Source organism: Mesorhizobium sp. M0571 (assembly GCF_040320985.1).
Lineage (GTDB): Bacteria > Pseudomonadota > Alphaproteobacteria > Rhizobiales > Rhizobiaceae > Mesorhizobium.
Map to the genome: position 1 here is coordinate 1 of NZ_JAMYQT010000022.1, position 56,967 is coordinate 56,967.

Below are 56,967 nucleotides of genomic sequence, written 5' to 3' on the forward strand. Positions count from 1 at the left end.
CGCGGCGCTGGCTGCGCTCGTCCTCAAAACGGGGATGAGCAGCGCCGACCCGCGCCAGTCAAGATGCGGCTCGAGCCTGGGCGCGGTGAGAGAAGCGGGCTAGATTGGCTGCGGTTCTAAACGCGGCATTCAAGTGAGCCCGATCATAGGGCGTTCGTCGGCTGATTGATTTTGGCTGTCGAGTTGAGCGGAGGAACCGATGTACACAAATCGCGGCTTGTCCGAACAGGAAAAAAACTTAATCGGTAACTTGCAGGACAAGATTAAAGCAAAATTGGACGTGGCAAAAACGCTCGGCGCTTTCTTCACTGGACGTTCGCCTAAATCGAGGGATGCCAACGCTTGACTGGAAGAGCCTCGAACCAAAAGGGCGAAAAAACCTGACAGCTAAAATTGTTAAATTACAGCAGGAATACCCTCGATACTACTGATTAACGTGCTGTTGGTCGGACCTCTTATTTATCTGGTCGTGGTCACTCCGTCAGTAGCTGCACTTTGGCCGGAAAAGATACGCCGCCTGATGTCAGGCTCGTTAGCTGGCGGCATGGTGTTGGCTCTTGCGCGAATGGGCCTCGTGGTCTGGCGGGATTACGACATCGTGAGATTACACAAGGTGTTGATAGACGCGTCGGCCGACAAGGAGTTCCAAGCCGGGCAAGAGGAAGCAGCTGAGAAGCGGCTAGCGGCCATGAAGGGATTGCGTCAAGTAGATCGCCCTAGCGTAGTTGAATGGGACGCTCCTTCTCAAGCAACTGAAGGGAGATAGTCCCGCAACCAACCCCTCCGCCGCTCGTTGACCTATGCTGGCTGATCCAAGCACCAAGACCCTGGCCCGCTGCCGAAAGGTGGCGGGCTTTTCTCTTTTGGATCTCGAACAAAGCGAGCGGCCGGCGTTAAACTAGCGGTCTGGCTTTCGGTCCAGGCGAGCTCTCGGACGGGTTCGCGGCCAATTTGGCGAATCGCCGATCTCTCAGCCACAGGGACTTCCTTTTCCGTCTGGGGAAGCGGACGCGGAGCGTTCGAGCAGGCGGTGCGCACGGCTGTGGCGGACGATCCACTGTCGGCCGAACTGATGGACGCCATGCTGTCGGCACGCGCGGCGTTGTGGAAACAGTATTGCAGGCTGCACGATCTCTTCGGGAAGATCGTCGGGTCGCAGCGAGCCGTGCCGGCGCTTCCTGGCCATCCCGACGTTGGCCCGGTGACGGCGCTTTCGTTCATGACGGCGATCGACGATCCCAAGCGCTCCGCCGCTCGCGCGACGTCGCGGCCTACTTAGGGCTGACGTCACGGCGCTGGCAGTCGGGCACCGCGATCGACGTTCAGGGGCGGACATCGAAGGTCGGTGATGCAGACGTGCGGCGTGGCTTTGCGAGGCGGCGTCCGGATTGCTGACACGCTCCAAGGGCAAGGACACGGTCAAAAGCTGGGGCCAGGAGATGGTCAAGCGCTCCTGCCACCGCAAGGCCTGTGTCGCGGTGGCGCGCAAGCTGGCGGTGATCATGCACGCAATCTGGAGCGACGGCACGTTCTATGTCGGCAGCGCGAGCCAGGCCGGCACAGTCCCTGTTCGCGCCGACGATATCGACTACAGGGCCAAGGTAGAGCAGGCATAGGCCAACGTCGCCGCCCGGCTGGCGGACGCCGATTAAGACTATATTCGACAATTCTAATTCAGGTTATACTTAAACGAGGTCGTGTTCCGGAGGGGATCTTTCACATGATCGATTCAGACGTGTTCGATTTCGTGGAACGCTGCAGAAAGCACACAGCTACCGGGCCGCTGCTGGGCGACCTGCTCGAAACCGTGCGAAATCTCGGCTTCGAGCACCTTATCCTGAGCGGCGTGCCGCTCGGTGGGCAGAAGCTTGCCCCCATGGTTGAACTGAATGGCTGGCCGGCCGGCTGGTTCGAACGCTATGTCGAGGCCGAGCATGCCGCCGTCGACGGCGTTTGCGTTTACTCGGCAAAGACTTTGAAGCCGTTCCTCTGGTCCGAAGTCCCGGCAAAGTGGTCGGATACGGAGGGCTCACGACGCGTTGCTGGCGAGGCGACGGAGTTCGGCATCTGTAGCGGCTTCGCTGTACCGATGCTCAGCGTTCATCATTGGCAATCCGTGCTGTCGTTTGCCTCTTCCGCGAAGGCCTGCACCCTGTCGCCGCGCCATCAGGTGCAACTGGTGACGATGGCGGTCTATGCCGGCATGTCGATCCAGGCCTTGTCGAATGACGATGATGACCACGAGGGCGTGCTGACCGACCGCGAAAAAGAGGTGCTCTTGTGGGCTGCGGCCGGCAAGAGCTCGTCGGAAACCTCGCAGATTCTCGGCCTGACCGAGCGTACGGTCAAATGGCACTCGACACGGGCTCGCGAGGCTTTTGGCGTCGCAACAACCACGCAAGCGGTCGTTGAAGCGGTGCGGCGACGTTTGATCCATCCCTGAAACGCGTCAACTGTCCGATCGGACAGGTGACGTATATTAGCGCGACTGCGAGTATCCCTGCGAGAACGATTGGGGGATCGCGCCATGATAACGGCCCACGTAGTCAATGCGCATAACAAGCATCTCTACGAGAACGAATTCGACGAGTTTCTGCGCCGCCGGCACGACTTCTTCGTGCACCAGAAACATTGGCGCCCTCCGAGCCCGGACGGTCGCGAACTGGATCAATTCGATACAGACGCGGCGACTTACCTGCTGGGCATTGAAGGCGGTCGCGTAGTGACTTCGGCTCGATTGATCCCAACCAGCGAACCGCATATGGTCTCGGAAGTCTTTCCTCACATGTGCGAAAAATCAGGGGTTCCGAGGCGACCCGATTGGGCCGAATGGACACGCACATTCGTCGTTCCCGACAAGCGCACTGCCGGACTGAGGGGCACGCTGACGCAGCTGTGCTGCGCGGTGATGGAATACGCTCTCGATGAGGGCCTCAGCGCCGTCGGCGGTGTCCAGGAGACGTACTTCATGCCCCACCATGGCGCGCTCAAATGGCGGGCCGAGCCGATGGGCATGGCCAGGGAGGAAAACGGCGAATGGTACATCGTCGCGTATATCGAGGTGAATGAAGCGGCGCTGGCGAGTGTTAGGAAGATACTTGGAATTGGGCAGAGTTTGCTGGTGAGGCGTGAACCACAAACACCATTTTTGGAAAAGCGAAAGACCGCAATGGAGATTGGCAGCAGTATTAGCGCGCTCGCGAATACATCATCTGAGAAAAGAACATTTAAACAACCTGCTTCTACGAAGGCAGATCATCACTCTATCCTAGGGGATTGATGGCAGATGAAACGACGGCGTAAATGGTAGATGCGTGTGGTACCGCACACCATAGCTCAGCACACTCTTTTGCATAGGCGCAGGGCTTCGGTGCCTATTGCAGGAAACGCCTGTGCGATTGTGATCATTGTAATTGTCGGCATTGCGCTGTCGGGCTGCACCCGGGGCGTCGCCGAATTCCAGGCCTATGTGCAGGCTTCGGATGCCCAGTTCAGACAGGGAACCGAGGTCCTCGACCGTATGGCTGTGGCGGAAAGGATTGTCGCGGGCCGACTCCTTGCACGCCGTAGTCCACTGTCATTCGATCCGAGCAACGCACGCTACTACACGGATGTCGGCGACCCGCCATTGACCATGTCATTTCGCGCGTCGCTCCAGTCGATCAAGGCATACAACGACGCGGTGGCCGCGTTGGCAAACGGTGAAGCCGCCGCCGCTCTGTCTAACCGTCTCGTTTCGATCTCCACTAATCTCGAGGCAGCGGGAACCGCTATGGCTAGCGCCAACTCTCAGGGCGCCCTTGGTGCAACCGCGACAGCCTTTCTCGGGCAGGGTTCGGCCGCGGTCGCCATTGCCTTGCCTGTGTTCCGGCAGATCGCAACGCTTGCTGGTCGCGAGACGTTCCGGCGCCAGCTCGTGGTCGGTTTCCCCGCGATGCGTGACCTTCTGTTGGCTCTTAGGAATGCCACGCCTGCGATGTACGACGTGATGAGCCGATCTTATCGCGAACCAGGTTCAACGATGTCAGGCAGCGGCCTGTCGCAGCAGAATCTCATCGACCTTGGACGCGACCGCCGGGCGTTAGCGGGTTGGGTAATCCTGCTTGACCAGACCGTCTTGGCCATGGACGCAGCTGCCGCGAGCGCAGCCAGCGGCTCAGGGACCGCCGACGTCGCCGCGCTCGCTGAGGCTTCCGTCGAGATCCGTATCCTCGCCGAACAGATCAAAGCTAATCAAAACAGAGTTTCGCCGTAGAGAGGTTTCAATGCCTACTTTGCAAGAACAACTTCAGGACCTCAACCAGCAAAGGGTGAAGCTGGTCGCACTCTTCAATGCCGAGACAGACTCGGCCCGGAAAGCCGACATCAAGGCTACCTTGGTGGAATTGGATAATCTCTCCGACGAGCTTGCCCTGCGCATACTCGCAACCTCGGCGAAGGAGGTCGACGACCTCAAGAAGAAAATTGACGCTCTCACGCGCAGAGCTAGCTCCGGCCCATTTGGCCCGCAGGTAACCGAGGCGGGCACTCAGCTGGGGGGCGAGGATGCATCGTCCGATGGACCCGACGATGACGCTGAAGAAGCCTTGTCGTCGGATAACGCGCCGGCGCCATCGCGCATGTCGGCCGCAGGTGGTAGCGGCATCACCGCGCCCGACCCCGGAGATCCCTCGGTAATGGGCGAGGGCCTCCGCCTTACAGAGGCCCACCTAATCGGATTGTGGAAGCGATCTCTTTTTCCGATCGAACCGGGGAAGATTGTTGTGTTCGGAATTCGCGGCTGCTTGCCCATCGACGGTTCGGGCACCGGCTTCGCCACCGAGCATGAGATTACGTCCAGCGCTGTCAATTACAGGACGATGAATTGCACGATCGGTCAGTGGCAGCCCGGCGCCGGCTTCGCTCTGTTCCCCGGCTCGACTGTTCCCTTCTTCAGCGCTGTCCTGGGAGGCGTGGGGCAGGGCGGTGCGGGCGTCAATCAGATGGGGCGAGGCCGCTACCTTTTGTATCGGCCTGGCTTCCATAAACGTTCCGAGGGGCCGTCGGGCCACTTGGCGCTGCTCCAGGAGTGCGCGATTACGCTGCAGCGCACCGGAGACGATGTCGATTTCGACCTCGTCGACCGGTGGGAGGTCGGCCGAATCGCTGGCGACAACATCCATTGCGCCTTTCACATGGGACCCGGAGGGGAAATCCCGAACACCCGCTTCTCCAGCGTCGGCTGCCAAGTTGTCGCCGGGACGGTGAAGAAGGGCGAGAGAGGCAGCGAGCGCGGACCTTGGGCGAAGTTCATCGAGCCGTTCAGCCCGGGTGCCGGCATGCAGGAAGGGACCGAATACGTCCTGTTCGACCAGTCCGAGGTGCAGCAGATCGTCAGAAACCGTCTACAGGGCAAAACGATCATCCTGAGGATGGGATCCTCGGGCGAGCTCGTCGCGGAGCTGCAGCGCCGGCTAGCCGCAAAGCTCGGCCGAGTTATTGAGGACGATGGAGAGTTCGGCACTACGACGTTCCAAGCTGTCCTCGACCTGCAGACTCAGGTGTTCGGCCCCCACGCGGACGATGGGATTGTCGGTCCCGAGACCGCCGCGGAGCTTGGGTTCGCGCTTCCCAACTTCGACTTTAGCGAAGCGATCGGCGACCGACGTGGCCGATCGCGCACAGTAGGAATCGCTCCCGGCGCGGAGCCAAGCGCCGCTGGCGCTGAGCTGGGCGCGGCTTCGGACGCAGTCTCCGCATTGAGCCCGATCGCCTGGGGCGCCACGGCGGAACGGAAGGCGGGACCCGGATTCAAGGCGAAGGTCATTGAGATAGCGAAGCGACTCAAATGCGATCCGAGCCATCTAATGGCGGTAATGGCGTTCGAGAGTGGCGAGACATTCGCACCGGACAAGCGGAACGCCGCGGGCAGCGGAGCGACGGGGCTCATCCAGTTCATGCAAGGGACGGCGGAGGGTCTTGGGACGACTACGGACAAGCTGGCAGCGATGTCCGCTGTCACCCAACTTGATTTCGTCGAGAAATACCTCAAATCCATCGCCCGCAACAGGCCGATGCCCACCCTGAGTGACCTCTATATGGCTGTTCTGTTGCCGACGGCGGTGGGTCAGCCCGAGGCCCACGTCCTGTTCCGAGCTGGGACTAAAGCCTTTGATCAGAACAGTGGTCTCGACGTCAATCGCGACGGTATCGTCACCAAAGCCGAGGCTGCTGCAAAGGTAAACGAGCGGCTGATCAGGGGTATGAAAGCCGAGAATTTCGGCTGAACGTCGCGCAACCGGGATCTTCGTGTCTTGGAAACGCAAGAATTGTGTTGGTCGAAAGGACTCATCATGGCCGTTGAGGAGCTGTTCCGTCGGTATCTTCCTCTTTGCATCGGCCTTGTTGGACTTGTGGCCGGCCTAAGCTTTCTCGACGTGCCTACAGTTGGGTGGGGCGGATTCGAGAAGCTCGCACATCTCGCAGCCATCGTGGCCCTTTCCGCAGTGGTGATGGTCGTAGCCCGGTATGCCATCGGGCCTGCCGTCTCGTCGCAGCTCGCAGGGACCGAGCCCGGAGGTTCCGACCCTTGGATGCGCCAGCGTATCGCGCCGATCGTGCTCACAGTGGGAACGCTCGCCATTACGGCGCTGTCCGCGCTCCTGATCATCGTGTTTTGGCAGCTGGGCACCGTCCCAGGGTCCAATGTAATCCACGATAAGCTCGACACCATCTTGATGAGCATTTTCACTGCCACACTTCCCGTCTTCGCGACTTGGGTGGGAACGGTCCTTGCCTTCTACTTCACCAACGAAAGCTTTAAGCAGGCGTCAGAGGCGGCCCTCCTGGCTGCCAATCCACCAAACGCGCACCAGGCCTTCGCGTCGTCGCGCATGGTCACATATGAGAAGATCGCCAAGATCGAGGCCGACCGGGCAGGCGTGCGGACCACGCTGATGTCGGATGTCTTCTCGCGCTTCAATGATCAAACTACGCGCGTCATTGTCTTCGACAAAGCTCGCTCTCCGGTCTTCGTGATCCGGCGCAAGAACATTCCCGCAGACTGGATCGATGAAGCCGGAAAGCTCAAGGCAGAAGCGGTGACGATTGACGACTATCTGAAGGTTGGGAACAACGCGGCCGATGCCGTCCAATTCGGCTTCGTGCCCCAGGGGGCGTCCGTGGAGCAGGCGCTTCGTGCACTGAAGGATTCGCAGAGCGATGATCTATTCGTCACGGCGACCGGGCAGAAGACTGACCCTGTAATCGGCTGGCTGACCAACGACAGGTTGAAATGAGCGGTTGTCGAGTTCAAGCGATGCACACGATCTGATGACGGCCACTTCGATTTGGATAATCGGGACGCGTATGGCCTTGGCGAGAGCCGAGTCTGTCCCTCGTTTGAGAAATTAAAATTGCGGTCCAATAAGTGTATTATTACAATTCCCAGCTTTAATCACTAATACCCTTAAATATCTTGCTTTGGTACGACAAACGTGATAATATACAAGTCTTGTCTTCACGTATGGTGAGCGTCATGCGGACCTTTTTGTTGATTGCATTTATGGCCATGTTCTCGGTGCTTTGTGTTGGCGGTACCGGGTCAGCGTATTCAGCTGGCCCCTGTGACCCGAACATTCAGAGATGTTGAGCAGTTAGCGGCCGGGTTATCCTGCGTTCGGAGGGTGCGGTGGGCGGAAGTTTTGAAGGCGTCTGGCCTGAAGGGGTCGCAACGACACTCTGGAATTATGAACTACTGAAGCCCGAGGAACGGTGGCAGCTGCCGTGCATGGGTATCCGACCCGACTGGGGTTTTGTGCTGTGGTTCGTGTTCGGGGCCGTCGTGATCGCGATCTTCTCCCGCCAGCGCTTCCGGCAGAGAACCTTCGATCCATCATCATTCGACTATCGCGTACTCCGCGAACTGGCGCCGACGCAATTGACCGGACGCGGTCCCGTGCGGCGCGCCTATACTTATTACGCCGGCACCAATGGGTAGGGATTCCTGTGAAAATCAAGGACCATACCCGCCAACTGCTAACCCATCTCGAGACCATGGTCTCGCCAAGTGTGTCCTCAGAGATCGCGCGGTTGCCGTCCTGGGCGGCGGCTCATGTCGAGGAGACAGATTCGGTCTCCCGCGTGATGATTGCCCACGAGGAGCTCGAGCTCCTGGTAAAGCTGACTCGCGAAGAGGACGCCTGGCCGACGGGGAGTGTTCGAGACGAACTGCGGCGCCTCGAGGCGGAGCAGCTCGCCGAAGCGGAGATGGCCCTGCAGGGCTTCGAAGAGATTATTGCGACCGACTACTTTGCGACCGGGCCGGCCCGTGAGCGGACAGGAGCCGTTCAAGGAGACGCGCTCAAGAAGCACCAGCGTCGGCTTGAAGCAAAGCTGGCGGTCACGATCCAGCAAATGGACAGGCTCAGGGACGAGTTCGGCTCGGTCTTCACAGTATTTGCCGAAAGAGACAGGAACTTTGAGAAAATCCGGGATTCAGAGTTCAGGGCTGTGATGCAGCGTACCTTTCCGGACGACAAGGTGCCTCCGGGCCCTGATGTTGCAATCCTCTTGCTGCTGTTTCCTGTATTCCTCACTTACGCGGCGATGACCGCGGCGGGAATGCATTCGCTGCTGGGAAGTGTGGAGAAGAGCGCCCTCACGGTTTTCGCGACCGCAGGACTCGAAACTATGCGGATTGGGGTTATTTTCTGGCTACCATCGATGGCAGTATTCTTCTGGCGGAATAATCTCAAAGTTCTCAAGAGCTGGCAGCCGATCCGGTTGAGGCAATTGTCGGTGGGAACGGTGAGGCGTGCCCTGGTGGCTATGGGCCTCGCGGCTATCGTGGCGGTAGTTGGCCTCGGTTTGCTGGCCCTCCTTTGGATGGCGATCATCGCAGAGGACCCGGCCCGCTTCCGAGAGGTCATATTCAGCGGCAAGCAGCCGGCGCTGGCCTACTTCTTGGGGATGGCGGGCGCTGCATCCCTTTTTGTGCTGGTCGTCCTCTGCGCCGTCGAGAACGTGGGGGAAGACGTCAAGCATCGGGTGATGTCGCCGCTTCTTTTTGGCGTTATAAGTGCGGCCCTGGTCTCCGCCTGGATGATCGCGCACCTTGTGTACTGGTCAACGCGAAGCGGCGGATCCAAATGCACACTGCTGTTCGATTGCTATCGCCGCTACAACGTCACTGATTTTGTTGTCTACGTCCTGATCGCGTTGCTCGCTGCCAGCCTCTTCGCACGCTTGCAGGCTGGTAGCAAGGCAGCAGATGGACTGCCCGCAACAACACACCTCAAAGTATTGACCAGTAGCGCCGCTGTTGCCCTCGTCGCGTTAGGGTGTGTTTTTGCTACTGCCGTTTTCGCCCAGGCATCCGAATCCTCGTCGCCCTTCCAGGCGGTGAAGCGCAAGGAACCGGTCGTCCTCGGGTTCAGAAATGACGCGGAGCCGTTCTCCTACCGTCTCGGTTCAGGCGATGACCGGCAGTTCAAGGGCTATATCGCAGACCTATGCTACGAGATCTTCGAGGGCAGCGGCTACTCAGTGGTGTCGGTCGCAATGGACGCGAACGATCGGTTCAAAAGACTGCGAAAGTCGAAGGACGAGCCGAACTATGATCCGCACGGTCTTGAGAGTGAGCAGAAAATCGACATACTCTGCGACCCGGTAACCTTGCGCTTCTCAGAGCCTGATGTTCGAGCGGACGGCATCTTTTCCCCAATTGTCTTTGCGTCTGGGGTCTCCTACCTCCTCAGACGAACGCGCACGCCCAAAAGTGGCGCATACCTCGCATACGTGGCCAACACCACGGCGGCGGTTGTCGCCCAGACTGCCTGCAAGATCGACCTGCTCGGGGTCAGGAACGGGCAGGACCAGGACTGCATCGCCCCAACAAAACCGGTCAGCGACTGCCTCGTGGATAAAGTGCAACCGATCCCAACCTACCAGTTCTGTGCCATGGAGAACCACACGCAAATAATAGAGTGGTTTTGCAAGAGCAACAAAGACGTGGCTAACTACCAGCTAGCCTATTTCGGCGACCGTGAGATTATTCTCGCCAAGCTGGCGGCGTGGACGGAGCAGAAAGAATGTCCCATTGCGGAGATTGAGCAGGAACAGCCTTACTTCACCTACGAGCCTTATGCCCTGTTGGTCAGCAAGACTGACTCCGACCTCGTGCAATTCGTGCAGCGGCGGATTTTTGATTTCTTCTCCCACCGCAGTGAGGCGATCAGCCTCTTCACGACCTATTTCCCGGGGGTGCGGATGTCGCCGACGGTGGCTAATTTGTTTCTACTGAATGGGGTCGCCGAAGAAAAGCTCTTCACCTTTTCGTCGCCTAGTCTGGTCATGCGCCCGACGCCATGAGCTACACGATCTGGGTAGAAGACGGCGGTCAGCAAATCAACGAGTCTCCTGCTTTTGCGGCACTTGAGCGGCACATGAAATGAGAAAGTGGGCGGAACGGTTCCCAGAAAGCGAATGGATTCAGGCACTATGAGATGTGATGAAACCGCTAAAGATGGCAAACAGGTCGAACTGCCTTCGCAGCAGTTCGTGCTTTAAGAACTGAATGTAGCATGGCGAGTAGCGAGGCAGCGATGAACTGGCGAATCGGGGTTTACGGCGCGTTTGGCGGGGTGGCAGCACCTCTGCTAACAATGGCGCAGAATCTGGAGAGTGGCGGTCCTAACGTCCCCTCCGTGCTGGCGTGGCTTGGCGGAGTGCTCATACTTGCTTTGCTTGGTGGCGTCATCGCTGTGGCTTCGAGAGAGGTCGCTCCGTTTCGAGCGGTGGTGCTGGGACTTAGTCTGCCGGCCACCATCTCATCCCTGGCGAAGAACAACCAAATTTTGCAAGAGCAACTTGCTAACCCCGGCGCCTCAACGAAGGTTGGGCTTAGCTTTATTTCGCCGGCAGCGGCGCAACAAGGTCGGACCATGACCATTAAGGATTTGCCGAGCGGCAACCCCGGAATGTCAATCATTTTCTATGATGCGAATGGCATGCCGATCACCCCAACAATCACTTCACCTACATCGGGACAATCCCTTCCCGTTCCAGAAAAAGCCGTAGCCGTGGTAGCCCTGGGCGCTGATGGGAGATCACTGCCGCAGAGGCTCCCCCAGCGTAGCTTTAAGCTCGACGTGGAAGAGCGATCTCAATTCATTCGGGGTTTCAAGGCTGCTTTCGGGGCTGACGCAAATCGCTATGAAATTAACATTAACTAAAAATGCCTGCAGGCCACCGAGCGCCACCGCTGCTGACCGGACGCCGCCGCCGGAGAGCGCGAGCCCATTGATCGTGCAGGGCACAGGCCGTGGTCGCGTCTTGTTGCGATCGGGATTGTCAACATCGACACGCCTGATGCTATCCGGCGACCCGTCGCAACGTCGGGTGCCGGCGGTCGACTTTGCGAACAGCCGGTCCGGATCGGGCGAGGGTGGCCGGTCGGACTTCTTTAGAGGCGGTCGGGGCGGTGAGATGCGGTATTCCGATTCCTTCGCCAGACTGGGCCGATCAACGATCAACGGCGGGCCGCCGCCGGATGTCGACTGTCAGCTTCTCTCCACCGGGCTGTTCTCTGATTGCCCTGCGCCGCGCCTCGATGGCGTCGAACTCGACGGGCAGGACATCTTCGAAATAACGTACCTCAAGGGCTTTGGGCTGTTGCGACGATCTATGGGTCAGTTCCGATAAAGTACTCATCGGGTCGCCCCGGGCGTTTGATCCACCCCTAAGCGTGTCAACTGTCCGATCGGACAGGTGACGTATATTAGCGCGACTGCGACTATCCCCTCTTAGAACGATGGGGGATCGCGCTATGATAGAAGCCCATGTCGTCAATGCGCTGAACAAGCATCTCTATGAAAGCGAATTCGACGAATTCCTGCGCCGGCGCCACGACTTTTTCGTGCACCATAAACATTGGCGTCCAGAGAGCCCGGATGGTCGCGAACTGGATCAATTTGATACGGACGCGGCCACATACCTGCTTGGCATCGAAGAAGGCCGCGTGGTCACCTCAGCGCGGCTGATCCCAACCAGCGAACCACATATGGTCTCGGAAGTCTTTCCTCATATGTGCGAAAAATCAGGTGTTCCGAGGCGCCGGGACTGGGCTGAATGGACACGCACTTTCGTTGTCCCCGACAGGCGCTCCGCGGGGCTTAGAGGGACCCACACTGAGCTATGCTGCGCTGTCATGGAATACGCTCTCGACGAGGGCCTCAGCGCGGTTGGCGGTATCCAGGAAACCTACTTCATGCCCCACCACGGCGCGTTGCAGTGGCGAGCTGAGCCGATGGGTATGGCCAGGGAAGAAAACGGCGAGTGGTACATCGTTGCATATATCGAGGTGAATGAAACAGCGCTGGCGAGCGTTCGCAAAATACTTCGCCTCAACAATTCTCTGCTCGTCCGGCGCGGAGTCCAGTCTCCATTTCTCCGTTGGCCCGAGAAGCGCTTGGAGGTCGCCTGACGAGGTCCTCATCGCAAGACTGTGGTGGGCACGCATTTCTCATACTCGGGGGTCAGAAATGGGCAATTTCTACACGGATGTTATTCAGAAAGCGGCAATGTTTGCGTCCAAGGAACGGGTTTCAGACGTAAACCTGCTCGAGCCGGTAACCCGCAGTGGGGTCCAATCGATTATCGAGGATGCCGCAACCCACGGCATTAAGCTGATGGTGTTCGAAACTTTTCGAAGCCGGCAGCGTCAGGCGCTGCTATTCGAACGGGGCGCTAGTAAATTGAAAAAGGTCGGCGTTCATCACTACGGCCTTGCCTGCGATATTGTGAAGGACGTCGCCGGTGAACCTTCTTGGAAGGGAGATTTTTCGTTTCTGGGAGTTTTCGCAAAGAGGAATGCGCTCATCTGGGGTGGTGATTGGGGTGAACCTGGAAGCAGGCACAGTTTTATAGATGCTGACCACGTACAGCGCTGCAGTGTCTGGCGACAATCTGATTTGTTTAGGGGCGCCTGGTATCCCAGCGGCGATTATGCCCCCTACAATGACAATCCTTAAGCCTTTCTGCGGAAGCTCGCGGTGAGGAAACGCTTGAGGCCAGGGTGAGGGGATTTGGGCCAACTGCCTCGGTACTGTATCTATCGCCGGAAGTTACCATCAAGAAGAGAAATGCAGACTGAGCTCAGCTAATGACAAAGTTAAGGAGTCGAACCCTCCCTCACATCTGGCAGCCAAAGTAAACAATGCGTGTTTCTCGGAGTAAATCGACATCGCATATATTCCGAGTCATGGTTTTGAAATTGAGTAGATATCCGAACACGGTCTCTTTCTCTCACCAATTACTGCCAGGTACGAAGACTCGCATCTAAACAATCGCGAGGTGGGCCGTGGTGAAGATTTTCTATAGTGATTCTGCTACGAATCTTGCGCTTATTGGGCGCAGATTTCCATCAATGGAAATTTAGCTTGAAATAAAGTTCAAACGAATAAATACTACTATATCTGCGAGGGCCACTTCATGGATTTCATCGAGCGAATATTCGGCATATCCCCCGACGGCGGTTCCGGCTCCATCGAGGCGGCGCTGATCATGGTCCCTATCGTGATCGCGGGCCTTGTGCTGGTGGCATGGAAGCGCGCAAGGTCCGGCTGAGGCGCCTTTCGAATAGACGCGGCGGTCCAGCCGCCCCGGGGCGCTATCGGCCACTCCAGCGAACAGGAGGTCTGCCATGCCCGACAAGGGTTCGAAGGATTCAAAAGGCGATCCCGGCAAGGCGCGCGACGACGGCAAGCCGGGGACGAGCAAGCCTAAGCCGTTGCGCCCACAGGGCGAGCATCAAGTGCCGCTGCAGCCGATGCCTCCGCCGCCGAGCGAAGAGCGATCCATTCACCAGCGTCGACCGCTGCCGCCGGTTCCGGAAAAGAAATGAAAGCCTGAACGGTGAGGGCCAGCACCGAATAGCTCCCGCGAGATTAACGAGCCGCCGAATGGAGAAACGAGATGGCCAAGGCAAGCAGCAGCCGCAGAGGTTCAGGCAGAGGCACGCGTGCCGCCGCGGCCGGCCGATTGCCGGTTCAGGCGGTTCCGCTACTTGAGACCCCGCCCGCGATCGAGAGGCCGAAGCGGATTCACCCCCGGCATCTGCTGCCGCTGATCAGCGAGGGCGCCGAGCGCGACGTTCACAGCGTATCGAAGGAGATCCGGCTGGCGCCTGCCTTCATGGCGGCGCGCGCCGCAGGCGACGAGATAGGGCTGTGGCGCAACACCGAGCTGACCGGCCCGGCGACCAACAGCACCGCATCCAACGTCGGCGAGCCGAGCTGCGCGATCAACGGCGACGTCGTGCTCTACACCGGCAACTGGTACGCCGCGGTTTCCACCGACGGCGGCGCGACCTTCCAATACATGGACCCGGAAAGCGCGTTCCCGCGGCCGGACCCCAACATCCGCTTCTGCTGCGACCAGGTCGTCCAGTACGCAGCTGAGCTCGATATGTTCGTATGGCTGCTGCAGTATGGTCCTGAATCGGGCGACAATATCCAGCGGCTGGCCTTCGCCAAAACAGCCGATGTCGCGAAGGGCCGCTGGAAGGTGTTTGACATAACCACCGCCATGCTCGGCGTGCCCGGCGCTTTCCTGGACTTTCCCGACCTCGCCGTCGGCCAGAACTTTCTCTATATGACCACCAATATCTTCGCGGGCAATAACGTCGGCTCGGCGGTCGTGCGCATCAGCCTGGCCAGCATCCGTGCCGGCAATCCGACAGAAACCCATTTCGTCTCAATGGAGTTGCAGAGCTTCCGCGTCGCGCAAAACACTAGCAATGTCGGCTATTTCGCCGCTCACCAGGACACAAGCACCCTAGCCGTGTTTGCGTGGCCCGAGAATGCGGCGGCTCCAACCAAGATGCAAGTTGCCGTGGCGCGCTGGCTGGGCGGCAACGGCTACATCTCGCGCACGCCGGACGGCCGCAGGTGGCTGGATCGTGCCGACCCCCGCATCACGGGCGCCACACGTTCCGGCAACGAGCTGTGGTTTGCATGGAGCGTCGACGCCCGGTCCAACCGAAGGGCGCGACCGTTCATCCAGATAGCCCGGATTGGCCTTCCCGGCTTTAACCTGATCGACAACGTCAACGTGTTTGATCCCGACGCCGCCACCTGCTACGGCGCGCTGTCGACCAACGTGGACGGCGAGATCGGTATCTCCTACATGATCGGCGGTGCTCAGCAGTTCCCGAGCCATGTCGTAGGATTGCTCACCGGTTCCGAAAAACACCTCATCGTCGCCAATGGCGAGCGCAGCCCGATCGGTGATCCCTCGACCGGCAAGGGAGAATGGGGCGACTATCTGGCGGTGCGGCCGGTGCATCCTGGCGGCAAGCTGTTCGCGGCCACCGGCTACACAATGAAGGGGCCGGGCAACGGATCGAACCGCGACGTCACCCCACGCTTCGTGACGTTCGGACGCGCGCGCGATGGCGCAGGAGGGACAGGCATCCCGCCGGTGCCGCCTGCGCCTCCGCCGCGCCCGGCGGCGCCACCTCCAGGGATCGACGACCTCAAGGCGCCGTTCGGCGATGTCAACACTCTCGCCGCGGTGCCGGCGGCGGTCGCGGTGGCGGTCAAGGCGGCGTGCGCCGCCGAGGGGCAACAGGCCATGCCGGCCGACCAGGAGATGGTCGTCGGACTGAAGATGGTCACCAAGCCCGGCGTGGAGCGCTGGTCGATCAAGACCGGCACCGATCGCGACATCGCGCTTGTCGGCAAGAACGTGATCGGCGGCCAGAAGCTCGCCACCGGCATCGTCGAGACGACGATCGAGGAGCTCAACCTGATCGGCCGGCCAGCGGACATGCGTCCGCCGACCATCCTCTTCCCGAGTTACCAGGAACGCCGGCGCGGGCCGGTGGAGTTCACGGTGTGGCGCATCGAATGCGACGTGATCGGCGTCAAGCTGGAGAAGGACGGCGACTATCACCTGGTCCTGCAAGGGGCGAGCGGCAAGATGATGGTCGGCGAAGTGCCGACGCCGCGTCCGCCCTTCATCGACGCCGCCGCGCCGTGGCTGCAGAACATCAAGGACGTCAGGTGGGCGGTTGATGACAAGCTGATCGCGCCGCTGTCGCCGCACGACTTCGTGCAGCTCAACGACACGCTGGTACCGCGCGACGCCGTCAGCGACGATCAATTCCTGATGCAGCCGATGGCCATTCAGAGGCTGCCGGTCTCGTTCCGCACGCCGCTGGACGAAGCCCTGGAGATGCCAACCTTCGAGGCGAAGGTGAAGCCGACCGCCGCGCGCATAACCGGCGTCGGGTTCTTCGACCGCATCCATGGTGCCACCGGCGCCTCGCCGCTGAACGGCATCGAGCTTCACCCGATCCTGAAGATCGAGTGGCTGTAGGCGACGAAGACGCTGGCGCGGGACGCCAAGGCGCCGCTGAGGCAGGTGGCGCCCAAGCATGGAGCGGCGACGCCTGGCGTACATTGACGCGGATTTCCAGCCGGTCGATCATAGGCCTCTCCTCCTTGGAGACATCAAGCCATGACCGATCCTGCCTACGTGCTCGGCAATTCCGCGTTCCAGCTTACTCGGCTGGCCCGCCAGGAACGTCTCATCTGCCCATGTGACGCGCGTATATTTGCAGGCCCGGCATCGCGGTCGGCATGTGCGTTCGGCAGCGGTGCTGGCGCCGTCGCCTTCATCGCCGCCGAGCTGGTCGGCTCATCCGGCTTTAAAGATGAGCTCAGTTGCGTTGCCGTCACTCGATCCACTCAAACTGTCTTGGGTTTTCGACCACTACCTGCCAAAGCTCACGGTTCTGTGCGTCCCAAATCAGATTAATCTTCTCCGCAAGCACAAAGGCCAGATCAGACCTTGAAAGATCGTCAAAGTTGAAATCAGGAGCGTCAGGTAGGAACTCAGCCTCCAGATTCGATTTATCGACCTGTGTGGACCGGCGCCTACTGAGTGGCCTATAGGTCTCACGGGTTTTCTCGACATCTAAACACGAGCCACGTCGGCTAGGAACGATCTTATTGCGATTTCGACACGCTCTGTATTGGCGGTTGCCCTCCTCGGCTTGAACCCCTCAGTCGAATGCGTCGACTAAGATTGTCCCATGGCAAATTCTGACATCCCAGCCGCCCTCGCGGGGGCGCGCAATTCGGCTGGAGGTGCCAGACAGAAAGTTCGAAAAGCTTCCAAGAACCCCAGCCAAATTGGATGCCCTGTAGATAATCTCGTATTGTTGGTCACTCATAAGTGTTTTCGAAGATGTAGCAGATCACCTTACCCAAATGGCTCCGCCATCTCCATGACCGTCGCCATCTCCCCTTCTTCGAGACCCTTCCGCCTCGCGATCAAATATGCCGCGATATACACCAGTTTCTCGATTGATTCCCGGTGATCGGCTGGCCGATACGTCACCACGTCGCGCCGCGGCGCGGCCTCATCCAACGCGATCACATCGCCGGCCCAGCGCCCCTTCTCCTGTTGCAACGTTTCGGCCGCTCTTTGAGCTGCCATATGTCGTTCGGTTCTGTCGGCTAGGGTTAAGCCGACCCTCGCATCAGCATGAGTCGCCGGACGATTCTGCCGAGCGAAATGGTCGTCTCGGGATAGATCATTTGAGGGTTTTCCTAGGCTTAGCATGGCTTCATTCCCTGGCCACCAGACAAAAACGTTCCAGATTGTAGGCTATATTGCCCATGCCGATTTTGACCTTGGCGCGGGCGCGACCGGCCGATGGTGCGGATGAACAGTCCCATGGACATCTCCCACGCAACAACCGTGTTCAGCCTCTCCAGCGGGTCGCCGGTCATTCGATCCTCTCCCGTGCCGGCCAAAATCCAGTTGATAAATACGTTCATTGAGGACGAAGGCACGATAGGATACGAAGCCTAGCGAACGGAACGAAACCAGAGCCTATAAGTCGTTGTTTAGGAACGAAAAGTTATTTCTCCCTCCGCCGAGAGACGGGAGTGATTTCAAAGAATTATTCAAACGACTGGCGGCGGCGGGTGCAGGTCGGCCGTTAGGCAAAGACGGGTTTCCTGCAGGCCCATGGACGCCCGAGCTTCTTGCAGAGGCGATTTCACAGATTGATTCCAACCGGGTTGGAGTCGATCTGCGAACGGTGCAGCTTTGGTTTCAGGAGAACGACAAGGGGATTAGCACTACCAACATTCGTTGGCTGGCGAGGATTTTTGGATGCGATGATCCGATCGCAACCAGCGAATGGCAGATGGAGCTTGGTGCGGCGCAATCGCGGCTATCGGCCAAGAGACGAGAATGGAAGAGAGCCGGAAGCAGCACTGCACAGGAGACTCCAGATACGGCACTCACTGGGACTTTCGATGACAAGACAGACTCGCCGGCCGAGTTGACACGGGATACTGACGCCAAGGGGCCGAGGCGGCGTTTTAGTTTGGCGAGGAAATCGGAGGCGTTTTTTAGTTACGGATCTCCCCTGAATTTGCCGGCGTCGGTGTTTGCCGGTATGACCGCCCTCGGCTTTTTGTCGTACATCATTGGCATCCACAACGTAACCTACGAGCGAGCCGACGGGCTCGTTAAGCAGGTTGGATTCCTTTGGGCCGCAAATTGGACACTAGACTTTATGGTGTTCTTACCGCTGTTTTTCTTCTTCGTTATAGAGTTGCTGGTCTTCTGGAAAAATGAGGGGCGCAGAAAGCTTGCAGCGCAAGGCGGTGAGGTGGAAAGCGACGACGCCTGGTTGCGCAACGTTGACGCTTCCTCGTACACCTATTGGTCGGTTTTTTTGATTTGCTTGCTGTTCGCGGGCCTTTTTCAATGGATCGGCGTGTCCCTGATCCCGTTGATGAGGGGCGGTGGCAACTATGCCATGGATTGGGGGAAAATAGCTCTTGTGCGTCCTGAGGTCATATCTGTCCCAGAAACAGTCGCTTTTACGGGGCTAGCCTACCTATACATGTGCCTGGTGTTTTATCTTTTCTTCGCAGGTCTCATTTTGGTCTACACGGTTGTTCATGATCTTTGGAGAATTGGAGACAGATTGAAGAAGCTCTCGTATGTTGATCATCAGCAAGAGCTCAATGAAGCCGGCCTCACAGTGATGCGTGGGGTTTTTCGGTGTACTGTTTTGGGGGTTCTGGTCGCCATATGGATCAAGGTCCAAAGCTCTTATCTGGCATCCAGTGGTGAGAATATTGTGGCGTGGTTGGTCGGCGATATGTCTTCGATGTTCCAAGGTCGCGATGATGTGAGCACCGGGTTCCGCTATCGTATGCCGACGCATTACAGCAGCCTTCTTATCGTTATTTCGACCTGTTTTGTATTTCTGTATGGCTCCATCCGATTAGGTGTCGGAGGTCGATTTCATGCGCCTTTGTGGAAGATGTCGGCGGTCGTGGCGTTACTTGTTGTCAGCTACTTGTTGATCGACGCGTTTGCCGGCTTTTCGACCCTTCTGGCCATTTCAGTGCTAGTCGCACTATACGGCCTGTTCGATCCAGGATTAGGCCGCTGGCGAGCGAGCGAGTTAGGAAACAAACAGAGTGTTTCATAGTTGGCTCGATCGTTGGGACGAACGCCGGGCCCTTCGCGGTGAGGAAGGGAAGAAACCAACGGATTTCGTCCTTGACGCGGACGTGACAGTGACCGTGAAGGTCGCCCATGTCCGGCTCTGCCATAGCCGCGTGATGTTCGTCAGGGCCTATCCGCGGGAGACGCAGGAGATGGTGTTCGACGCCCACGACCGGGCCTTCGCCTTCTTCGGTGGCGCCTGCACGCGCGGCATCTACGACAACATGAAGACGGCGGTGGAAACGATCTTTGTTGGCAAGGATCGCCAATACAATCGCCGCTTCCTGCAGATGTGCAGCCATTATCTGGTGCAGCCGGTCGCCTGCACACCGGCCTCGGGCTGGGAGAAGGGTCAGGTCGAGAACCAGGTCGGGCTGGTGCGCGAGCGCTTCTTCACGCCGCGGCTGCGCTTCGAGACCTATGAGGAGCTAAACGCCTGGCTGCATGACAAGTGCGTCGCCTACGCCAAGGCGCATCGTCACGTCGAGCAACCGGAACGAACGATCTGGAACGTGTTCGAGGAGGAGCGTGGCAAGCTGGTTGAATACCGCGGTTCCTTCGACGGGTTCCATACGGTGCCGGCCTCGGTGTCGAAGACCTGCACGGTGCGCTTCGACAACAACAAATACTCGGTCCTGTCGACGGCCGTCGGCCGCCCGGTCGAGATCCATGCCTATGCCGATCGCATCGTCATCCGTCAGGACGGCAGCCTCGTCGCCGAACATGTCCGCTCGTTCGGGCGCGGCGAGACGATCCACGACCCCTGGCACTATGTCCCCGTGCTTGCCCGCAAGCCCGGAGCGTTGCGCAATGGCGCGCCGTTCCAGGGCTGGGTTCTGCCATCGGCAATGGAGCGGGTCCGGCGCAGATTGAAGTCCGCGGACGACGGCGATCGGCAGATGGTGGCGATCCTGGCCGCCGTTCTCAGCGACGGTCTCGATGCCGTCGAGGCGGCCTGCCAGGAAGCGCTCGACCAGAACGTCTGCTCGTCAGCCGTCATCATCAATATCTTGGCGCGTCGGCGCGATCCGGCGCCGGCCGTCACCATCCTCACCCCGGACGCGCTCCGCCTGCAGCATGAGCCGCAGGCCGACTGCGCCCGCTACGACAGCCTCAGGAGGGCAAGCTGATGGAACGCACCCAGGTTCTGGATCTTATGGGGGACGCTGAAGCTCTATGGCATGCGCAGCGCCTACGACGAGGTCATGGCGACAGGCATCAAGCGCCAGCACGAGCCACCGAAGATCGTCGGCGATCTGCTCTCGGCCGAGATCGCCGAGAAGCAGGCCCGCTCCATCAAATACCAGCTCACCGTCGCAAAACTGCCGCTCGCCAAGGACATCGAGGAGTTCGACTTCGACGGCACGCCGGTCAACGAGGTGCTGGTCCGGGACCTTGCCAACGGCACCTTCGTCGCCGACCAGCGCAACGCCGTGCTCATCGGCGGCACAGGAAGCGGCAAGTCGCATCTGGCCATCGCCATCGCCCGTGCTCTCATCCGCAACGGCTTGCGCGGCCGCTTCTTCAACGTCGTCGATCTCGTCAATCGATTGGAGACCGAGCACCGCGGTGGCAAGCAAGGCCGCATCGCCGACTATCTCACCCGGCTCGACTTCGTCGTGCTCGACGAGCTCGGCTATCTCCCGTTCGCCCAGGCCGGTGGGCAGTTGCTCTTCCATCTGATCAGCCGGCTCTACGAGCGCACATCGATCATCGTCACCACCAACCTGGCATTCGGCGAATGGCCCGCCGTCTTCGGCGACCCCAAGATGACCACCGCGCTGCTCGACCGTCTCACCCATCACTGCGAGATCATCGAGACCGGAAACGAATCCTGGCGCTTCAAGAACCGCGCCTGATCACCCCATCACGCCGATCCGCACTCGCCGGGCTGCGCAACCCAGACCAGCTCCGCCCGGCGAGCGCTGACCATTGTGCCTCAAAAAAGGGTCCCTTTTGCGAGCCGATCCAGGGTCCCAGTTGCGGGCCGATTGACAGACCAAGGCGGTCCAATCCTGCGTCGACGCGTTCGAGGGCAGGGTGTCCCCCCATGAGGTCCGTGAAGCCTTTGAGGCGGCTGCCAAGGAGGCCAACGTGTATCTCTTCCCTGAGTAGGAGGTATCATGGCGCCCATCTGGTTCGTCCCTCCGGTGTTCGTGAAGAGTGAAACCGGTGTCAGGCATGGCTGCAACAACGCGAAGGAAGCCCTTGAGCAGCTCAAGATGTGGACCCGGCGAGGGCCTCGCTGGCATAAGGCGGTGACCCTCTGCCTGTCAGCCTTGGAGGGCGATTCGATTGACCCCCACATAATACGAAAGGCCTTTGAGGCTGCCGCTAAGGAGGCCAACGTGTATCTCTCCCCTGAGTAGGAGGTGTCGTGGCAACCCATTGGTTCTCCCCTCCGGTGTACGTCAAGACCGACCGACCTGGGGTCACCTACGGGTGCAACAACGTCGAGGGTGCCGCCGAGGAACTCATGAAGTGGACCAAGATGGGACCTAAGTGGAGGAAGGCTGTGCAACTGTGCGCCGACGGCTTTCAGGACCGTGTGACTCCGGAAGAGGTCCGTCAGGCTTTCGAGGCTGCTGCCAGGGAGGAGGGGTGCTCCGTGAGTAGCAGGCCGGTGCCCATGGCTATGTTGGGAAGGACCCGCTAGGCTGTCTGAATGCTGACCAAGTCCGCGCTGCTCGAAATAGACCCGGATACGAGAGCATTCACTCTGGTCGGCGCATTTATGGCCATTTTGCACTTCTTGAAACTGGCATCGGAGCTGCTCTGGGCGAGGTAGTTGGCCTCAATGGGGCACGTCGAGTAATCATCAATCGAAACATGGGGTTCGACGAGAAGATCAAAACCGTACGCACAGGGGACCGGAACCGGAATGTCAGGCTTCTAAAGCCGATGGCAGAAACCGGATACGCTGTGGCGGCATTTGAAGGCCCGTTCCTGCTCTTGATTATTGCCTGTGAGCTGTGTGCGAAAATCGGGAATGGAAGGGCCGGAGGCAGGAAGCACGGCCTCAGGCCGAGGCGCTAACCAAGCGGGTCGGCAATGATCGCGAAAAGCTCAACACGGCCCCAGCGAAACTAAAGAAGTAGTCGCGCGTTGGACGGCGGATAACGCTGTTTCGTCTCTGAGTATGGTTTGGGTCAGAGTGGTCAAGCCAACGTCGCGTAAGGCAATCAATGGGTCGGGCGCTGGTCAAGCGAAGTCGCCCGCTCGTGACGAGGTCACTTTAGCGCCGCCTGCTTTCCGGCCGGTCCAGCTCGCAACGCTCGTGGACACGGTCCCTGCCGGCGATCGTTGGATCCATGAGATGAAGTACGACGGCTATCGTATTCTCGTTGCCGTCGGCGGAGGCGAGGCGCGAGCCTACACACGATCTGGTCTGGACTGGTCTAGCCGTTTTCCCTCGATCCTCTCCGAGGCTCGCAAGCTCAAGGTGCGCTCCGCCCTGATTGACGGCGAGGCCGCGGTTGTCGATGCGGAAGGAAGATCTAACTTCCAGGCGCTTCAGAATGCATTGAAGGGTGCCCCGGCGACTATCGACTTTTATGCGTTCGATCTGCTGCAGCTCGACGGCGAAGATCTGACAAGGCTTCCTCTTCTTGAGCGCAAGGCGAAGCTGGAGGCGATCTTGCCTGCGAAAGATCCGGTCCTTCGTTACTCCGACCATATCCTCGGCCGCGGAGAAGAGCTGCTCGATCGCTTCTGCGCAGCCGGCCTTGAGGGCGTCATCTCAAAGCTCGCGGATTCGAGTTATGTGGCGGCCCGCGGCGCAAGCTGGCTGAAGATCAAATGCATCAGGCGGCAGGAATTTGTGATTGTCGGCTGGACGCCGTCCGACAAGGTCCGCGCGTTTCGGTCCTTGATCCTTGGCGTTCATGACCGCGGCAAGCTGCGTTACGCCGGGAAAGTCGGCACCGGCTTCGATACCGCTGAACTTCTTCGTCTCTTGAAGATCATGGCGCCGCTTGAGCAGAAGGCCGCCACCGTCGACGCACCACGCGCCGAAGTGCGCGGCGCACACTGGCTCCGTCCGAAACTGGTCGCTGAGATTGCCTTCACCGAAATGACAAATGAAGGGACGTTACGACATCCGAGCTATCTTGGTCTCCGCGAAGACAAGAAGCCGGAGGCGGTCGTGCTCGAGACTGAACGTCATGCAGCCGATCTCGCCGCGTCTGCGACAACCGCCATCGCGATAAGTAACCGTGACCGCGTCATCTATCCGGAGTCCAACATCACCAAGGGACAGCTCGCCGACCATTACGCAGCGGTCGCGGCGATCATGCTTCCTTGGGTTGGCAGCCGGCCGATCAGTCTGGTTCGATGCCCACAGGGCCGCGCGAAGAAGTGCTTCTTCCAAAAACACGACGCCGGCAGCTTTGGCGACAAAGTCCACCACGTCGGCATCACGGAGAAGGACGGGCACGAGGAACCATATCTCTATGTCGACGATGCCGACGGACTGATGACTTGCGTCCAGATGGGAACGATCGAGCTGCATGGATGGGGGGCTCGGATCGAGGATGTCGAAAAGGCCGACCGCCTCGTGTTCGACCTCGACCCCGATGAAGGCCTCGATTTTGAGGCCGTCCGCGCCGCTGCCTTTCAGTTCCGCGCTATCCTTAAATCTCTGGGGCTTACGACTTTCCCGATGCTGACGGGAGGCAAAGGAGTGCACGTCATCGCGCCCCTCACCCCTGGCGCCGAGTGGCCAGAGGTGAAGGACTTCGCGTCTCGCCTGGCGCAGGCGGTCGCCCAGAGCGATCCAGCCCATTTCACGGCTGTGTTGTCAAAGGCGCGCCGCAAGGGTCGCATCTTTGTGGACTATCTACGCAATCAGCGCGGGGCGACCGCGATCATGCCCTACAGCGCAAGATCACGTCCGGGCGCTCCTGTCGCGGCACCGATCACGTGGGCGGAGATGAAGACAATAGATGCGCCCTCTCATTTCCACGTGGGCGATGCTCACGAATTAAAGAAACGCGCAGCCTCCAAAGCTCTGGAAGGATGGGGTCGCGCTGACCAATCCTTGCCCAATCTGTAGCGTCCGACGCGGGAAGAGGCAGTAAAGCCGGGATTTAAAAGGCAACGCGGCGCTCATGGCCTTGCCTGATTGGAACCTGCGGAGATCGGCCTCGTTTGGCTGAAGCCATGGCAAAAATCGATCCGAGGACCGTCGCCAGTCTTTTGAGGGAATACGCGCAACGGGCGTCTATGCGCGGCGACAATCCCTATCGCACAAAGGCATACTTGCGCGCGGCAGACAGTCTGACGGCGCTGTCGCAGCCGCTTGATCGGATCATCGCCGCCGGCGCCCTCACCAAGATCCCGGGGATCGGTGACGCGATCGCAGACATCGTGACCAAGCTTTACCAAACCGGCACGCACCCAAGCCTTGAGAAGCTGCGCGAGGATGTTCCAGCGGGCGTGATGGAGCTGTTTGCCATACCCGGGCTTCGTCCCGATAAGATACTGAAGATTCATCAGGCGCTCGGCCTGAACTCGCTGGCGGAGCTCGAGGCCGCAGCAAGAGAAGACCGCATACGCCCAGTCAAAGGCCTCGGCGCCGCGCTTCAGACAAAGCTCCTGCAGCACCTGGCCATCGTGCGAAGCGGCGAAACGCAACTTCACCTGCACAAGGCCGCCGCTCTTCTCGAACATGCGGTCATATCGGTGAAGCAAGAGCATCCAGAATTTTCGCGCGTCGAAATTGCAGGTGACTTCCGGCGCGGTTGCGAGCTCGTTTCCGACTTCGCCCTGGTAGCGCAGGGCAGAAAGTCGACTGGAATCGAGGATACGAGCCTCAGGCTTGTTGTCACGGACAGGAAGCACTTTGGCGCGAGCCTGCTCGAAGCAACCGGTTCGGCAGACCACCTTGAGCAACTGAAGACGTTCGCGGCCGACAAGGGATTCACCCTGAACGCCGACGGGCTTCATCGCGGGAGAAAGCTGATCGCGTCAGCGACAGAAGAAGAAATCTACCAAGCTCTAGACTTGCAGTTTATCGAGCCTGAATTGCGCGAAGGCAGGGACGAGATTAAGCGAGCGGCAAAGCAGAAGCTACCCGCCCTCATTCGGGATGAAGATCTGCATGGCATCCTGCATTCTCACACGACCGCATCCGATGGCACCGAAACGCTTGAGGCAATGGCTGAAGCCACGCGCAAGCGCGGTTTCGAATACTATGGTGTCGCCGATCATTCGCAGTCCGCTCACTACGCAGGCGGCCTTTCGTTGCAGGAGATTGCTGAACAGCACCGGGAAGCTGACCGGCTGAACAAGGCATACAAGGGAAAATTTCGCATACTGAAGGGCATCGAGGCGGACATCCTGGCGGATGGCTCGCTCGATTACCCGAATCATATCTTGGAGCAGTTCGATTTCGTCGTCGCGAGCGTGCACAGCCGCTTCAACTTGCCCAAGAAGGAACAGACGGAGCGTATCATTGAAGCGATCGGAAATCCTCGGACGACAATCATCGGGCACATGACCGGTCGCCAGCTGTTGCGCCGGCCCGGTTATGATCTTGACGTCGACAAAGTCCTCAAAGCGTGTGCGAAACACGGCGTCGCTGTCGAAATCAACGCACATCCGTGGCGACTCGACCTCGACTGGCGCTGGCATCAAAAGGCACTCGATCAGGGCTGCATCTTCAGCATCAATCCGGACGCTCATTCGATCCGCGAGCTCGACCACATGCATTGGGGTGTCGAGATGGCGCGCAAGGGCGGTGTCCCTGCGAAGCGGGTCCTGAACGCGATGCGTTTGACGGCCCTCCTTGCGCATCTCGCACGGCGCAGGCAAACGTCCTAACCTGCTTGTGCGCCCGGCGTATCAGCGCAGGAGTCCCTCATTCTCAAAATCTTCCCAGCCGCGCAAACTGGAGTGCGAGTTCTCATCGGGGCCATAGCCAGCTGAAGCTGCAGTTCCGCGACCGCTTCTTTGAGCACGTTTCATAGCGGCCTTCCCCGCGGCTCGCCGCCTGTTCTCTGCAGCTGTCGCTGCGTCCTGTTCGCGCCAGACCGTAACCAGGTCGCGGTCAAGCACATCCTCCACGTGCTGCGGGTCGAACACGTGAAAGGTGATGTTCCTTGCCCGCCCGCGGAGTTTCACCGTTTTCGTCCCGGCGCTCTGCAAGCGACCATCTTTCAGCCAGCGGTGCCGTTCGGCCGTCGAGATCGTCAGAATGTCCTCGATTTCACGGGGGATTACGGGCAGGTCTTCGATATTCTGCAGTGCTTTGGATACGATCCCGAATACCACCTGCACATCATTCTCGGCGCCCTGAGACAGGCGCAGGGTGAGTACGCGGGACTCGATATGGAGCAGTTTCCTGAACTCCGTTGGAAGGCGGGCGCGTATTTCGAGAAAAATACCCTTCGCTCTGACGGACGATCCAAACGTTGCAGCCGGGGTTAAAGGCCACTCTCCAATCAGCTTCGCTGTTGCATTGATTTTACGGCGCGTGGACATGCCCCTTTATATAGGTCACTGATTTTCGGCAGCGATGAGCCGATCGCAAAGCCAATATGAGTTCTAATCCGCCAGGGTCTGAACCACGATGCCCAAAGGCGCAACCACGATTGTGAGCGGGGCCGTTTGCAACTTCGGCTAACAGGAAACGGCAGAGTTGATCTCGAAGTGCGATATCAGGCGCGTCGCCGCCTGGCGGCTTTTTGGGGGCCGTTTGCTGTCCGTCCGGTTATTGCCGAGGGACCAGTTAAAGCCGCCGTTCGGCTCACGACCTCTTCGCGGAATACAAGGCAAGTTCAGATCCCGCGGAAGCCGACATTGAACTGCCTCTCCGTTTACACGTTTGGCAAATGTTGCGAATGGAGGGAGTTGCATGTTTGAAGGTTTCTCGCTGGAGCAGATCAAACTTCCGGAAGCGACGCTCAGAGTGCGGGTTGGTGGAAGGGGCCACCGCTTCCTGATGCTGCACGGTCATCCTCGCACCCATGCCACTTGGCATCGCGTGGCGCCGATTTTGGCTGAGGAATACACCGTAATTTGCCCTGGTCTTCGGTACTCGCCCTTGCGGTGTGTCGCAACACAATCAGCGCGTCCGGTTTGCCGTGAACAGATCTTGCTGATGCACCAGTTCGTCCGCGACGGGCTGACGGAGGCGGCGTGTGCCATTCGGGTGGATGGCCGAAAATAACCCCACCTCTGCATGACGCGAATTGTCCCAGCCCGGGTAGGCCGTTATCGGGTACAGGCAAATACCCTCGAATCGATGCTCCGACACCCATAGCGGCACGCACCTCGTCGCGGCATACATAGTGGAGCCAAGCCGGCCCGCCGGATCCCTCTGAGCCGGTCTCGGCAATGAACATCGGCTTACCGTACCGATGAGCAACCTCGAGCAACATTTCCGACAAAGCGCGGTACTCATGGTGTCCCATCGATATCGTCGGCCCGTTTATTTACCATTGATTGTGCGGCTAGAAATTCAGGCCCACGACATCGATAACATCTTCGCTCCCGCCCAACTCAGGTTCGACGCGGCCCAGCAACATGTCGTAAGCTTCGAACTGCCCCTGACGGGCGTTTTCGGCCCGACCCCGTTCGCTGCGGGTCCGCACGAGGAGCGATTTGGATAAGGGGCTCGGCCCAGACAAATCTGCAGGCGGGGTCGATCTCCCGCATTGCACGAACACCCGCGATGGCAGCCTTCACGAGATGCCGCTTGAACCATCCACGTTTGTTCGGCCCCACGCGGGAAATAGCCGACCTCAACAGCCCATGCGAAAAAGGAGATCTAGTTGATGGGACACAACAGAGGCGGTGTTCCGGCGATCGAACGCTGTACGCTCACGGCTTCTGCCGCGAACGAGGCATAGGCGTCGATGAAATGCAGCGATTGCTGATCGACATGGTCTGGAGATCCGTAATGGAAGATGTCCCAGATAACCCTGGACACCTGCCGATCGGGCCGCCTCGACCATTGGCGCCCAACTTGACCAGTCATAGGCGAAGCTTGCGGAACCGGAGCCTCCACCTGGTGCTCGTCCATACGCCCCACTTCGCTCATTCGAAGTCTTCTTTCAGCAGTCGGCTTCGAACTCGGCCGCCTTGTTAGGACCGGGAACCGCGTTGGCGAAATACCGCATCCAATGGGGCGCGCGCCATCTTCGTTGCTCAGTCCAGGTCGTCCTGGCGCGACCGGGTAATGCCGAACCGATTTGGTCGAGCCTTTGTTCCTGTGGTGGACTGTCCGGAGCTGGGTGGCGAAGGAGGAACAAGGAGGGCCGTGCCAAGTTCGGGGCGATATACCACCGCCGCCGATCGACTCGAGCGGCTGCTCAGCAACAAGAGAGGCACGGGATCACATGACCGTTCAGATTCGACTTTCCGAGATCGACCACGCCAGGCGCGAGGATCGTGGCGACGGCGCTTGGAGCATCGCACCGGACTTGGGCTATTTGCGCCTAGCAATCGTCAATGTCGTGTTCTTCGGCGCACCGGGCAGCGGAGATCGGAACTGGATGCTGATCGATACCGGGTTGCCGACGTCCCGCGGCAGCATTCTTGCGGTCGCGGAAAAGCGGTTTGGCACGAACGCACGGCCGGCCGCGATCATCCTGACCCACGGCCATTTCGACCATGTGGGAACGGTTCTAGACCTCGCGAATAGGTGGGACGTGCCTATCTTCGCGCATCCACTCGAGCGCCCCTATCTGGACGGAACCGCGTCCTATCCGCCACCGGATCCCTGGGTCGGGGGTGGACTGATGGCGCTGCTTTCGCCGCTTTTCCCACGGGGGCCAATTGATCTTGGCAACCGTTTGGAACTCCTACCTGCCGACGGATCGATCCCCGGAATGCCCGGATGGCGATGGCTACACACACCCGGGCACGCTCCGGGGCATATCTCGCTCTGGCGCGAGGAGGACCGCTCGCTGATCGTAGGGGACGCTTTCATCACCACCGGTCAGGAGTCAGTCTATGAGGTCGCCGTTCAGGATCTTGAGATGCACGGTCCGCCGCGCTACTTCACGCCGGACTGGGATGCGGCGGAAAGATCCGTGAAGCACCTGGCTGCCCTGAACCCGCGGATGGTCATCAGTGGACACGGTGCGGCTGCTGCGGGAGTGGGCATGCGTCAAGCTCTTGACAGCCTGGCTGAGCGGTTCAGGGTGTTCGCCGTCCCGCCGAAATTGAAATTCGTGCGCGAGCCGGCGGCAGTCCAAGGTAGCTGAGGCTAACCGAGCCGTCGTCGTTCTGAAGTATGGTCAAGTTGGGCAGACTCTGTCTCTCGAGCCGGTAGAGTTACCCGTCGGGTCGCGCGCCCCATCGTCGCCGACAAACTCTGACAAGCGGAACAAACCCGGGAGGCGCCGGGTTAGGGCGTTCGATCGGCGCAGGGCGACTGCGGCCAAGCGCCCCGAAGTTCTGCGTCAGGAGAAGACGTCAGATGGAAAACGAGTACCCGAAGGACGCGTCCTGTCCGCCCGCGAGCCGACCGGCAAGAAGTTGTTCGAGTCCACACGCGTCGGCATCCGCCAAGACTTGGCTTTGATTCGCTCATCGGCCAAAACCGTGGAGGAGACCAAATGGCAAATCTGGGAAGATTGGCGATCGCGATGCTTGGCGTTCTGGCATACCAAAACCGCGACAAGCTCTGTGAATTGATTCCGGGAGCGGGGTATCTTAACCCAAACGACCCGCAACGCAGAATTCTGGCTCAGATAACGAATGGCGTGTCGAGGGCTGACCTTGGTGAGATCCTCGACCGGTTCAGGGAGGTGGGGGCAGGATCGAAGGTCGACTCGTGGGTTGGCAGCGGGCCAAACCAACCGATTGAGCCAAGGGACGTCCAAGCGGCAATGGACGAAGGTACACTCACGTCCATTTCGATGCAGACGGATCTTTCGCGCGAGGAGCTAATCAGAAGGATTGCGCGGGATCTACCCGAGACAGTCAACGAGATGACGCCGAATGGTGAATGGCCGCCTGAGCCGACACATGGCTTGGATAAGTCGACCCTGCTCGACAATGTATCCTAGGGGACACAGCCAGGAATGCAGCCGGCCAAGGCGAGATCCAGGGTGGCAACTCTACACGGGGGGGACGCTCCTGCGCGATCGCCTTCATCCGCTCGCGAACCAAGGGTCTGTTTCGAGCGCGCCGAACGCTCAACTGGCCGCCATTCTGAAAATGCGGCACCGCTGCATCGCGGCGCCCTCGCTCGCGTATATCGGTGAGCGGAAGAAGGCGCGTTCCTGGCTGGCCAGAGCGCTGGCGATCGATCCGGACGACTTCGTGACGCAGTACAACGCCGCTTGCATGTATTCCGTGCTCGGGGAAGTGGAGGAAGCGGTGCGGTACCTGGAAAGAGCCGTCGGAGGAAGCGTGAGTCAGAACGTATTGGAACGAATCCGTCACGAAGTCATTTCGACGCCATTCGCGATCACCCGCGGTTCGTGCAGCTTCTTAGTTCACTTGCCTTGTGACGCACAGCTGTACTTGCACAAGCTTCGGCCTGCCTAGCAGCCGCGTTCGGTTTGGGTGGCGGATTCAACTGATCGCAGCAACACACGCTCTTTTCTGAAAGATGGAGTGTGAGCCATGAAGCAGCGAAGTCGCATCTACTACTCGGCCGCTCAGCGCCTGAGATTTGGGTTCGATGGCAGGCGGGCGAGTCGATGAGCTCGATCGGACGACGATTCGATCGGGAGTCTTCATCGGTCCGTTCTTGCCGCCGCGCCTGGGCCTTGCACTGGCGGGCTGCCGGCCTTGCCTGTCGCCGGTGGTGTTTTCCCCCACATTTTGCTGCCGCTGCTTGTGCTGCTCACCTGGCCGCTCGCCATGGGCAAGTATTTCGCCCCGGCATCGTCTCTGCGGGGTTTGCTTCGTCGGCAAAGGACATCGCCAGCTGGCCTCACAGCTGCGGTCGATCGCGGCCGAATCGGGATTGATGCTGGCCGACGCGCTGGCCGGCGGCCGCTTCACCCGCTACAATGATCTGTTGATGCCTGCCGGCATTATTGCCGGGGCCGGCGACCGGTTGTTCGATGCGAAAGCCGAGGCTCTTAGACTACAATCGGAGATTCCTGGTTCCTTTGTCGATATCATCCCGCAGGCCGGCCACATGGTCCACCACACCGCACCGCTAGCTGTTCTCGCCATGGTGGACAGGGTCGCTGCCGCGGCCAGCATGAAGTAGGCCGGCACTGGCGCGATCCCGAAGAAGTGGAATCGCGATTTTCGGAAAAGATCATGCTCAAAAGCAATAGGTAGAACCCCGTCCCGACTCTATCGGGTGGCGAATCCGATGATTTACTTCACGGCGGCACGCACTTCAGCGAACCGCATCCTGTGCATCCATCCGCGCCGGTTCGGCTAACATCGACGTCGAGGTCCCGTATCTTGGGGATTTGGCCAGGGGAACGGCCCCAATTCCGTGTTCGGCTTCTGCCTCTCTTTGTGGCTGCCAGCATCTAGTCGTCTGCAAATCGAGGCCATGGACTGACAAGCACCCCCGCACTACAAGGAGCTGGCGGTCGGAGAACAAATGTAGACATGTCGCACCATCCTTGCGGGTACGGCTTGCGATGCATACTGACGGTCGAGGGCTTAATGTAACCAAATCAACGGCTCGGCGTTTCGGTCAGCGCCGTTGCAATGAGCGAAGCCATAACCTCTGTCACGAGCATAGACTGGCGATTTCATGAATCGCAATTTTCTGGTGATCGAACCTGAGGAAGGCATTGCCGTGCTCAAGGGGCTTGCCTCCTCGGCGCGGATCTCGATGCTGAAACTGCTGCATGAGAAGGGGCCGATGAATGTCAACGAAATCGCCGCCGTGCTGTCGCTTCCGCAGTCGACCGTCTCGACCAACATCCAGGTGCTGGAGGATGCGGGGCTGATCCGCACCGAGAGAGCGAAGAAAGGCAACCGGAAAATCTGCTATCCGACCGCCGAAAAAGTGCTCGTCGTGTTCAAGAGCGAATATCGTGCGGTCAAGAACGACGCGATCGAAGTGTCGATGCCGATCGGGCTTTATACCGGCTTCGAGGTTACCGCGCCCTGCGGCCTTTGTTCGCCGGACGGCATCATCGGTCTGCTCGATGTGCCGAACACTTTCCTCGATCCGGACCGCATGAAGGCCGGTCTGCTATGGTTCACGCGCGGTTTTGTCGAATACCAGTTCCCCAACAATGCCAAGCTCGCCAATGCCGAGATCACCGGACTCGAAGTGGCGATTGAGCTGTCCTCGGAAGTGCCGGGCACCAGCGCCGATTGGCCCTCGGACATCACTCTGACGATTAATGGCGTCGATGTCGGCACCTGGACGTCACCGGGAGATTTCGGCGACAAGCGCGGCGTCTTCACGCCCTCCTGGTGGAAGCTCAAGGGCTCGCAATACGGCAAGCTGAAGAACTGGCGAATTGCCACTGACGGCACCTATGTCGACGGCGTCAGGATTTCCGAAACCGGCCTTGTTGCACTCGATCTGAAGAGCCATCATTCAATCCGTATTCGTATCGGCGTTAAGGACGACGCCCAACGCCCCGGCGGGATCAACATTTTCGGCAAGGGCTTTGGAAATTACGATCAGGACATTGTGCTCAGGATCAAAACCGCGTGAATCGACTGGCCGCGTTGCTGCGCTCAGTTACAGTTCATTGCTAGGCTAGGCTTGCAGCTGGGACCGCCGTCCATGAGGCGACCGGCTTGCCTGACGTGTATAGATCCCTCGTCGCAAGCTTTGCCCACTGGCTGCGAATCCCCTGCTACCCTCAATCACCAGTACAAAGGGATCCGTCCCACCAACCAACAGCCAGAGCATCCTCCGTTCCGGCAAATGCCGGAACTTACCATCTAGGCAACTCTCGAAAGTATATGCCGATCCAGGTCACACTTAGCCAACCCGAACCGCCAGCGATGGTTCGTAGCCTCACGCCTGCTCTGGTAGAACAAGGTCAGTTGCCGGCCGTCGATCATCACCGTCGAATGGCCATTCTCGCCGGGCTCACCAGGGTCGAGAACGGGGCCAACGGAAACGTAGGGACCCTTGACGTCATCGGCGATGGCGAAGAAGACGCGCTGCCGGCTGCCGCGCGGACCTTCGGGGAGGAAGCAGGTGGCGTTGAGAAGCACACGACCGTCCGGCAGCTCGACGAGCTGCGCGCCTTCGATCCCCCATTCGTAATCGGGGTGCTCGCGCGCATTGTGATGTGGCACGTCGAGATGATCGAGTATCTTGCCGAGACGTTTCCATGGCCCGAACCAGGAATCGGATTGGCTGCGCGCCAGATAGACATCAGGCTGGGGCACCCTGGTGAATTTGGGCATGCCTGAATAGACGATATAGCGCTTGCCTCCGACGATTGCGGGGTGGGGATCGTAGATACCGTCCTCATCGGTGTCGGGCAGCGACAATATCGCCGGATTGAGCACCACCCAATGAAAGCCGTCATTGGACACCGCGTGCTCGCAACGTCCGCCGGACTTCATGAATTCGGTCTGGATAAACATGTGGAAGACGCCGCACTCATGAATGACGCCGGGCGCCGCAATGCCAGATCCGGTTACCGGCAAAACGATCGCCTCGTGCTCTGTCCAGGGTCCATAAAGATCCGGCGCTGTGGCGTGGAGGATTTTCCAGCTCTCTGTTGTGACGGTGCCGCTGGAGCCGAAGACGTGCCAGAGCGTGCCGTCGAACACCGGACAAGGGTCCTTCAGATCATCCACAACCTGCGGGTGAAACAATGGAAAGACGTTGGTTTCAAAGTCGATCTTCATTCGCCAGCCATCCCTCGATTCGTCTCGGTCTCCATTCAAATGAACCACCGGCGCGACTCAGATGAATCGATTCCAAGCGTATTTATAGCTCCGCTGATGAACGGTTGTTGAACGATTGAAGGATTTGAACCGCTCTGTGGCAAAGGGCCACATTTGGGGAGCCCGACCTGACGCGAGGGGCTTCATCATGTGGATCGAATGGGGGCGGCCGGCTCGCCCCTTCTCTGTCGAGCCGTCGCAAGTGGAGCGGACCGCTGGTCTCGCCCGAGACAGTTTGGAGCTATGGAACAACTTATCGGGATGGAAGTTATATAGAAGGCTGAGAACTTCATGTCAAAGCTGCCTCGATTGACTTTTGTTAGTCGAGGCATTTTGTAACTATATCGAAGGATAATCTACATGGAAATGGCGGCGGGCCGGGCCAAAACACCAAAAAACCCTGTACAACCGTCTATTTTAATTTGCTTTTCACACCTCCGATGGAACTTCGTATATCAGAGACCACAACACGTTCTGACCCTGGCGTCAAAACAGCAACAGCTAATTTACTTCGAAGAGCCGATCTTCGATGAGAGGCGCCACCCTTCGATGCGGGTGCACAATATTACCCCCAAGATCAGAATAGTGACGCCGCTGATCCCAGTTGGTACTTCCGCGACCAGGGCGGACGCAATCCAGCGCAGGTTCGTCGATCAGATCCTCGCCTCCACGCCGCATGACCGATTGACGACCTGGTATTACACGCCCATGGCGCTACGCTTCAGCGATCATCTCGCCTGTGACGTCTGCGTCTACGACTGCATGGATGAACTCTCCGCGTTCAAAGACGCTCCCGCAGAGTTGACGCAGTTGGAAAAGGCGCTGTTGCAACGTGCCGATGTCGTCTTCACGGGCGGGCAGAGCCTCTACGAGGCCAAGCGCAGCTTGCATCGGGCGATCTTTCCCTTCCCGAGCAGCATCGACGTTACCCATTTCCATCAGGCTAGGGCGCCAGGTGAAGACCCGTTCGATCAGGCCGACATACCTCACCCGAGGGTGGGGTACTTCGGGGTCATCGACGAACGGCTCGACCTTGAACTTATCGCGCATGCGGCTGCGGCAATGCCAGACGTGCATTTTGTCATGCTCGGCCCTGTCGTCAAGATCGATCGGGCGAGCCTTCCCACGGCAGGCAACCTGCATTGGCTGGGCGGCAAGTCCTATGCAGACCTGCCGAACTATCTCAGGCATTGGAGTGCCGGCTGGATGCCGTTCGCGCTCAACGAAGCGACCCGCTACATCAGCCCGACCAAGACTCCCGAGTTTCTTGCGGCAGGACTGCCGGTGTTGTCCACGGCGATCGTCGACGTTGTGCGTACCTACGGCGTCGAAGGCCTTGTCGAGATTGTCGAGGCGGAGGACATCGAGGCCAAGCTTCGCTCGATCCTGGCCCACCCCCGCGATTTCCTGGTGAAGAAGGCCGACGCCTACCTCGCCGACATGTCCTGGGAGAAGACCTGGAGCGCGATGGCTGCCCACATCGAGCGCGCCCATGCGATGAAGAGCGTCGTCCCATTCCTGAGGAGGGCGTGAGCGTGTTCGACTGGTTGATCGTAGGGGCCGGTTTCGCCGGCAGTGTGCTGGCCGAGCGTATCGCATCCCAACGGCAGGAAAGCGTCCTGATCATAGACCGACGAAATCACGTCGGCGGCAATGCCTATGACTGCTACGACGAGGCGGGAATACTAATTCACCGTTACGGGCCTCACATCTTTCACACCAACGCCCAATCGATCGTCGACTATCTGTCGCAATTCACGCAATGGCGGCCTTACGAACATCGCGTGTTGTCGCTCGTCGATGGAAAGCTGCTGCCGATACCGATCAATCTCGACACCATAAACCGCCTCTACTGCCTTGAGCTGACGTCCGAGCAGCTGCAGGACTTCTTCGCTTCGCGGCGCGAGACGGTGGAAGAAATCCGCACCGCCGAAGACGTCGTGGTGAGCACTGTAGGCAGAGAGCTCTACGAGAAATTCTTCCGCGGCTACACGAGGAAGCAGTGGGGTGTCGACCCTTCCCAGTTGAGCAAGTCAGTGACGGCGCGAGTCCCGACCCGGACCGATCGTGACGATCGCTATTTTGGTGACAGCTTCCAGAACATGCCGGCAGGCGGGTATACGCGCATGTTTCAGCGCATGCTGGATAACCCTAAGATCAAGATCATGCTGCAGACTGATTACCGCGAAATTCGCAACAAGATTCCCTTCCAGCGGATGATCTACACCGGGCCAATCGACGAGTATTTCGACTGGAAGCTTGGTCGCTTGCCCTACCGCTCGCTGCGCTTTGAGCACATGACGCTTGATTGCGAGCAGTTCCAACCGGTCGCCGTGGTCAACTATCCGCAGACGGAACAATACACACGGATCACCGAGTACAAGCATCTGACCGCTCAACAGAGTCCGAAGACCAGCCTCACCTACGAATACCCTACGGACATCGGAGATCCTTATTACCCGGTACCGCGGGCCGAAAACGAGGCGTTATACAAGCGCTATGAAGCCTTGGCCGCGGCCTGCCCGGAGGTCTGGTTCGTCGGACGTCTTGCAACATATCGCTATTACAATATGGATCAGGTCGTCGGCCAGGCATTGGCTACGTTCGGGCGCATTCAGACACGCCTGCCGGCAAACGGGATGCTCGTCACACCGACGCAGCGCGAGGCGGCCGAGTGAATGATGCGCCGGCCTGACCGGCGTCGGGCGTTCGGGCGACCCACGGCCAAAGAGGCCAACGATGTTTCTCGGCTTCTCGGCGAACAGCTCTAGATATGCTGTGCTGTTGATGCAGCTGAAAAGCGCGCACTGTTCGTATCAGCGAGGCTATAGCGCGCTTGCTTGTTGTTCCTCAAACGCCAAGAACGATTGGCGCTGGCGCTCCAACTCGTCCGCAAGTGGCTTGCGAACAGTGCGCGAGCCGTCCGCATGAATGGTGGAGAACAAGCCGACTTCGGCGTGGCGCGAATTGTCCCAACCTGGGTAGGCCGTCACCGGGTACAGGCATATACCCTGAACAGGTGCACCGAGGCTCGTCGCATCGCGCACTTCGTCGCAAACGTAGTGAAGCCAGGCTGGCCGCCCTGAACCTTCGGCGCCGGTCTCGGCGATGAACATCGGCTTCTTGTATCGTTCGGCGACCTCGACCAGCAATTCCGAAAGTGCACGGTATTCGTGGTGCCCCATCGGTATCGTTGGGCCATTCAAGTACCATTGGTTGTGCGGATAGAAGTTGAGGCCGATGACGTCCACAACGTCCTCGCTGCCGCCCAACTCCGGTTCCACGCGCCCGATCAGCATGTCATACGCCTCGAATTGGCCCTGGCGAGCATTTTCGGCGCGCCGCCGCTCGGGGTGAGTACGGTCACGAGGAGCAATATGGATCAGCGGTTCAGCCCAGATGAACCTGCAGCCGGGTTCGGCCTCCCGCATGGCCCTCACGCCGGCGACCGCTGCCCTGACAAGGTGTCGTTTGAACCATCCACGCTTGTTCGGCCCGACGCGGGGGAAATAGCCGACCTCCACAGCCCATGCAAAAAACGAAATCTCGTTGATCGGGCACACCAGGGGAGCCACCCCGGTAGCGGAGCGATGAACCCGAACAGCTTCCGCGGCGAAACGGACGTAGGCCTTGATAAACCCCGGGCCACCTTGGTCGATATGGTCTGGCGAGCCATAGTGGAAGATATCCCAGATAATCTGCACCCCGGCCGCCTGGGCTGCTTCGATCGCCGACGTCCAACTCGACCAGTCGAAGACTCCGGGCGCTGTTTCAATCAGGTGCCAGCGCAAGCCGTCGCGGATCGTGCGAAGCCCAAGCTCGGCACAACGGCGATAGTCGGCATGTGCATGGATGTCATGTGAGGTCGCGCGGATCAGATCAAGACGGGCCCCGTCGGCGCGCCTGTGGGAGGAACACTCGAAACCAGCCATGAAAAAGCTGTCGAACCCGGAAGAGCCTGCCGTGGGCCGACGAGCGGTATCCTCGTTCATACCAACATCCTGTCGCCCAAGGCGTGGGCAAGTAATCGCATTCGCAGTCCCCCATTGTCAGTTCCGGTGGCCTAGTCGAAACCGGTCGGCCACCACCACGTCGACGGCTCGGCGGCTGCGGTGTACACGTGTGCCTGGATTGGCGAATACAACCAAGCTCCAATCCAGTCTGCCGGGGGCCGCGGTCGCGTCGATTCGATCCGAAGTTATGCGGCCTGTTGCATCGCCCGTTCGTTGACGCCTGTTTCGCCTAGTCGGGTGAGCGCCTCATCGGTTGCTTTTTCTTCCTTGAGCGTCTGTTCGAGTAGCGGGACGGCGTCTTTCAAGCCAAGTAACCCGGCCCATGTGACAAGAGTCCCGTAGCGCGCTATTTCATAATGTTCGACGGACTGGGCTGCAGCCACGAGACCCGCGTCCAATGCCGGAGCCTCCTCGAATTCCTCCAAAATCTCCTGTCCTTCTTCGATGATGCCGTCGATCGCCGGGCACGTTTTCCCTTGGGCTCTCTTGCCAAAGGCGTCGAAAACTTGCTGCAGACGCTCGATCTGACCTTCCGTCTCGTCACGATGTTTTTCGAACGCCGCCTTCAACTCTTCGGACTCCGCGCCCTTTGCCATTTTCCGGAGCGCCGTCAGAATCTTGCGTTCGGCGTAGTAGATGTCTTTCAGACCATCATAGAAAAGGTCTTCCAAGCCCTTGGAGCTGCCCTGAGAGCTTTTTTTCGTCGCCATTGTCATCTCCTCTTTCATTTCTATCGACGCATGCATGGCTCTAACTGGACCAGTCTCTTGTTGTTCCTTCGGCGACGGCACACCGGCAGCCAACAGCGAGCGACGGTCGGGTTGACCGCTGATTTAAGTCCGCCGCGCCAGCAGCGGCTTGAGCATCTCGGCTGCGCTCCATTGCGGAAGTTCCGGAATGAGGATCGTCTGCCTGAAGGGTTTCCGCTGTCATCGAGTCCTTGCGGCCGCATTTTTCGCAACGGACCTTTGCCCGCACCTGATCAAGGTTCCCGATCTCTTCTCGGAGTTCGAGAGGGTTTGAGAAGCGCTTAAGGCGTTGGCGTCCCGGATCATTGCAAATTACATGGCCGGACTAGTGGACGAGGAAGAACTACTGTCGGCTTCCCGGCAGGCGCTTGGACGGCAAGTGCAGACCTGAGCGAATCCCCTGGCTAGAATTGGTCCGGAACCGTACAATAGCAAATCGTCAGCAATACAACATGGCCGCTGACGCTTGGGAGCGACTGTCGCACTCTTGGCCCAATACGAGGCATTGGTGTAATGGCGGAAGAACAAGGGCGGCTCGGCCCGAAATCTGAAATCGTCAGCGAGCTCGCGCGAGAGTCAGGCGTATCCGAACACCACATACGCGAGATAATGTCGCTGGTCGGCTTCGATCGCGGCTCAATCCTGAGGGAAGCTCGTCTCCTCAAAAAGAACAAGTAGGGCCGGCGGTTTTGCACGGCGTCGGCGGCATCTGGTCCACCGGAAATGCATTCTGGGCCGAAGCATCCTTCTGGTTGCCCGGCTTTGTCCTGTTGATGAGCGCTGCCGCGGCGCTGGCCGGCTTTACCGATTTTCTTGGAAATTCAAGGGTGCGGTCCATCAATGCAGCGTGGCACCATATGGTGGGCAATGTCGTGGCCGTGGTGCTGGCGCTGGCCAGCTTCATGCTGCGCCTAAGCGCCGGTGCCGCCGAGGGCGCCTTGCCCTGGGGCCTGGCGCTATCAACGATTGTCGTTCTGCTGCTCGTCTACACCGGCTGGAAAGGCGGAACGCTTGTCTACGAACACAGGGTAGGCGTCCATCCCGAAGAGGGTGAGGATCTCAACTCCCGCCCGGAATTATCCCGATAGGTTGACGAATGGCCGAACTGCGGGGAGCCGTCGTCGTGGTCGCCGGCGCCTCGAGCGGCATCGGCAGAGCGACTGCTCTGGGTTTGGCGCGCAAAGGCGCACGGCTAGTGCTGGTCTCAAGAAACGCGGACGCACTCGACAAGGTCGCCAAGGAGTGCGCCGGCTTGGGCGGTGAGGCGCTGACCTTTGCCACCGATATGGCGGACGATGCGGCCCGTGGAGAATGCGCAGCTTTGCCGTGTCGCGTTTCGGCAGGATCGACGTGTGGGTGAATTGCGCCGCAGTCCTGCTTTTCGGCCGCTTCGAGGAAATCCCGCCGCATGTGTGATCAGGACGTTTCTGGTGGATGGCGCCGGTACTGAACAAAGCTTGTGACCAGTCGGATGCGGTGAGTGGAAGAGCCCGCCGGCTTCCCCAGCCCCCTTGGGGTGCAACCTGTAGTGAATGGACTGGAAGACAATCTTGCCGTCCTGAATGACGGAACTGTCGGCGCCCTCAATGGCGTCGGACCTGGACGAAGTTGCCGACCAGATCAGCAGTGTATAGGGGCCGCGGACCTGTTTTGCGATGTAGTTGAACTCACCTTGAGGCAGCTGCTCGCGCAGGCGTTTGGACGACAGGCGGACGGCATCATGGCCTCTAAATTCGAATTCGCGGTCAAGAGGACCACGTCCACAGCATAGTTGCGCCTAAGATCCTCCTCGATGTCGCCAGCGGCACGAAGCCTCAGATGGTCTTCGAAAACCCCCTCTGCGGCCGAGCACGTCATGTCTCCTTTGCAGTACCGGAAAGGCCGTGGACAGCCGTCTCGTCCTTCGCGATGCTGAACGGATGCGACCCCGGTTTGTTTCTGAGGCCAACATGCGCTGGAGCCGGATTGCCTTGCACCCCCGATCACAAACGAATGAGAACATTCAATCGGGGTCCTCATGGCTTCCGCCATCGACATTCTGGCATGCTGACCAGCGACGAGGTCGGCAATTGTCCAGGACTAGAGCGGCCGGCCAGGTGCGCTTGCAGCGGTGCCGGGGGGACCTCACGCTCCAAGGCCGTCCTGGCCTTCGCCAGCGACAACCACAAGGCCTGCAAAAAAGCTTCATCTGCTTGCGGTGTTAATCCGACCTCCTTGCAATGTTCAACGATCCTGTCCTGAATCGACACTGCGGTTTCATACCGTTGGACAACCCTTGCCAGAACGTCCTGACAGGTGCCAATCGCCACCTCCCGAATGTGGTCAGCGACGCGGGAGAGAGGGCAGCACGGGTGACATCATGAGCAACGGGGCGTCCCGATCAGTCGGATGTATTCCGCTTCGGGCTGCCCATAAGAACGATCCGCCAACGCGCGTCTATAGCAATAGCTTCAGCCTTCAATTGAACAAGCAATCGTGCGGGGACTGGTCCTCACCCATGACCAGGGCTGATCCGGTCATACCGTCAAAGCCAATAATGGCCAACCTCGGCCTCGACCTCAGCCCGAAGCTTCGCCACCATTGACCCGAGACCGCTCTCGAAGAAATCGAGGTGTCAATCGGGACCGAGGCCTGCTCCACGTCAGTCCCAAGTGACGGCCTTCGAGGTGAGGCTGCAGCAATGTCAGATCCGGCGCGCTCAGGCGCCGCAACAGTTCGTTCTTGAACGAGGTTTCCATCTGCGCTGTCTCCCGATCGGGGCGGAAGCGCGATGGTCGCTCACAGCTGACGACGCCCTAACAATTGTCGACAGTCAGGGGAAAGTATACCTAAAAGGGCCGGGAGTCTCAAAAAGCTACTATGCTGACCAGAGAAGCTCGTCAGTTTGGCGATCATCAAGATGCTGCTAACAAGCAGTGTCCGCCTCTACCGGTCGAAGGTTGCCTTCGCAATCTGGTGTGCGCCTTTTGTCGAAGCATACGGCCCCAAAACTGATTCATCCTCTGGGGAAGCGAAGCGGTATCGACGCTACCTGAAAACTTACGCGCAAGCGCTCCACACTTTCGGGGCGGCGCTTTGTCGATCGCCCAGAGTAGCCAAGCACCCCTTCTTTATCCCATAGTATTCGTCTTCGCCTATTGCTCCGGAACGGCAGAGGTTTGCGGACGATTTCGTGCTGCTTCGGCAATTTCCGGGATGTATTTCGTCGCGGTGCAGCTTCGGTTCACATTGGCGCGTGCGTCGAGTACCTCTTTCTCGCAGACCCGCTTGGCGAGCTCGATAGGCACATGAACTGCCAGAGGCACTTCCACCTCGGAGATTCCAAGCTCCCGTGCGATCTGCTGTTTCACTTCGTGCCTGCCAAGCGAAACGTCGACGCCGACATCCTCGGCATCTTCGGTTGTCGATGATGCGCCTTGCCCCGGAAGATCTTGCTGCTCGGTCTGAGCAAATGACTGCACGGCAAAGAGTTGCAACGCGAACACGGCGAGCGGCAAAATTCGTTGAAATACTCTCATGCCTGGCTCCTGCAGGTGCCTTTAACAACGGCAAAGTGTTTGAAGCGTTCCAGAGGCGGGGATGCGCGCGCTCAGCGGCAGTCGAGGCGGGTTTTTTCTGTTGGCGTGGAATACGATATGGCGACCATGGTTGGGTGCCGACAGCCGACTGTGCTGGCACATCGGAGTGTAGGAAGTTGCCTACCGAGAAAGAAAGACAAGCCAGAGACGAGCGCGCCTCGGATGCTGCACGAGGATTGACCGACATTGAGCGTGCGGCACGAGACGCAAAGACCGCGGCTTCGGGAGCAGCGCCTGAAGGCCGCACTTGCTGTGACGTCGGCCCGCGGCATCTAAACCGAAGAGGACACCAAAACCGCGAAAGCCTAGCAGTCACTTGCACCACACGGGAGCTTGCATTCAACCCCACGGTGCTCAAGATCCAAGTAGGCTCTGCAGCTCTCTAGGCTCAGAACGTCGTGCACCCAAGTTAGATCCTGCTGCAGCAGTCAGGACTATCCCAGAACGAATATGGCCAGCAGGGCAACAAAGAGAACAAGGGCGATCGCGGCGCCCCAGATGAGGACCTTTCCGGTGCCGCGTTGCTCTTCCTCGCGAGAAACGTCTTTCGCCATTCCATGCATCCTTTGCGAAGGTCCAAACTGAGCAACGTGCCGTGCCAGGCTGTTCCCAACGCTCTCGGAGCCAACTTGGTGTCAGTCCAACTGCCGGTTGCCGTAGGGCTTCTTCGCTCTAGCGCTATCGGCAATACAGCGCGGCTCTCCTCTGAGCGCGACCGCAGCTCCCTTCAGGCAAGATGCGCGAGCAGACGGATAACTATCTGACCGAAAGCAAAAGAAACCACGCGTGCCCCACTGAAAGCACAAGCAAGCGCAAAGGTTCCTAAACTGATGCTCGGCTGGCGGGAACTTGCTCGCCAGCCGAGTTGAGTTCAGGCGGTGGTCGGGGGAGATCAGCCAGCCACACGCTGGTGATTCCAACCTGAGCCGATGTGCCAATCAGCAACCTTCGTCGGTCTTTTTGACCTGGCCTGGCGCGGCGGTGTTGGCTGCCGTGTCCTGCTGACCTGGCGCCGCCTGCTGAGCGCTGCCAGTCTGCTGGCCGGGCGCGCAGTCTCTGGCCGAGTTCGGATTTGTGGTGCCGCTGGTGGTGGTCGTGTCGGTGCCTTGATCGCCGGACATGTTGGTCCCGCTGCTCGTCGTGCCGGTGCCCTGATCCGTCGTGCTGGGCATGGTCGTCGTGGTCGAGGTTCCGCTCGTCGAGGTTCCGCTCGAAGTTCCGCTGGTCGTCTGGGCAAAGGAAAGCCCGGCCGACACCGCCAGCACGGCCGAAGCCAAAAGGATGCGTTTCATCTTCTTTCTCCTGTCTGAATGCGCCGGATGCGCCTGGCAAATTGAACAGGCAGACAGAAGGAGTGTTCCCCGATGAAGTTCAACTTTTGTAACTCTGGTCGTAGGTCAGCCTTAGGATGGCCGGCGTATATTAGAACCTCATGACGGCGGCTCGAGTCGAAAAGCAATCAACGAGCGGAGAGGCCGTCGCGTTCCTTGTGACTGCGGTGGCGCGGTGGGGCACAAGGCTCAATGCGGAGCGCCAGCGGCCGCGATCAGCGCCTCGTCGAGAATCCACTTCAGCTTCGCCGACCGCCCGTAGCTTCATCTGCTTGCCGTTCTTACTTGCTAGGAACGACAGACAGCGGTCTCGGTATGCCATGCGGGACCTTCAATATGTCGCCGTATGTCGCCGCGTCGGATGGCCAGGAAGCGGCCAGTGCCAGTTGGACTTTGTGATGGAGCGGCGCAGCGGCGAGCGTCCACGGGCCGTTTTCCTTGCGCCGATCTTCCGCGATCTTGGCCTTTTCCACGCATCGCTGCAGGATTTTTCGCGAGGTGAATTGAGACCCGCCACGACGCTGATCTCTGCGACGGTCAAGGCCCGTTCGGCGGGCTCTACTCCGGAACAATGTCCTCTTCTGAAAGTTTCCTTAGATCGCAAAGGAGATTCGAGATGTCAGAAAGCCGCGAATGGTTTGTCCAATGGCTTAGAGATGCCCATGCCATGGAAGAGCAGGCCGAAACGATGTTGAACGGGCAGTTGGATCGCATCGAGAACTATCCCGAGCTGAGCGACCGGATCCGACAGCACCTCGACGAGACGAAGCAGCAGGCTGCCCGGCTGAAGACTTGTCTCGATCAGATGGACGAGGGTTCATCCACGATGAAGGACGCTGGCGGTAAGCTGACGGCGATGGCGCAATCGCTGAGCGGCGTCTTCGCTGGAGACGAGGTGATGAAAGGATCGCTCGCGAGCTACACGTTCGAGCACATGGAAATCGCCTCCTACACGATCCTGATTGCCGCTGCTCGATCGCTCGGCGAAACGGAGGCTCTTCGGGCTTGCGAAGAGAATCTGCGAGAGGAAGTCGCGATGGCGGATTGGCTGAAAACCCGTCTTCCCTCAACAACCGAGCAGTTCCTTGCGCGGGCCGAAGCGGACAGCGACAGCGCCAAGCGGTGATCGGGTAGGAACGTAGTGACCGTGAACTGGGTGATCGGGATTCGTCCGCTAGCGCGTCCCCCTTCGTGAACGCTGGGCAACGAACACGCCTAGCAGGCGGTCGTCGAGCTGCGCATTTCGAGAAATTGCAACGACGAGCGATGCTAATATTGCGGCGTCGTCACTTAGAGAGTTGAAGCGTTCGTTTGCGCAAGCCTGGTCGAATACGCATTGGCACTAGTCTAGCCAAGATCGGAAGGGCTAGTCTGGCGCAGCGCTCGGCGAGATCAAGCTTGAGGGGGCGTGTTAAAACGTTCGAAACGAGGTCGCGATAGCGGAATGCCCGAGAACACTCGTCCCTGATCACTGAGCAGTGCGTGCGCGGGCACCGGCAGCGCCAAGCCGGATCGAAGAAAGTTCCTCCTGACAGCGGACAGAGCGCGCCGTTGCGCTCACGTTATGGGGTCGGCAGCACTTGCACGGTTTTCGGGGTGAATTCCGCTCAGCCGGTCGCTGGCGGTTTCGCTGAAGGCCGTGACCGACCGGCCGACGATCATCATGCTCGAAGGGGTTGACCGCTTTGTCCGATCTTCTCCGCCGTGCGCATCGTCATCGCGCCGTCCGTGGTTCCAGAATATGCAATCCGATGGCTGAACTCGTCGGGACTCGATAAATGTGAGCGCGGCATCATACTTTGCCTTCAGGACGACTGTTTCTCTGCAATGACCTCTGTCTACGCTCATCCAGTTCGGTCGGTGTCCATCTGCTCATTCAGACGTCGTTGATAGGCAAAGCCGACAGCCGCGGCGACTGCCAAACCCGCCGCCGCCAGAAGGAGTTTGTCCTCGGTATGCTCATTGCCCGATGCGTCTTGAACAGCTAACGAAGCTTCATCGAAGGGTGCGGATGCTTTTGCGACAGTCTCGCCCTGGTGCGGCCCAACGCCGCTATGGCGGATACCCGCAGCCAGACGTTCTGTCTTCTCTTTAACAGTTTCCTTGGCCACGCCGGTCAACTCGGCAGCTTCGCGTTTTATTTTGCCAGCCGTTTCAAGAGCGAAATCACTGACGCTTTCCGCCAAATCGCTAGATTGCTCCTTCAGGCGCTCCTTGGCGTACGATAGGTGATCAACCTGCTGCTCGCTGGGTGGCCGGGCTGAATTGGTCCGCAACAAGCTGATCAATCCCGCTCCGACGAGTGCAGTTGCGATCGGCGGATGGCGGAGGAAACGCCACCCCAAACCGGCCCCAATCGCCAAAGCAGCGCTCGGATTGGCAGCCGCCTTGGCCTTGAGATCGTCAATAATCGCCTGCGCCACCGATTGCATTGAGGCTCTTGCTTTCTCCACCAGCGCATCCTTTGCCTCAAGCGCTTCGTGTTTCAAATCATCGGTAAATTCGGAGAGCGTGTTTGGCGACCGAAGTGTCGACAAGTCCTCGGCGAGCTTAGCCCGGGCAGCCTCAACTTCGTATTCAAGATGCTCAAGTTGCGGATCGGCCATCATAAATCTCTCTTGCCACCGGGGCGGGCAGGTTTGCTCGACCGAGCGTTGCCCGACCGCTGCGATTTAGCCGTTATTCCTTCCGAAGGGGTGGCGCTGCCCGGTTGCAGCTTGGCGGCCGGAGTGGATGAACCGCTCGATCCACTTGGGCTTGGCGAAGGCGGCTGCACGGGTTCACTTGATTGCTCTTCTGACAAGGCGCTTCCAAAGGCGCCCGCAACGTCCCTTGCGACCTCCTTCAGGCCGTCCGAATTCAGCCCATGTTCCTCGGCGGCGCTTTTGAGCCGTTCGCCCGCCTTTGCTGTCGAGGACTTCAAGCGTTCCCCAGCTTTTTCAGCAGCATCCGTCAATCGCTCTCCTGCTGGGCCGAGCGTGCGCCTCTCGACATCGCTGGCCGGCAAAGCAGCAGCTATAGCGGCACCAGCTGCGAAGCCGGCCAGAACAAAAGCCAATGGCTGTTCTTCCACCATGCGGCCAATCGTGTCTTGCAACGTTGATTGGGCTTGCTGCACCACGCGCCCTGACTTCTCGGATACGGAGCGACCGGCCTGTTCTGCGTATGACGCGGCGGATGATGCGTACTGACTTGCGGTTTCACTCACCTTCTCCCCAATGCCGGCTAAATTGTCGCGCATGGCCTCTGCTGTCTCGCTAGCCTCTTCCTGCGCTTTGGACGCCCCGCCGCTGGCGGTGCGTACGTGCGGAGCATTTTGGCGCCCGTCGGTTGCACGGGATTGCTCGCGATGCCCGGCACTTGAACTGCGGCTGCGCATTAGCAGCGCGCACCCTGCTGCGACGAGCAGAAGGCCTTCGGGATTGTTCCTAGCGGAGCTGAGAAGCCATTCTTTCGTTCCAAAATCCTGGACCTGTGAATTGCGGCTCATGTTAATTGCTCCTTGGTTGTCGCAATATCCTGCTTTATTTGGCTTATGGAGTGTGTCGGCAGAAGTTCTTTTTGCGCATCAGCGCGGCCCCGATAGTAGGCGAAAGCAGCGGCGAGGGCCGTTGCGGCCGCGACGATCAGACACGACCAGTGCAGGGCCATCCCTAAGCTGGCTATTCCAAGTACGAGGGCTTGCACTAGAAGCAGAGCGGCGACCACTCCCAGCCCGCCAGCAGCAGACATCCACACACCTGCTTGGAGCTTCGTTGCGACGTTGGCGGACAGCTCCGCATGCGCCAGGCGCAACTCTTTTTGAAAGAGGTCCGCGACGTCCGCCAACACTGCCGACAGCGCTTGAGGGAGAGGCGAATTCTTCAGTTGTTCCTGTGCCATCAGATCAGTTCGCTCCCTGCCGCCTTCCCTTGTTGGACTCTGGTGCGGGAGGCGCGCTCTTCAGTGTGCGGAACGTCAAAAAGCCCGCTACGGCGGCCAGCCCAAACACCAAACCCGGCTTGCGCCTCGCCAAATCGGACGCTGCAAGAACCAGCTGATCGACGGACCTGTCTCGCAGGTCGTCTGCGTATCCATCAAGCCTATTCGCGAAGGTGCGCACGACCCCAGCGACTATCGGTGCGTTTGCGTCGAGGTCCTCGGCCGCACGCTTGGTCGAACTCGCCAGTTGGCCCATCACCTCGGCGCCGCTGCCGACCTGACGGTCCAACATCTCCTTCACCTGATTGGTCACGGTGGACGCGCCACCAACGGCCGCCCGTTTGGCGGTTTCCGCTGCCCCTTGCGCTATGTCGGACGCTTTGGATAACGTGCCGCTTACGGTCGCTCCTATGTCTTCCGAGGTACCGTCACCAGCTCTTACCGCAGTCGGGGGACGCCGTTCAGAATTCCGGTTGTTCATGGTTTCCTCCATTCGAGGAGCAAACGGAGGTAAGGCACGTTGGTTCCCAATGAGTGACTATCTGGGGTGTCAAGTTGCGTTTGCGAACTCGTGGCGCGCATCGCGTGCTTTTGCATTGGGAATGATGGGTAGCTTGCGGGCGGGCGCAATGCGAATAGTCATCTTTTCCTTTCCTGTCTGAAGGCGCGGGGGGATCATATCTGGCGACGGTGAGCGCGATGAGGAAAAGGATGGAGCGCGGACCTTTACGGCCGCCGCGCACCGGTCTTCGACCGCTGCGTCTGCCGCTGTCATTGGCGATCGGCGCCAAGCCCACGAGTTTGGCGATGGCCTTATTGGAAAGGTGTCAATCTCGGACAACTCGGCCATCAGGAGTACGCGGGGCCCTTGACCGAACCGAAGACCTGATCGAGACAGGCCCACAGCGGATCGTCGTCGAGTAGCGAGCGATCTCGCCCTTCAAGTCGGCGGCTCTGACGCTTGAGCAGAACAATGAACCTCGTCGAGGCTGGCGAGGTTTCGGCATCGGCGACGATGCTTTTGCGTTGCTTCTGGATGGTGAGATCGCCAGTCACCTGGGCAAGCCGGGCGACCAGCGCCTTGAGCCGTTGCTCACGCTCGGCTGCAGCCGCTTGACGATGGCGTGCAAATTGATCTGCGCGCTACGCGTTGCGCTCGTCCAAACGCGACTGCTGGTCGGCGGCATCGGCCGGTCCGCCCAGTGTGTCGGCGACCGTGGCACCTCGCGCACCCATCGGCTGCTGCGCACCTGTGGTGGTGTCCATCGCTGTCTGATGCTCCATCTCGGAATTCAGCTCCGCACCTACAACCAGGATAATCACAGAAATCCAAGTCCACATCATCAAGCCGATGACTGCCCCAAGAGCTCCATACGTGGCGTTGTAGTTGGCGAAGTTTTCAAGATAATAGGAGAAGCCTATCGAGACTGCGATCCAGACCACAGCGGCGAGGAAGGCGCCCCATGTCGCCCATTGCCACTTTGCCCTTTCCCGGCTGGGTCCGTAGCGGTAAATCAGCGTGATCCCGACGCCCACCATGATCAGCATCATCGGCCACCGAAAGATCCGCACAAGGGCTTCGGTCCAGCCGCCGAGGTTCAGCAGCACAAGCATGGCCGGCACAATCCCCACCGAGATGATAAAGCCGATACCAATGAGGATGGCGCCAAGTGTGAAGCCCAAGGCCAGGAGATTCAGGTGGATGAAGCCGCGCTTTTCACTCTCCTCGTAGGCGATGTTCATGGCTTCGAATAGCGTCTTTATGCCGTTACTGGCGCTCCACAGTGCGACGGCAAGGCCGAAGATGAAGCCGAAGCTGAGCGCGCCAGCCTTCTGAGCGGCCAAGGACGCAAGCTGAGATCTGATAATATCCAGACCTCCCGAAGGCAGTACGCCGCCAAGGAACGCAATGTGCTCAGCGATGGTCTGAGGATCGGCGACGAAACCGTAGATGGACACGAAGGCGGCAAGTGCTGGAAAGAGGGCAAGAAGCAGATAGAATGCGGCCCCGGCCGCGATAAGCATAACACGGTCCTCGGTGAGCTCAGCGAAGACCCGCCACAGCACGTCCTTCCAGCCGCGGCTGGGAATCTCTGACGGCCATTCGGCATTGCGTCCGCGGCTCTCCCGTTCGGCCCGCCGCTCAAGTTGCACTTGACCTTCGTAAGCGTCCTCGGTTGTTTTCTTCGACATGGCCGCCGGTCCGGAGCATCTTCTTCGCGGGGCAAACGTATAATAGCGCCAAAGGATGCAGGTGCAGACCTGCGCTTACAAATAAAGATCCGCCGCCTGTACCAACACCTGCGCCATCCCCACTTGGCCCTTCGGCTCCCATGCCCATCTGGCGGAGGATGCGACGGCTGAGCGTGCATGTTGTCGGGACGACGCAGCCTGATCTAAATCCTCATTGCGCTGGATCACTTTAACGACACCCACGTTACCAGCCATGATCTCACTCGCGCCTGAACATCAGTTCGTCAACGCCGGAAGCATTCGGCTTCATGTCGTTCAGGCCGGGCCTGCCGAGGGTAAGCCGGTCATGCTCCTGCACGGGTTCCCGGACTTCTGGATCGGCTGGAGACGGCAGATCCGTACGCTCGCTTCCGCCGGATATCGGGTCATCGTTCCCGACCAGAGGGGCTACAACACCAGCGACAAGCCCGAGGGCATCCACGAGTACACGCTCCCCAAGCTCCTCGGCGATGTCGTCGCCCTGGCCGACGCGCTCGGCATCGGAAGGTTTCACCTCGTCGGCCATGACTGGGGCGGCATCGTCGCTTGGGCCGCCGGGGCAAACTTGCCTCATCGCCTGGACAAGCTCGTCATCCTGAATGCGCCCCATCCCGAGGTGCTGTTTACCCATGCCCAGCGATCTCCGACGCAGTTTCTGCGGAGCAGCTACGCGGTTTTCTTCCAGATCCCCTTGCTGCCCGAAGCCGTTTTGGGTGCGCGCCGCTCGGCCTTGCTCGCACGAGCACTCAGGACATCCAGCCGGGCAGGCGCCTTCGAAGAAGAGGAGATTGCAGAATATCGGCAGGCCTGGGAGCGGCCGGGGGCGCTGACCAACATGCTCAACTGGTATCGCGCCCTGCGCTTTCGCCCGAGCCTGAAGGAGCGGATCACGACGCCCACTCTTGTAATCTGGGGGATGCGGGACCAGGCTCTGGAATCCGGGCTGGCCAAGCGCAGTCTCGCCCTTTGCGACGATGGCCGCCTGCAGACTTTCGAGAAGGGGACGCATTGGGTTCAACGCGAAGAGAGCAACGAGGTGAATGCGGCGCTTCTGGCGTTCCTGGAGGGCTGAGGAACTCAAAAATGGATAGAAACTGGGGGCAGCGTCAGATGGAGCCGGAGGAGGCCTGCAGGGCATTCCTGGCTGCTGCAAAAGAGGAGGGGACATTACAACTAGCTAAGTTGGATTGCGGTATAAGGTTCCATTGTCTCCGACCAACACCGCGCTTTGCGGAGCCCGCCGCCAGCAAGGAGAGGCGACGGACCCCCGCCACAGCGGCTGCACATCCGAAGAACGACCGCTGCAACCTCTAAACCCGCGAGGGGCCTACATCGTTCCCCTATCCGCGCCTACAGCTGGGTTGGTCAACGGGCTCTTCCCGCCTAAGTTCCCCCTCATGGCACTCCGGTTATCCCCTCCGGTCTACGTCAGGGCCAACCGACCTGGGCTCACCTACGGGGTGAGCCACGTCAAGGGAGCCGCCGAGGAACATGAAGTGGCCGAAGAGGGGACCGAAGTGGAAGCTGGCGATCCAGTCCTGCGCCGACGCATTTTAGGGGCGGCTGACCCCGGTGGAGGTCCGTCAGGCCTTCGAGGCTGCTGCCAAAGAGGCCAAGACGTTCCTTCCTGCTGATTAGCCATCGAGAACGATGCAGAGTGCCCCTCTTTGCGAATGCCGACGCCGGCACAGTCCCGGTTATCTTCGGTTCTCGTGCCGACCTGGCTGAACCATCTGGCGGCCACCACCAGATTAGTTGCCACCGCCGCGACTTGGGTCCTGGCTGTCCCGGACGAAGCCAGGGCCTTCTCACGTCCAGGCTAATAGCCCGTTTGAGGCGTTTCGGCTGCCGCGGGAGAAGGCAGTATTTCGGGCTTCAAGTGGGGCGGCTCTTCAGTGTTAGCGAGGCCGGCATGACCTCACATCAGATCTTCAACCATCCGCGCAATTTTCCCCAGACCTGCGGTGGTCCCTCTTGTTCTAAGGAGTCCCTGTTCAGCCGCCGCCGCCTTGAAGGCCTCGAGCGCAGCTTGCTGGCTGCAATGCCCGGCGAGGGACTCCTCGACCATTCGGATCGCGTTGAGCCGCCCCGGCTTTCCCATTCTAGGCCATGGTTGCTGAAGCACCTTCATTGCGTCGGCTATGGACGCGACCACCGTCAGGTTGCGATTGAGGCAGATTGTAATTGGACTGAAGGCCCGCATTCTTGTCGCTCCCCACGATTGAACGCAGCTAAACGCGAAGACAAGGGCAGTGGTTGCATGAATGTGGATTACCGCGAATTCAAAGAACCGCTGGCCGATTCGATTGAGGCTGAGCTGGCTCTCCTTGGGCCCGGCACTTTGCCTAGCCGGACCATCCTCTCGTCGTACAACAGGACCCGGCCGGCAAAAAGCATCTGTGCACCGTCCGACGCCGCGAACTATTTTTCGAGCTCGTCACGCCGCTTGCCCGACGGCTTCTCAAGCACACCGCGACGAATTCGACGGCTGTGAGGGAGGAGATGAAAAGATTGTGGTCGTTTCGTTGGGCCGTCCTTTAGAGCAGGGGCTCCGAGGCGGTTTGTATCGAGCAGATGTCGCATCAGATCTTGACCTGGAGATCGGCTCCGGCAGCGGGATCGGCGCAGCGCGGCAAGGATGCCACGTTCCTTCGGCGGCTCACCGGCGATGGTCTGGCTGACGGCCCCGCGAAGGCGCGAAGCATCGAGGCCTTCTTCTGCCAGTCGGGCGAGCCAACTTTCTTTGGCTGGGAGGGCGGTGCAGTGCTTCGGCTCGGAACTGTTGACACATGCGCCAGACTGGCAGACCGGAAGCGGCGGCGTGCCCTGACGTCATGGAGACTAGCCTCGCTTCCGAAGCCGCAGATTGTGATCTCGTTGGCTATGCAGAGCATCCAGCCGTCGTTTTGATCCGTTTCCGTCATCCAGAGCCAGCGACCATCCATGATCCGTCTCAACCGCTTAAAAGCCGGTCTTGCCCCGCCGCGACTGTGTGGAAATCAGCCAAGCACTGCTTCGTTCGCTACGCCGACGACTGCCCTCTATGTTCGCAGCGAGCGTGCGGGCGCACGGGTGATGGCCAGCGTCGAACACTTCCTCGACAGGCGTCTGAAGCTGAGGGTCAAGATACGGAAGAGCGCGGGTCAGCTTAGGAGAGGAGCGTTTCATAGTCTGGTGGGGCCTAATTCGCCTCGTAGTCCTAGTGGTCACCTATAGGCGCTCACCGGTCCCCTGAAGCGCCGGATAAACGCTCCGCTCACTGACCCCCAGTTCCTTTGGCTATCGCTGTTCTGGTCATGCCCTCGGCATCCAACTTCACGATCTTGTCGCGCTTCCCCATCGCTGCTGGCTTCCGTCCTGGGTACTTGGTCTTGTCGCCTTTGACGGCATCGATCCCGATCCGTTGGCGCTCCAGCATGACGCTACGCTAAAGGCCATCCGCCAGTATCTGGCGCCCGTCTACAAGTGGCGGCAGGCCGAGATCGTGGCGACGGCCGAGCCGCTGATGCCTGGCCCCCAGGCCTTTATGCGCATCATCAGCCGGCGCGATCAGGCCAGACCTTTGATACGCCTGTTCGTGGCCTCCACGCTCATATCGGCGCAGCGGGCGCTCGACATCACTAGAGCTCATTGGCAAGCAGCCCGCCGATATACACTGGCCGTGTCCAGGCGTGGGCGTGGCCTTTCCGCTTGGGTATTAGGGTGCGGCCTGCCCGGTCGGCCGTCCCTCGATCGACCCTGAGTTGCTGATCCGCATGCGGATCGTCGGCAGCTCGTCCTCGACTCGATGCGCGAAGTCGTCGACGCCGTGCGCACCGGGAAGACAAGCCTGGAGCTGTAGCGGCCCCGCCTGTCCCGCCCCGGTGTCGTCGCTTCGCTGGCGCTAACGGTGAGACCGCATAGATCTGGTCCAGTATTTTCAGCATCAGAACGTTGAGCTGGCGGGAACTTGCTCGCCAGCCGAGTTGAGTTCAGGCGGTGGTCGGGGGAGATCAGCCAGCCACACGCTGGTGATTCCCAACCTGAGCCGATGTGCCAATCAGCAACCTTCGTCGGTCTTTTTCACCTGGCCCGGCGCGGCGGTGTTGGCTGTCGTGTCCTGCTGACCAGGCGCCGCCTGCTGAGCGCTGCCAGTCTGCTGGCCGGGCGCGCAGTCTCTGGCCGAGTTCGGATTTGTGGTGCCGCTGGTGGTGGTCGTGTCGGTGCCCTGATCGCCGGACATGTTGGTCCCGCTGCTCGTCGTGCCGGTGCCCTGATCCGTCGTGCTGGGCATGGTTGTGGTGGTCGAGGTTCCGCTCGAAGTTCCGCTCGTCGTCTGGGCAAAGGAAAGCCCGGCCGACACCGCCAGCACGGCCGAAGCCAAAAGGATGCGTTTCATCTTCTTTCTCCTGTCTGAATGCGCGGGATGCGCCTGGCAAATTGAACAGGCAGACAGAAGGAGTGTTCCCCGGTGAAGTTCAACTTTTGTAACTCTGGTCGTAGGTCAGCCTTAGGATGGCCGGCGTATATTAGAGGCCTCTTGAAGAAGACACTGCCCGCACCAGAATCCATGGCATGGCTCGGAGAATAGGCATTGGTGACCAGGTGGCGATTACGGCCAGGGTTCTGACGCGGGTAACAGAGGACCGCGTAAGGGTCTCGATCCCAGGTTACGACTTCCCACATTCCATCATCGACCACACCAAGGTGAACCGAGGCCAGCAAATCGACCTGAAAGGCGAGGTCACGCGCATCGACGAGGACACCGTGACTATCGACCTCGGGCCGCTGGTCACGGTCGACCGTGACAAGGTCCGGCTAATGGAGAAATATCGGCCGCCAAAACGACGAAAGGCACTTGTCGTTGCCCCGGATTAGAACCGACAACATCGCGACAGGCTATGAGGGCAGGCCGCATGACGGGCCGGTAGAGGACGAGTCGAAGCACTTGGTCTACTGCCCAGTCTGCGGCCAAACGTTCGACGCGCGCGATCTTGGACAGGTGTTCCACCACGCTGAGCCGCAGCACGAGCCGCTTCCGGTCGAGCAATAGTCCAGCTAGTTGAGCTCCGGCGGCAGACCGACGTTGAGACCCTTCAGCGCGCCACCGACGTACGTTGGATGAGAAAAGGGTGCTGCGTGCACCGCGCCTTCCCCGCGCGCCGATGTTCCACCTGGACCGCAAAAAAGTCCCGCCGCACTGCCAGAACGGCGGGACCGATCAAACGCTTTGCACCAGGCGGGGGGATGCGGGGTGGGCTTGCCAAGTGAGCGCGGACCGTAACCAACCCTAAGCGCAACGGCGGCAACGCGTCCACCAACCGCCGGTTGGAGCGACAGGACGATTGAGCCGCCGGCAGGTCAGGTCATCCCGGGTCGCTATCGCTCGCAACCAGACGGTAGCGGAAATTGTTGCGGATGTGGTCGTTGAAATAGCGGCCCTTGGCGAACGCGGCCCGGAACGCGGCAAAGGTTTCCGGCGGTACCCCCTCAAACTCGTACCGCTTGCCGCTGGCGACGAACCACACCGAGAGGGTCCTTCTATCCAGATCATATTCCATCTTGCGGATCGAAGTAGATGGCATGAGCACCACAGGCCGAGGCCCGCGCCCTTGCGGGGAGCGCGGGCCGATCGGGATACCGATCTGCAGCAATACCTGGAGGGGAGGAATGGCTGCGTGCACCGAACTTGCGCGGCGGTCCCGTGTTCCAACCAGGATACACAAAAAGCTAGCCGCACCTTTCGGCATCATGCGGACGTTGGATTTCTGAGAAAGCGGGAGCGTCAATACCAACTTCTGGCGATGGAATTTTCCCGTGAGATAGGCACGCTCCACGGCGAAAGGAGTGCCCCGCCATGGCCGTCCTCGCCTATAACCTTGCCAATGACATCAAAGGATCGTGGAGGGTCGTCTTCGTGCCGGACGAACTGCATCTGTATGTGGAATTCAGCCAGCCAGACGCCGACACAAACCCGGCTGATTGGATGAGCGTTGATGATTTCCTTGCATGGCGGCCGAAAGGCGCACTCCACGAGCGAGCGCGCGACAGCTTGGTTTCGCTCATTTGCAAGGCGCTGACAGGGCGATGAGACACGGCAAACCCGCACCGAGATCGAGTGCGAGCGCCGCGAGTGGGCCTAGGGCCCCACAAGCCAGTGCCACCCCGCCGCCGGCAAACCGCGGCGGGCGAGTGCCTCGGGGACACGATGGTAGATTGCTAATGCGTCCGCGTGTGGCCTTAAGTCGCAAACTATTGGCTTCAGAAGCAGGGCGTAGGGCTTCATTGATGGTGCTACCAACACCATATGGTGACCCATAGCCCTCCAAAACGAGAGAAGCTCGTCCCGACGGGTCGCACTGCGGCCGTCAGCTGGTAATTGCTACGAACTAGGAAACCATCATGCCTGAAAATCCTGAAAATATCAGACCAACTTCGAGAGACGTCCCCCTCATTCAGCTAGGCCTCTATCAGTGCCGCTTCCCGGTGAGCGAAGACGCTTCTGTACCTGGCGGTTATCGTTTTTGTGCTGGGCCAACTTCGCCGGATCGCGTCTACTGCGATCACCACCACAACATTGTGACCGCCGTGGACCCTCGTCGAGCCCGTTCGGGTCTTCACCTCGCTCAACGACGCGCCGCGTAAGCCTGACTGGCGGCGGCCTCCCGGCCAGGCGCTATGCGCTCCAAGGCCTTGGCTACGACCTTGCCGTCGGCTCGGTCTGGCCCATCCTGCCTTATGCCGTCTTCGCCGATGTATCCCCGTCGCCCGATTGAGAACGACGACTTCTCGCCGAGCCCTTCAGCTCGCTAATCGCACAAACGCGTCGGCTCCAAAGGTT

General features: G+C 59.5%; 52 protein-coding genes and 6 pseudogenes. 40 read left to right on the forward strand and 18 right to left on the reverse strand.

Features of this window, described 5'->3' with window-relative positions:
• Positions 1-199 precede the first annotated feature (199 nt).
• The 17 genes and pseudogenes from NKI85_RS23785 (at position 200) to NKI85_RS23865 (ending at position 16,800) form a co-directional block, all read left to right on the forward strand.
• Positions 200-346 (forward strand): hypothetical protein, encoded by a 147-nt coding sequence (locus NKI85_RS23785; RefSeq protein ID WP_352778234.1) that lies wholly within the window; start codon positions 200-202, stop codon positions 344-346.
• Positions 347-1,009: 663 nt separating this feature from the next.
• Positions 1,010-1,616, forward strand: a pseudogene (locus tag NKI85_RS23790) (transposase); the annotation flags it as partial.
• A gap of 104 nt (positions 1,617-1,720) precedes the next feature.
• Positions 1,721-2,443, forward strand: coding sequence for a LuxR family transcriptional regulator (locus NKI85_RS23795; protein WP_352778236.1), 723 nt, complete (start codon positions 1,721-1,723; stop codon positions 2,441-2,443).
• A gap of 84 nt (positions 2,444-2,527) precedes the next feature.
• Positions 2,528-3,280 carry an acyl-homoserine-lactone synthase gene (locus NKI85_RS23800; protein ID WP_352778238.1) on the forward strand — a complete coding sequence of 251 codons (753 nt, stop codon included), beginning with the start codon at positions 2,528-2,530 and terminating at the stop codon, positions 3,278-3,280.
• A 30-nt stretch (positions 3,281-3,310) separates the two neighbouring features.
• Positions 3,311-4,255 (forward strand): hypothetical protein, encoded by a 945-nt coding sequence (locus NKI85_RS23805; RefSeq protein ID WP_352778240.1) that lies wholly within the window; start codon positions 3,311-3,313, stop codon positions 4,253-4,255.
• Between the two features lie 10 nt (positions 4,256-4,265).
• On the forward strand, positions 4,266-6,266 hold the full coding sequence (locus tag NKI85_RS23810; protein ID WP_352778243.1) for a peptidoglycan-binding protein: 2,001 nt from the start codon (positions 4,266-4,268) through the stop codon (positions 6,264-6,266).
• A 66-nt stretch (positions 6,267-6,332) separates the two neighbouring features.
• Entirely contained in the window at positions 6,333-7,277 is a 945-nt protein-coding gene (locus tag NKI85_RS23815; protein WP_352778245.1) for a hypothetical protein, read from the forward strand.
• A 491-nt stretch (positions 7,278-7,768) separates the two neighbouring features.
• Positions 7,769-7,978, forward strand: a complete 210-nt coding sequence (locus tag NKI85_RS23820) for a hypothetical protein (protein ID WP_352778248.1) — start codon at positions 7,769-7,771, stop codon at positions 7,976-7,978.
• Positions 7,979-7,986: 8 nt separating this feature from the next.
• Complete coding sequence (locus tag NKI85_RS23825; protein WP_352778250.1) at positions 7,987-10,350, forward strand: type 2 periplasmic-binding domain-containing protein; 2,364 nt, start codon at positions 7,987-7,989, stop codon at positions 10,348-10,350.
• A 233-nt stretch (positions 10,351-10,583) separates the two neighbouring features.
• Entirely contained in the window at positions 10,584-11,213 is a 630-nt protein-coding gene (locus NKI85_RS23830) for a hypothetical protein (protein ID WP_352778252.1), read from the forward strand.
• Between the two features lie 253 nt (positions 11,214-11,466).
• Positions 11,467-11,682 carry a hypothetical protein gene (locus NKI85_RS23835; protein ID WP_352778255.1) on the forward strand — a complete coding sequence of 72 codons (216 nt, stop codon included), beginning with the start codon at positions 11,467-11,469 and terminating at the stop codon, positions 11,680-11,682.
• Positions 11,683-11,806: 124 nt separating this feature from the next.
• Entirely contained in the window at positions 11,807-12,463 is a 657-nt protein-coding gene (locus tag NKI85_RS23840) for an acyl-homoserine-lactone synthase (protein ID WP_352778258.1), read from the forward strand.
• A gap of 58 nt (positions 12,464-12,521) precedes the next feature.
• Positions 12,522-13,010, forward strand: coding sequence for a M15 family metallopeptidase (locus tag NKI85_RS23845; RefSeq protein WP_352778260.1), 489 nt, complete (start codon positions 12,522-12,524; stop codon positions 13,008-13,010).
• A gap of 460 nt (positions 13,011-13,470) precedes the next feature.
• Positions 13,471-13,605 carry a hypothetical protein gene (locus tag NKI85_RS23850; protein WP_352778262.1) on the forward strand — a complete coding sequence of 45 codons (135 nt, stop codon included), beginning with the start codon at positions 13,471-13,473 and terminating at the stop codon, positions 13,603-13,605.
• Positions 13,606-13,681: 76 nt separating this feature from the next.
• On the forward strand, positions 13,682-13,882 hold the full coding sequence (locus NKI85_RS23855) for a hypothetical protein (protein ID WP_352778264.1): 201 nt from the start codon (positions 13,682-13,684) through the stop codon (positions 13,880-13,882).
• A gap of 71 nt (positions 13,883-13,953) precedes the next feature.
• The gene (locus NKI85_RS23860; protein WP_352778266.1) at positions 13,954-16,359 is read left to right on the forward strand and encodes a hypothetical protein; all 2,406 of its coding nucleotides are present in this window, start codon (positions 13,954-13,956) and stop codon (positions 16,357-16,359) included.
• A 141-nt stretch (positions 16,360-16,500) separates the two neighbouring features.
• On the forward strand, positions 16,501-16,800 hold the full coding sequence (locus NKI85_RS23865) for a hypothetical protein (RefSeq protein WP_352778268.1): 300 nt from the start codon (positions 16,501-16,503) through the stop codon (positions 16,798-16,800).
• A 447-nt stretch (positions 16,801-17,247) separates the two neighbouring features.
• Here NKI85_RS23865 and NKI85_RS23870 read toward each other — a convergent pair whose 3' ends face one another.
• Positions 17,248-17,484 (reverse strand): hypothetical protein, encoded by a 237-nt coding sequence (locus tag NKI85_RS23870; protein ID WP_352778270.1) that lies wholly within the window; start codon positions 17,482-17,484, stop codon positions 17,248-17,250.
• 409 nt (positions 17,485-17,893) lie between these two features.
• Between NKI85_RS23870 and NKI85_RS23875 the strand changes: the two genes are divergently transcribed.
• The 8 genes and pseudogenes from NKI85_RS23875 (at position 17,894) to NKI85_RS23910 (ending at position 26,346) form a co-directional block, all read left to right on the forward strand.
• Positions 17,894-19,507: an RcgA family putative transporter gene (locus NKI85_RS23875; RefSeq protein ID WP_352778272.1), complete on the forward strand. Its 1,614-nt coding sequence runs from the start codon at positions 17,894-17,896 to the stop codon at positions 19,505-19,507.
• 67 nt (positions 19,508-19,574) lie between these two features.
• Positions 19,575-20,648, forward strand: a pseudogene (gene istA / locus NKI85_RS23880) (IS21 family transposase); the annotation flags it as partial.
• Positions 20,649-20,653: 5 nt separating this feature from the next.
• A pseudogene (gene istB / locus NKI85_RS23885) lies at positions 20,654-21,383 on the forward strand (IS21-like element helper ATPase IstB).
• 151 nt (positions 21,384-21,534) lie between these two features.
• Positions 21,535-21,639 (forward strand): annotated as a pseudogene (locus NKI85_RS23890) (DUF982 domain-containing protein); the annotation flags it as partial.
• A gap of 8 nt (positions 21,640-21,647) precedes the next feature.
• Positions 21,648-21,893, forward strand: coding sequence for a DUF982 domain-containing protein (locus tag NKI85_RS23895; RefSeq protein ID WP_352647218.1), 246 nt, complete (start codon positions 21,648-21,650; stop codon positions 21,891-21,893).
• Between the two features lie 35 nt (positions 21,894-21,928).
• Positions 21,929-22,180 carry a DUF982 domain-containing protein gene (locus NKI85_RS23900; protein ID WP_352778338.1) on the forward strand — a complete coding sequence of 84 codons (252 nt, stop codon included), beginning with the start codon at positions 21,929-21,931 and terminating at the stop codon, positions 22,178-22,180.
• 483 nt (positions 22,181-22,663) lie between these two features.
• Complete coding sequence (ligD, locus tag NKI85_RS23905; protein WP_352778274.1) at positions 22,664-24,577, forward strand: DNA ligase D; 1,914 nt, start codon at positions 22,664-22,666, stop codon at positions 24,575-24,577.
• Positions 24,578-24,684: 107 nt separating this feature from the next.
• Positions 24,685-26,346, forward strand: coding sequence for a DNA polymerase/3'-5' exonuclease PolX (locus NKI85_RS23910; protein WP_352778341.1), 1,662 nt, complete (start codon positions 24,685-24,687; stop codon positions 26,344-26,346).
• Between the two features lie 21 nt (positions 26,347-26,367).
• On the opposite strand, the gene NKI85_RS23915 is transcribed toward NKI85_RS23910, so the two are convergent.
• Positions 26,368-27,006: a hypothetical protein gene (locus NKI85_RS23915; protein WP_352778276.1), complete on the reverse strand. Its 639-nt coding sequence runs from the start codon at positions 27,004-27,006 to the stop codon at positions 26,368-26,370.
• Between the two features lie 373 nt (positions 27,007-27,379).
• Between NKI85_RS23915 and NKI85_RS23920 the strand changes: the two genes are divergently transcribed.
• Positions 27,380-27,694: an alpha/beta fold hydrolase gene (locus NKI85_RS23920; protein ID WP_352778279.1), complete on the forward strand. Its 315-nt coding sequence runs from the start codon at positions 27,380-27,382 to the stop codon at positions 27,692-27,694.
• A 600-nt stretch (positions 27,695-28,294) separates the two neighbouring features.
• Here NKI85_RS23920 and NKI85_RS23925 read toward each other — a convergent pair.
• A complete protein-coding gene (locus tag NKI85_RS23925; RefSeq protein ID WP_352778281.1) occupies positions 28,295-28,567 on the reverse strand; it encodes a hypothetical protein in 273 nt (90 codons plus the stop codon).
• Between the two features lie 298 nt (positions 28,568-28,865).
• Between NKI85_RS23925 and NKI85_RS23930 the strand changes: the two genes are divergently transcribed.
• The 5 genes from NKI85_RS23930 (at position 28,866) to NKI85_RS23945 (ending at position 33,127) form a co-directional block, all read left to right on the forward strand.
• Positions 28,866-29,735, forward strand: a complete 870-nt coding sequence (locus tag NKI85_RS23930) for an MBL fold metallo-hydrolase (protein WP_352778283.1) — start codon at positions 28,866-28,868, stop codon at positions 29,733-29,735.
• A gap of 354 nt (positions 29,736-30,089) precedes the next feature.
• Positions 30,090-30,542, forward strand: coding sequence for a YidB family protein (locus tag NKI85_RS23935; protein ID WP_502900686.1), 453 nt, complete (start codon positions 30,090-30,092; stop codon positions 30,540-30,542).
• Between the two features lie 151 nt (positions 30,543-30,693).
• Positions 30,694-31,026: a TPR end-of-group domain-containing protein gene (locus tag NKI85_RS37945; RefSeq protein ID WP_502900687.1), complete on the forward strand. Its 333-nt coding sequence runs from the start codon at positions 30,694-30,696 to the stop codon at positions 31,024-31,026.
• 424 nt (positions 31,027-31,450) lie between these two features.
• Entirely contained in the window at positions 31,451-31,702 is a 252-nt protein-coding gene (locus tag NKI85_RS23940; RefSeq protein ID WP_352690972.1) for an alpha/beta fold hydrolase, read from the forward strand.
• 504 nt (positions 31,703-32,206) lie between these two features.
• On the forward strand, positions 32,207-33,127 hold the full coding sequence (locus NKI85_RS23945) for an ArsR/SmtB family transcription factor (protein ID WP_352778286.1): 921 nt from the start codon (positions 32,207-32,209) through the stop codon (positions 33,125-33,127).
• Positions 33,128-33,360: 233 nt separating this feature from the next.
• On the opposite strand, the gene NKI85_RS23950 is transcribed toward NKI85_RS23945, so the two are convergent.
• Positions 33,361-34,284 (reverse strand): glycoside hydrolase family protein, encoded by a 924-nt coding sequence (locus NKI85_RS23950; protein ID WP_352473704.1) that lies wholly within the window; start codon positions 34,282-34,284, stop codon positions 33,361-33,363.
• Positions 34,285-34,683: 399 nt separating this feature from the next.
• Here NKI85_RS23950 and NKI85_RS23955 point away from each other — a divergent pair, with 399 nt between their 5' ends.
• Both NKI85_RS23955 and glf read left to right on the forward strand, forming a co-directional pair.
• Positions 34,684-35,856 carry a glycosyltransferase family protein gene (locus tag NKI85_RS23955; protein ID WP_352778288.1) on the forward strand — a complete coding sequence of 391 codons (1,173 nt, stop codon included), beginning with the start codon at positions 34,684-34,686 and terminating at the stop codon, positions 35,854-35,856.
• 2 nt (positions 35,857-35,858) lie between these two features.
• The gene (glf, locus tag NKI85_RS23960; RefSeq protein WP_352778346.1) at positions 35,859-37,001 is read left to right on the forward strand and encodes a UDP-galactopyranose mutase; all 1,143 of its coding nucleotides are present in this window, start codon (positions 35,859-35,861) and stop codon (positions 36,999-37,001) included.
• A gap of 147 nt (positions 37,002-37,148) precedes the next feature.
• Here glf and NKI85_RS23965 read toward each other — a convergent pair whose 3' ends face one another.
• Entirely contained in the window at positions 37,149-38,315 is a 1,167-nt protein-coding gene (locus NKI85_RS23965) for a glycoside hydrolase family 1 protein (protein WP_023677857.1), read from the reverse strand.
• Between the two features lie 206 nt (positions 38,316-38,521).
• Complete coding sequence (locus NKI85_RS23970) at positions 38,522-39,046, reverse strand: YciE/YciF ferroxidase family protein (RefSeq protein WP_023677856.1); 525 nt, start codon at positions 39,044-39,046, stop codon at positions 38,522-38,524.
• Between the two features lie 728 nt (positions 39,047-39,774).
• On the opposite strand from NKI85_RS23970, the gene NKI85_RS23975 reads away from it, so the two are divergent.
• Together NKI85_RS23975 and NKI85_RS23980 are read left to right on the forward strand one after the other, a co-directional pair.
• Complete coding sequence (locus NKI85_RS23975) at positions 39,775-40,173, forward strand: DUF2231 domain-containing protein (RefSeq protein ID WP_352706236.1); 399 nt, start codon at positions 39,775-39,777, stop codon at positions 40,171-40,173.
• 8 nt (positions 40,174-40,181) lie between these two features.
• On the forward strand, positions 40,182-40,445 hold the full coding sequence (locus NKI85_RS23980; protein WP_352706234.1) for an SDR family NAD(P)-dependent oxidoreductase: 264 nt from the start codon (positions 40,182-40,184) through the stop codon (positions 40,443-40,445).
• A 1,774-nt stretch (positions 40,446-42,219) separates the two neighbouring features.
• Here NKI85_RS23980 and NKI85_RS23985 read toward each other — a convergent pair.
• Positions 42,220-42,603: a hypothetical protein gene (locus NKI85_RS23985; RefSeq protein WP_352778292.1), complete on the reverse strand. Its 384-nt coding sequence runs from the start codon at positions 42,601-42,603 to the stop codon at positions 42,220-42,222.
• A gap of 998 nt (positions 42,604-43,601) precedes the next feature.
• On the reverse strand, positions 43,602-43,955 hold the full coding sequence (locus tag NKI85_RS23990; RefSeq protein ID WP_023680319.1) for a hypothetical protein: 354 nt from the start codon (positions 43,953-43,955) through the stop codon (positions 43,602-43,604).
• 655 nt (positions 43,956-44,610) lie between these two features.
• On the opposite strand from NKI85_RS23990, the gene NKI85_RS23995 reads away from it, so the two are divergent.
• Positions 44,611-45,120, forward strand: coding sequence for a ferritin-like domain-containing protein (locus tag NKI85_RS23995; protein ID WP_352778348.1), 510 nt, complete (start codon positions 44,611-44,613; stop codon positions 45,118-45,120).
• Positions 45,121-45,838: 718 nt separating this feature from the next.
• On the opposite strand, the gene NKI85_RS24000 is transcribed toward NKI85_RS23995, so the two are convergent.
• From NKI85_RS24000 to NKI85_RS24030, 6 genes and pseudogenes are all read right to left on the reverse strand, one after another.
• Positions 45,839-46,603, reverse strand: a complete 765-nt coding sequence (locus NKI85_RS24000; protein ID WP_352706226.1) for a hypothetical protein — start codon at positions 46,601-46,603, stop codon at positions 45,839-45,841.
• A complete protein-coding gene (locus NKI85_RS24005) occupies positions 46,600-47,484 on the reverse strand; it encodes a hypothetical protein (protein ID WP_352706224.1) in 885 nt (294 codons plus the stop codon). Before NKI85_RS24005 ends, NKI85_RS24000 begins: the two co-directional genes overlap by 4 nt.
• Positions 47,481-47,876: a phage holin family protein gene (locus tag NKI85_RS24010; protein ID WP_352778296.1), complete on the reverse strand. Its 396-nt coding sequence runs from the start codon at positions 47,874-47,876 to the stop codon at positions 47,481-47,483. Before NKI85_RS24010 ends, NKI85_RS24005 begins: the two co-directional genes overlap by 4 nt.
• Positions 47,877-47,880: 4 nt before the next feature.
• A complete protein-coding gene (locus tag NKI85_RS24015; protein WP_352457932.1) occupies positions 47,881-48,228 on the reverse strand; it encodes a hypothetical protein in 348 nt (115 codons plus the stop codon).
• Positions 48,229-48,465: 237 nt separating this feature from the next.
• Positions 48,466-49,010, reverse strand: a pseudogene (locus NKI85_RS37950) (transposase); the annotation flags it as partial.
• A 48-nt stretch (positions 49,011-49,058) separates the two neighbouring features.
• Complete coding sequence (locus NKI85_RS24030; protein WP_352706213.1) at positions 49,059-50,108, reverse strand: YihY/virulence factor BrkB family protein; 1,050 nt, start codon at positions 50,106-50,108, stop codon at positions 49,059-49,061.
• Positions 50,109-50,361: 253 nt separating this feature from the next.
• Between NKI85_RS24030 and NKI85_RS24035 the strand changes: the two genes are divergently transcribed.
• Positions 50,362-51,219 (forward strand): alpha/beta fold hydrolase, encoded by an 858-nt coding sequence (locus tag NKI85_RS24035; RefSeq protein WP_352778304.1) that lies wholly within the window; start codon positions 50,362-50,364, stop codon positions 51,217-51,219.
• A gap of 846 nt (positions 51,220-52,065) precedes the next feature.
• On the opposite strand, the gene NKI85_RS24040 is transcribed toward NKI85_RS24035, so the two are convergent.
• From NKI85_RS24040 to NKI85_RS24050, 3 genes and pseudogenes are all read right to left on the reverse strand, one after another.
• Positions 52,066-52,350, reverse strand: coding sequence for a DUF982 domain-containing protein (locus tag NKI85_RS24040; RefSeq protein WP_023680323.1), 285 nt, complete (start codon positions 52,348-52,350; stop codon positions 52,066-52,068).
• Between the two features lie 663 nt (positions 52,351-53,013).
• Positions 53,014-53,141 (reverse strand): annotated as a pseudogene (locus NKI85_RS24045) (diguanylate cyclase); the annotation flags it as partial.
• 1,045 nt (positions 53,142-54,186) lie between these two features.
• Positions 54,187-54,525, reverse strand: coding sequence for a hypothetical protein (locus NKI85_RS24050; RefSeq protein WP_352457937.1), 339 nt, complete (start codon positions 54,523-54,525; stop codon positions 54,187-54,189).
• Between the two features lie 176 nt (positions 54,526-54,701).
• Between NKI85_RS24050 and NKI85_RS24055 the strand changes: the two genes are divergently transcribed.
• Entirely contained in the window at positions 54,702-55,004 is a 303-nt protein-coding gene (locus NKI85_RS24055; RefSeq protein WP_352473687.1) for a hypothetical protein, read from the forward strand.
• Between the two features lie 488 nt (positions 55,005-55,492).
• Here NKI85_RS24055 and NKI85_RS24060 read toward each other — a convergent pair whose 3' ends face one another.
• The gene (locus NKI85_RS24060; protein ID WP_352457939.1) at positions 55,493-55,963 is read right to left on the reverse strand and encodes a KTSC domain-containing protein; all 471 of its coding nucleotides are present in this window, start codon (positions 55,961-55,963) and stop codon (positions 55,493-55,495) included.
• 20 nt (positions 55,964-55,983) lie between these two features.
• Between NKI85_RS24060 and NKI85_RS24065 the strand changes: the two genes are divergently transcribed.
• Both NKI85_RS24065 and NKI85_RS24070 read left to right on the forward strand, forming a co-directional pair.
• On the forward strand, positions 55,984-56,217 hold the full coding sequence (locus tag NKI85_RS24065) for a hypothetical protein (RefSeq protein WP_352457940.1): 234 nt from the start codon (positions 55,984-55,986) through the stop codon (positions 56,215-56,217).
• A gap of 311 nt (positions 56,218-56,528) precedes the next feature.
• Positions 56,529-56,771 carry a GcrA family cell cycle regulator gene (locus NKI85_RS24070; RefSeq protein WP_352473685.1) on the forward strand — a complete coding sequence of 81 codons (243 nt, stop codon included), beginning with the start codon at positions 56,529-56,531 and terminating at the stop codon, positions 56,769-56,771.
• The last annotated feature ends 196 nt before the right edge of the window (positions 56,772-56,967 follow it).

Bases quoted from the DNA above. Each gene is read 5' to 3' on its own strand.
- NKI85_RS23785 (WP_352778234.1), top strand. From the start codon at position 200: ATGTACACAAATCGCGGCTTGTCCGAACAGGAAAAAAACTTAATCGGT.
- NKI85_RS23795 (WP_352778236.1), top strand. From the start codon at position 1,721: ATGATCGATTCAGACGTGTTCGATTTCGTGGAACGCTGCAGAAAGCAC.
- NKI85_RS23800 (WP_352778238.1), top strand. From the start codon at position 2,528: ATGATAACGGCCCACGTAGTCAATGCGCATAACAAGCATCTCTACGAG.
- NKI85_RS23805 (WP_352778240.1), top strand. From the start codon at position 3,311: ATGCGTGTGGTACCGCACACCATAGCTCAGCACACTCTTTTGCATAGG.
- NKI85_RS23810 (WP_352778243.1), top strand. From the start codon at position 4,266: ATGCCTACTTTGCAAGAACAACTTCAGGACCTCAACCAGCAAAGGGTG.
- NKI85_RS23815 (WP_352778245.1), top strand. From the start codon at position 6,333: ATGGCCGTTGAGGAGCTGTTCCGTCGGTATCTTCCTCTTTGCATCGGC.
- NKI85_RS23820 (WP_352778248.1), top strand. From the start codon at position 7,769: ATGGGTATCCGACCCGACTGGGGTTTTGTGCTGTGGTTCGTGTTCGGG.
- NKI85_RS23830 (WP_352778252.1), top strand. From the start codon at position 10,584: ATGAACTGGCGAATCGGGGTTTACGGCGCGTTTGGCGGGGTGGCAGCA.
- NKI85_RS23835 (WP_352778255.1), top strand. From the start codon at position 11,467: ATGCGGTATTCCGATTCCTTCGCCAGACTGGGCCGATCAACGATCAAC.
- NKI85_RS23840 (WP_352778258.1), top strand. From the start codon at position 11,807: ATGATAGAAGCCCATGTCGTCAATGCGCTGAACAAGCATCTCTATGAA.
- NKI85_RS23845 (WP_352778260.1), top strand. From the start codon at position 12,522: ATGGGCAATTTCTACACGGATGTTATTCAGAAAGCGGCAATGTTTGCG.
- NKI85_RS23850 (WP_352778262.1), top strand. From the start codon at position 13,471: ATGGATTTCATCGAGCGAATATTCGGCATATCCCCCGACGGCGGTTCC.
- NKI85_RS23855 (WP_352778264.1), top strand. From the start codon at position 13,682: ATGCCCGACAAGGGTTCGAAGGATTCAAAAGGCGATCCCGGCAAGGCG.
- NKI85_RS23860 (WP_352778266.1), top strand. From the start codon at position 13,954: ATGGCCAAGGCAAGCAGCAGCCGCAGAGGTTCAGGCAGAGGCACGCGT.
- NKI85_RS23865 (WP_352778268.1), top strand. From the start codon at position 16,501: ATGACCGATCCTGCCTACGTGCTCGGCAATTCCGCGTTCCAGCTTACT.
- NKI85_RS23870 (WP_352778270.1), bottom strand. From the start codon at position 17,484: ATGGCAGCTCAAAGAGCGGCCGAAACGTTGCAACAGGAGAAGGGGCGC.
- NKI85_RS23895 (WP_352647218.1), top strand. From the start codon at position 21,648: ATGGCGCCCATCTGGTTCGTCCCTCCGGTGTTCGTGAAGAGTGAAACC.
- ligD (WP_352778274.1), top strand. From the start codon at position 22,664: ATGGTTTGGGTCAGAGTGGTCAAGCCAACGTCGCGTAAGGCAATCAAT.
- NKI85_RS23910 (WP_352778341.1), top strand. From the start codon at position 24,685: ATGGCAAAAATCGATCCGAGGACCGTCGCCAGTCTTTTGAGGGAATAC.
- NKI85_RS23915 (WP_352778276.1), bottom strand. From the start codon at position 27,006: ATGTCCACGCGCCGTAAAATCAATGCAACAGCGAAGCTGATTGGAGAG.
- NKI85_RS23920 (WP_352778279.1), top strand. From the start codon at position 27,380: ATGTTTGAAGGTTTCTCGCTGGAGCAGATCAAACTTCCGGAAGCGACG.
- NKI85_RS23925 (WP_352778281.1), bottom strand. From the start codon at position 28,567: ATGAGCGAAGTGGGGCGTATGGACGAGCACCAGGTGGAGGCTCCGGTT.
- NKI85_RS23930 (WP_352778283.1), top strand. From the start codon at position 28,866: ATGACCGTTCAGATTCGACTTTCCGAGATCGACCACGCCAGGCGCGAG.
- NKI85_RS23935 (WP_502900686.1), top strand. From the start codon at position 30,090: ATGGCAAATCTGGGAAGATTGGCGATCGCGATGCTTGGCGTTCTGGCA.
- NKI85_RS37945 (WP_502900687.1), top strand. From the start codon at position 30,694: ATGCGGCACCGCTGCATCGCGGCGCCCTCGCTCGCGTATATCGGTGAG.
- NKI85_RS23945 (WP_352778286.1), top strand. From the start codon at position 32,207: ATGAATCGCAATTTTCTGGTGATCGAACCTGAGGAAGGCATTGCCGTG.
- NKI85_RS23950 (WP_352473704.1), bottom strand. From the start codon at position 34,284: ATGAAGATCGACTTTGAAACCAACGTCTTTCCATTGTTTCACCCGCAG.
- NKI85_RS23955 (WP_352778288.1), top strand. From the start codon at position 34,684: ATGGAAATGGCGGCGGGCCGGGCCAAAACACCAAAAAACCCTGTACAA.
- NKI85_RS23965 (WP_023677857.1), bottom strand. From the start codon at position 38,315: ATGAACGAGGATACCGCTCGTCGGCCCACGGCAGGCTCTTCCGGGTTC.
- NKI85_RS23970 (WP_023677856.1), bottom strand. From the start codon at position 39,046: ATGGCGACGAAAAAAAGCTCTCAGGGCAGCTCCAAGGGCTTGGAAGAC.
- NKI85_RS23980 (WP_352706234.1), top strand. From the start codon at position 40,182: ATGGCCGAACTGCGGGGAGCCGTCGTCGTGGTCGCCGGCGCCTCGAGC.
- NKI85_RS23985 (WP_352778292.1), bottom strand. From the start codon at position 42,603: ATGAGAGTATTTCAACGAATTTTGCCGCTCGCCGTGTTCGCGTTGCAA.
- NKI85_RS23990 (WP_023680319.1), bottom strand. From the start codon at position 43,955: ATGAAACGCATCCTTTTGGCTTCGGCCGTGCTGGCGGTGTCGGCCGGG.
- NKI85_RS23995 (WP_352778348.1), top strand. From the start codon at position 44,611: ATGTCAGAAAGCCGCGAATGGTTTGTCCAATGGCTTAGAGATGCCCAT.
- NKI85_RS24000 (WP_352706226.1), bottom strand. From the start codon at position 46,603: ATGATGGCCGATCCGCAACTTGAGCATCTTGAATACGAAGTTGAGGCT.
- NKI85_RS24005 (WP_352706224.1), bottom strand. From the start codon at position 47,484: ATGAGCCGCAATTCACAGGTCCAGGATTTTGGAACGAAAGAATGGCTT.
- NKI85_RS24010 (WP_352778296.1), bottom strand. From the start codon at position 47,876: ATGGCACAGGAACAACTGAAGAATTCGCCTCTCCCTCAAGCGCTGTCG.
- NKI85_RS24030 (WP_352706213.1), bottom strand. From the start codon at position 50,108: ATGTCGAAGAAAACAACCGAGGACGCTTACGAAGGTCAAGTGCAACTT.
- NKI85_RS24035 (WP_352778304.1), top strand. From the start codon at position 50,362: ATGATCTCACTCGCGCCTGAACATCAGTTCGTCAACGCCGGAAGCATT.
- NKI85_RS24040 (WP_023680323.1), bottom strand. From the start codon at position 52,350: ATGCGGGCCTTCAGTCCAATTACAATCTGCCTCAATCGCAACCTGACG.
- NKI85_RS24050 (WP_352457937.1), bottom strand. From the start codon at position 54,525: ATGAAACGCATCCTTTTGGCTTCGGCCGTGCTGGCGGTGTCGGCCGGG.
- NKI85_RS24055 (WP_352473687.1), top strand. From the start codon at position 54,702: ATGGCTCGGAGAATAGGCATTGGTGACCAGGTGGCGATTACGGCCAGG.
- NKI85_RS24065 (WP_352457940.1), top strand. From the start codon at position 55,984: ATGGCCGTCCTCGCCTATAACCTTGCCAATGACATCAAAGGATCGTGG.
- NKI85_RS24070 (WP_352473685.1), top strand. From the start codon at position 56,529: ATGCCTGAAAATCCTGAAAATATCAGACCAACTTCGAGAGACGTCCCC.